This is a genomic window from Vibrio sp. 2CM40D, assembly GCF_023161825.1.
Classification (GTDB): domain Bacteria; phylum Pseudomonadota; class Gammaproteobacteria; order Enterobacterales; family Vibrionaceae; genus Vibrio; species Vibrio alginolyticus.
In genome coordinates, this window is record NZ_JALNTL010000002.1 from 1 (window position 1) to 57,671 (window position 57,671).

At 46.2% G+C, this 57,671-nt stretch carries 37 protein-coding genes; 20 read left to right on the forward strand and 17 right to left on the reverse strand.

The features are described 5' to 3' along the window. A partial coding sequence (locus MTF70_RS03440; protein WP_248393852.1) for a sulfite exporter TauE/SafE family protein occupies positions 1-507 on the forward strand: 507 nt, incomplete at its 5' end. Positions 508-626: 119 nt separating this feature from the next. Here MTF70_RS03440 and MTF70_RS03445 read toward each other — a convergent pair. The 3 genes from MTF70_RS03445 to MTF70_RS03455 form a co-directional block, all read right to left on the reverse strand. After that, positions 627-1,652 carry a hypothetical protein gene (locus MTF70_RS03445; RefSeq protein ID WP_132936369.1) on the reverse strand — a complete coding sequence of 342 codons (1,026 nt, stop codon included), beginning with the start codon at positions 1,650-1,652 and terminating at the stop codon, positions 627-629. Between the two features lie 281 nt (positions 1,653-1,933). Then, positions 1,934-2,560 carry a LysE/ArgO family amino acid transporter gene (locus tag MTF70_RS03450; RefSeq protein WP_025768444.1) on the reverse strand — a complete coding sequence of 209 codons (627 nt, stop codon included), beginning with the start codon at positions 2,558-2,560 and terminating at the stop codon, positions 1,934-1,936. Between the two features lies 1 nt (position 2,561). After that, a complete protein-coding gene (locus MTF70_RS03455; RefSeq protein WP_025768445.1) occupies positions 2,562-3,266 on the reverse strand; it encodes a B3/4 domain-containing protein in 705 nt (234 codons plus the stop codon). A gap of 45 nt (positions 3,267-3,311) precedes the next feature. Between MTF70_RS03455 and MTF70_RS03460 the strand changes: the two genes are divergently transcribed. Further along, positions 3,312-3,914 carry a helix-turn-helix transcriptional regulator gene (locus MTF70_RS03460; RefSeq protein WP_025768446.1) on the forward strand — a complete coding sequence of 201 codons (603 nt, stop codon included), beginning with the start codon at positions 3,312-3,314 and terminating at the stop codon, positions 3,912-3,914. Between the two features lie 306 nt (positions 3,915-4,220). Here the strand turns inward: MTF70_RS03460 and MTF70_RS03465 are convergent, their stop codons facing one another. Next, positions 4,221-5,579, reverse strand: coding sequence for a PLP-dependent aminotransferase family protein (locus MTF70_RS03465; protein WP_025768447.1), 1,359 nt, complete (start codon positions 5,577-5,579; stop codon positions 4,221-4,223). A 161-nt stretch (positions 5,580-5,740) separates the two neighbouring features. Between MTF70_RS03465 and MTF70_RS03470 the strand changes: the two genes are divergently transcribed. Beyond that, complete coding sequence (locus MTF70_RS03470; RefSeq protein ID WP_005389411.1) at positions 5,741-6,349, forward strand: LysE family translocator; 609 nt, start codon at positions 5,741-5,743, stop codon at positions 6,347-6,349. Between the two features lie 169 nt (positions 6,350-6,518). On the opposite strand, the gene MTF70_RS03475 is transcribed toward MTF70_RS03470, so the two are convergent. Together MTF70_RS03475 and MTF70_RS03480 are read right to left on the reverse strand one after the other, a co-directional pair. Continuing rightward, positions 6,519-6,764 (reverse strand): hypothetical protein, encoded by a 246-nt coding sequence (locus MTF70_RS03475; RefSeq protein ID WP_005375556.1) that lies wholly within the window; start codon positions 6,762-6,764, stop codon positions 6,519-6,521. A gap of 40 nt (positions 6,765-6,804) precedes the next feature. Further along, positions 6,805-7,020, reverse strand: a complete 216-nt coding sequence (locus MTF70_RS03480; protein ID WP_005375557.1) for a DUF3820 family protein — start codon at positions 7,018-7,020, stop codon at positions 6,805-6,807. A 144-nt stretch (positions 7,021-7,164) separates the two neighbouring features. On the opposite strand from MTF70_RS03480, the gene MTF70_RS03485 reads away from it, so the two are divergent. Next, positions 7,165-7,473 carry a cysteine-rich CWC family protein gene (locus tag MTF70_RS03485; protein WP_080276966.1) on the forward strand — a complete coding sequence of 103 codons (309 nt, stop codon included), beginning with the start codon at positions 7,165-7,167 and terminating at the stop codon, positions 7,471-7,473. Positions 7,474-7,511: 38 nt separating this feature from the next. Here the strand turns inward: MTF70_RS03485 and MTF70_RS03490 are convergent, their stop codons facing one another. Next, positions 7,512-7,856 (reverse strand): HopJ type III effector protein, encoded by a 345-nt coding sequence (locus MTF70_RS03490; protein WP_017634382.1) that lies wholly within the window; start codon positions 7,854-7,856, stop codon positions 7,512-7,514. A 199-nt stretch (positions 7,857-8,055) separates the two neighbouring features. Between MTF70_RS03490 and MTF70_RS03495 the strand changes: the two genes are divergently transcribed. Next, positions 8,056-9,825, forward strand: coding sequence for a choice-of-anchor I family protein (locus MTF70_RS03495; protein WP_205461370.1), 1,770 nt, complete (start codon positions 8,056-8,058; stop codon positions 9,823-9,825). Positions 9,826-9,896: 71 nt separating this feature from the next. Here the strand turns inward: MTF70_RS03495 and MTF70_RS03500 are convergent, their stop codons facing one another. Together MTF70_RS03500 and phhA are read right to left on the reverse strand one after the other, a co-directional pair. Further along, positions 9,897-10,235, reverse strand: coding sequence for a 4a-hydroxytetrahydrobiopterin dehydratase (locus MTF70_RS03500; protein WP_005375563.1), 339 nt, complete (start codon positions 10,233-10,235; stop codon positions 9,897-9,899). Continuing rightward, complete coding sequence (gene phhA / locus MTF70_RS03505) at positions 10,225-11,019, reverse strand: phenylalanine 4-monooxygenase (RefSeq protein WP_205461368.1); 795 nt, start codon at positions 11,017-11,019, stop codon at positions 10,225-10,227. Before phhA ends, MTF70_RS03500 begins: the two co-directional genes overlap by 11 nt. Before the next feature lie 222 nt (positions 11,020-11,241). Here phhA and MTF70_RS03510 point away from each other — a divergent pair, with 222 nt between their 5' ends. Further along, positions 11,242-13,215, forward strand: a complete 1,974-nt coding sequence (locus MTF70_RS03510) for an acetoacetate--CoA ligase (protein ID WP_025768449.1) — start codon at positions 11,242-11,244, stop codon at positions 13,213-13,215. A gap of 148 nt (positions 13,216-13,363) precedes the next feature. Here MTF70_RS03510 and MTF70_RS03515 read toward each other — a convergent pair whose 3' ends face one another. Continuing rightward, complete coding sequence (locus MTF70_RS03515; RefSeq protein ID WP_017821100.1) at positions 13,364-13,939, reverse strand: class I SAM-dependent methyltransferase; 576 nt, start codon at positions 13,937-13,939, stop codon at positions 13,364-13,366. Between the two features lie 171 nt (positions 13,940-14,110). Between MTF70_RS03515 and MTF70_RS03520 the strand changes: the two genes are divergently transcribed. Together MTF70_RS03520 and MTF70_RS03525 are read left to right on the forward strand one after the other, a co-directional pair. Further along, entirely contained in the window at positions 14,111-14,989 is an 879-nt protein-coding gene (locus MTF70_RS03520) for a LysR family transcriptional regulator (RefSeq protein ID WP_053307827.1), read from the forward strand. A gap of 174 nt (positions 14,990-15,163) precedes the next feature. After that, positions 15,164-16,057 (forward strand): cation diffusion facilitator family transporter, encoded by an 894-nt coding sequence (locus MTF70_RS03525; RefSeq protein ID WP_205461365.1) that lies wholly within the window; start codon positions 15,164-15,166, stop codon positions 16,055-16,057. A gap of 151 nt (positions 16,058-16,208) precedes the next feature. Here MTF70_RS03525 and yddG read toward each other — a convergent pair whose 3' ends face one another. Then, entirely contained in the window at positions 16,209-17,111 is a 903-nt protein-coding gene (gene yddG / locus MTF70_RS03530) for an aromatic amino acid DMT transporter YddG (RefSeq protein ID WP_065275390.1), read from the reverse strand. Positions 17,112-17,231: 120 nt separating this feature from the next. Between yddG and MTF70_RS03535 the strand changes: the two genes are divergently transcribed. The 4 genes from MTF70_RS03535 to MTF70_RS03550 all read left to right on the forward strand — a co-directional run bounded on the left by MTF70_RS03535 (position 17,232) and on the right by MTF70_RS03550 (position 20,752). Further along, complete coding sequence (locus MTF70_RS03535; RefSeq protein ID WP_165439042.1) at positions 17,232-17,381, forward strand: hypothetical protein; 150 nt, start codon at positions 17,232-17,234, stop codon at positions 17,379-17,381. Positions 17,382-17,393: 12 nt separating this feature from the next. Beyond that, positions 17,394-18,044, forward strand: a complete 651-nt coding sequence (gene elbB, locus MTF70_RS03540) for an isoprenoid biosynthesis glyoxalase ElbB (RefSeq protein ID WP_205461363.1) — start codon at positions 17,394-17,396, stop codon at positions 18,042-18,044. A 333-nt stretch (positions 18,045-18,377) separates the two neighbouring features. Next, on the forward strand, positions 18,378-19,526 hold the full coding sequence (gene yiaY / locus MTF70_RS03545; protein ID WP_042521463.1) for an L-threonine dehydrogenase: 1,149 nt from the start codon (positions 18,378-18,380) through the stop codon (positions 19,524-19,526). Positions 19,527-19,675: 149 nt separating this feature from the next. Next, the gene (locus MTF70_RS03550; protein WP_205461361.1) at positions 19,676-20,752 is read left to right on the forward strand and encodes a PQQ-dependent sugar dehydrogenase; all 1,077 of its coding nucleotides are present in this window, start codon (positions 19,676-19,678) and stop codon (positions 20,750-20,752) included. Between the two features lie 27 nt (positions 20,753-20,779). On the opposite strand, the gene MTF70_RS03555 is transcribed toward MTF70_RS03550, so the two are convergent. Then, a complete protein-coding gene (locus tag MTF70_RS03555; protein ID WP_205461359.1) occupies positions 20,780-21,775 on the reverse strand; it encodes a S66 peptidase family protein in 996 nt (331 codons plus the stop codon). 124 nt (positions 21,776-21,899) lie between these two features. On the opposite strand from MTF70_RS03555, the gene MTF70_RS03560 reads away from it, so the two are divergent. Further along, positions 21,900-22,514: an HAD family hydrolase gene (locus tag MTF70_RS03560; RefSeq protein WP_054866642.1), complete on the forward strand. Its 615-nt coding sequence runs from the start codon at positions 21,900-21,902 to the stop codon at positions 22,512-22,514. 91 nt (positions 22,515-22,605) lie between these two features. On the opposite strand, the gene MTF70_RS03565 is transcribed toward MTF70_RS03560, so the two are convergent. From MTF70_RS03565 to MTF70_RS03580, 4 genes are all read right to left on the reverse strand, one after another. Beyond that, entirely contained in the window at positions 22,606-23,085 is a 480-nt protein-coding gene (locus MTF70_RS03565; RefSeq protein WP_005388254.1) for a Dps family protein, read from the reverse strand. 300 nt (positions 23,086-23,385) lie between these two features. Beyond that, entirely contained in the window at positions 23,386-25,386 is a 2,001-nt protein-coding gene (locus tag MTF70_RS03570; RefSeq protein WP_149191581.1) for a methyl-accepting chemotaxis protein, read from the reverse strand. A 121-nt stretch (positions 25,387-25,507) separates the two neighbouring features. Next, on the reverse strand, positions 25,508-25,861 hold the full coding sequence (locus MTF70_RS03575; protein ID WP_005453713.1) for a hypothetical protein: 354 nt from the start codon (positions 25,859-25,861) through the stop codon (positions 25,508-25,510). Positions 25,862-26,293: 432 nt separating this feature from the next. After that, complete coding sequence (locus tag MTF70_RS03580) at positions 26,294-46,693, reverse strand: tandem-95 repeat protein (protein WP_213986605.1); 20,400 nt, start codon at positions 46,691-46,693, stop codon at positions 26,294-26,296. A gap of 182 nt (positions 46,694-46,875) precedes the next feature. Between MTF70_RS03580 and MTF70_RS03585 the strand changes: the two genes are divergently transcribed. The 7 genes from MTF70_RS03585 to MTF70_RS03615 all read left to right on the forward strand — a co-directional run bounded on the left by MTF70_RS03585 (position 46,876) and on the right by MTF70_RS03615 (position 56,428). Continuing rightward, positions 46,876-47,244: a hypothetical protein gene (locus MTF70_RS03585; protein ID WP_205461380.1), complete on the forward strand. Its 369-nt coding sequence runs from the start codon at positions 46,876-46,878 to the stop codon at positions 47,242-47,244. Between the two features lie 9 nt (positions 47,245-47,253). Further along, positions 47,254-48,603 (forward strand): HlyD family type I secretion periplasmic adaptor subunit, encoded by a 1,350-nt coding sequence (locus MTF70_RS03590; protein ID WP_033906830.1) that lies wholly within the window; start codon positions 47,254-47,256, stop codon positions 48,601-48,603. Between the two features lie 3 nt (positions 48,604-48,606). Continuing rightward, positions 48,607-50,838, forward strand: coding sequence for a response regulator (locus MTF70_RS03595; RefSeq protein ID WP_205461347.1), 2,232 nt, complete (start codon positions 48,607-48,609; stop codon positions 50,836-50,838). Next, positions 50,813-52,237: a TolC family protein gene (locus MTF70_RS03600; RefSeq protein WP_053307835.1), complete on the forward strand. Its 1,425-nt coding sequence runs from the start codon at positions 50,813-50,815 to the stop codon at positions 52,235-52,237. Before MTF70_RS03595 ends, MTF70_RS03600 begins: the two co-directional genes overlap by 26 nt. Beyond that, positions 52,227-53,813 carry an ATP-binding cassette domain-containing protein gene (locus MTF70_RS03605; protein WP_205461345.1) on the forward strand — a complete coding sequence of 529 codons (1,587 nt, stop codon included), beginning with the start codon at positions 52,227-52,229 and terminating at the stop codon, positions 53,811-53,813. The genes MTF70_RS03600 and MTF70_RS03605 overlap by 11 nt, the downstream gene beginning before the upstream one ends. Continuing rightward, the gene (locus tag MTF70_RS03610; protein WP_205461335.1) at positions 53,810-55,948 is read left to right on the forward strand and encodes an ATP-binding cassette domain-containing protein; all 2,139 of its coding nucleotides are present in this window, start codon (positions 53,810-53,812) and stop codon (positions 55,946-55,948) included. Before MTF70_RS03605 ends, MTF70_RS03610 begins: the two co-directional genes overlap by 4 nt. A gap of 105 nt (positions 55,949-56,053) precedes the next feature. Beyond that, entirely contained in the window at positions 56,054-56,428 is a 375-nt protein-coding gene (locus MTF70_RS03615) for a hypothetical protein (protein ID WP_205461324.1), read from the forward strand. 26 nt (positions 56,429-56,454) lie between these two features. Here MTF70_RS03615 and MTF70_RS03620 read toward each other — a convergent pair whose 3' ends face one another. Then, the gene (locus tag MTF70_RS03620; RefSeq protein WP_017635872.1) at positions 56,455-57,345 is read right to left on the reverse strand and encodes a sigma-70 family RNA polymerase sigma factor; all 891 of its coding nucleotides are present in this window, start codon (positions 57,343-57,345) and stop codon (positions 56,455-56,457) included. Positions 57,346-57,671: the final 326 nt, after the last annotated feature.

Below are 57,671 nucleotides of genomic sequence, written 5' to 3' on the forward strand. Positions count from 1 at the left end.
GTAGCATCGTATCTACAAGGAGTCTATCTGGCAGGCTTTTTCAGCGTATTCATGTTGTATGTTGCTTATAAGATGTTCCTCAACACTGAAAATGAGTACAACCCTAACCCACATGGGGCTATCGGTAATATCACTGTAGGCTCGGTGATTGGCTCTGTATCAGCACTTGTCTCTATAAGCGGTGCGGGGTTGATCATCCCCTATCTTGTCCAGCAAAATTTTGAGGTAAAACGTGCTATTGGTACCTCTGCTGCGATAGGTTTCCCTATCGCGCTGTCAGGAAGCCTCGGTTACATGTTAAACGGATGGGAAAATACAGATTGGAACAACTTAGTCTTAGGATACATATACCTTCCTGCAATGATCAGCTTCTCCATTAGTAGCTACTTAACTACTAGCCTCGGCGTGCGTTGTGCAGCGTATTTCCCAAATAAAGTTCTTAAGAAAATCGTTGGTATTTTGTGTGTTCTTCTAAGCTTTAAAATGCTGGGACAAGTACTTAATTAAGGCAAATAATACGGTCACTAGTATGTCTTGCACTATGGTGGAGGGATAAGCCTGCACAAAACTTACTCCTCGCTTTGCTTACTCGAACAGACAATGTGTAAGAAAGTGTCACATTGTTGCTATTCTTGTGGCTTTGTTAGGCTAGTCAGAATTACATCCAAAATTTTCTGGTGATTGTCCTTTCTGGAAACCTCGTCACGCTCCTGGCAAAGTGCTTCCTCCCCTTCTGATGCGAGAATTTTAATGCCACGCTCAGTACATTCTGCGAACGCACTAAACTGACTCGCACTGGGGATCTCTTGAAACGTCACATTGGGAAGAGCAACAAGTGATTCGGCTGGTGTCAGTGCGGGATGTAGCCGATCAGAGAGCGCCACCACGGTGATAGCATTGTTCATCAAGGCCAGAGTTTCAGGGACAAAAGTTTTCGTTAGCTCAGGGTTGATAACGACGACCGATTTCAGTTTGTTTTCAGACTGAAATCGGGGGAATTTTTGATCCGGGATGCTGGTAATATCAACGTTATTTTCACGTAACCAATGACAGTCTACATTTGTGGCGTTGTGACACGATGTTCGATATTTCTCCGGGCTTATTTGCGCTCCGGAGAGCATCAGCATAGATGTGCCGCCCAGAAAAAAGCCGACCCCCTGCACTGCATCAGTATCTACGCCTCCGGACAGTATCCCGACCGAACTTAATTCGTTCAGCCCAAGCACCAAATCACTGGTTCTGAATGTGATTTCATCAACAGCCATTTCTGCATTGATTTCGTTCGGTGCAGGAGGCTTTGGTACCACAACGACATAACCTTGTTGCGCCAGGCTCGAGGCTATCCAACCACTGTGGGAAAACGCTGACCGTGTTCCGCCCTGCGACAAAAGCACAACGGGAAATTTTCCACTTGCTAAAGGGGCATCTAACTGCGTTTCGACTGATTTAAAAATGTTCCCCCTACCAAACGAGAAGTTGTTTTTTTCGTTCGTTGTGGGATACCAATAATAGACTTCCACAGGCTTGTCTCTGTCTTCACTGAATCCCGTTTTGACTGTTAGCGCAGAATGGTATTTCGGCTCATTCGTACTGGCGCTGACACTGACACACAATGTAGCGAGTAGAAAAGACATTATTATTTTGGTTTTCATTTTTCCCTCAGCCGGTCAACACATTATTCTGCACGGCATCTAGAAAAATAACGCGCAGGAGATTCTCCATATATTTTGCGAAACATAGCAATAAAGTTACTTGGAGTCGAGTAACCCAAAGCAAGTGCCTACTTTGAACTGCGCCAGCACTCTCTTGGACAGAAATGATTTAGAGCATTTACTTAAATTAGCAAAATGCGAATAACTTCTGGTATGGAAAATCTGTGTCCAATCTGGCAGGAGCAGTTTAGTTATTGGAAATGCAGCTTTATCGAGACGTTCTATATGTATTGGCTTAATAGAGGTGTTGCGAGCTTCAATGCAATACCAAACATGATGCATGAAATCGCAGAATCTAAAATTCTCCATGTTCTTGGCTTACTAAAAAGTGGGATCAACTTGTTAGCCAAATACACTAATCCATAAAACCAGATCCCTGATGCAATCAGTGCCCCTATAACAAACAATAGTTTTTCATCAGGTTCCATTTGAGCAGTCACACCACCAAGGATCACCACCGTATCCAGATAGACATGTGGATTTAAAAAAGTGATAGCCATCGCCATTAAAACGACTTTTAACCAACTCTGGGCAATGTCCGAATTTTCCAACTCTAGGTGACTTGAACCATTCCATGCTGATTTTGCAGATTGGTAGCCATACCAGAAAAGAAATACTACGCCGCCAAGAGTCAAAAGGTCTTTCCATAATGGTGCTTTATAGAGCAGTGTCCCTACACCAAGTACACCAGTACTGATCAGTAGAATGTCTCCAAGAAAGCAGATAGTGGCAACGGACAGTGCGTATTGCTTTTTTAATCCGCACTTTAATAGAAACGCATTTTGGCTACCGATTGCGACAATCAAACTTCCAGAAACAACGGCACCCGTTAACAAAGTATTTATCACATCAAACCTCAATGGATTTTGAAGCAAACACCAACGATTGCTCTATCACTGAATCAGGCATGATCACTTGCAAGTGTTTAATCATTTCTTGCCCCGCCTCCTGCAAGTGTTCTAGTGGCATTTCAGGCAAGCTTTCTAGAATAAACCACATGTTACGTGTGTCAGATTCAATTCGGGTTCTGACACCCTGCCTCCAGTTCCAACGACGACAAGTAACGCCTACTTCATCGCGCCAAATTACTTCCCCAACATCAGGGTTTTCAATTGAAGCCTCACCATTTTTCATGGTGTCAAAGGATTCAGAGCCATCTGCGATAGTGAGTGTTGGCGTTCCTTGATAACTGTCCATATCTTCACCACCTACGGGTATGGCGTATCGAATACTGATGGCATTATAAATATCCACAATAGGGTCAATGCTCTGCATTCCTCCATCTTTCAATACTCGTTTTCGCAGTGCAGCAGCCGAGCAAGGGGTTCGATTTGGTTTAGCGCCAAATTGACGAAAAACGTCTCCCCACGCATTGATGTGTGATTCTGCCCATGGATAGTCGTTCTCAATGACGGAAGTACATGCTTCTTGCAGAACCCGTTTTGCATACTCTTGGCTCTGAACTTCCGTTCCTTTAACGGATATGCTCAATGCTTTGAACTCTGGTGCAATCTGGGAAATTCGAGCATCGATTGACGGCACTATAACAACCATTAGATAATTCCTTCAGTGATTCATTTTCATGCAAGATACATTACAATGACCAAAAAAGTCAATATATCGACCGATAGTGGCACTGATGCTGATTTCATTAATCAAGCGGTAGCCGCAAGGATCAAGGAACATCGAAAAAGGCTCAAGTTGTCACTGGATGCCCTGTCAAAAAGAGCAGGGATAAGTAAAGGCATGTTAGTAGAAGTAGAGAAAGGGGCAGCTAACCCTAGCATTTCGACGTTGTGTAAACTGTCTGCTGCCCTTGGGATTTCGGTTGCCGATATTGTGAATGTTGCGAGTAATCCAACAGTCAACATCATTGATAAAGAGGACATTCCAACGCTTTGGACTGGCGAGCACGGTGGTAGCGCAAAACTTCTGGCGGGAACAAGCGGCCCAGATATGATTGAGTTGTGGCGCTGGAATATGAAACCATCAGAAGTTTTTGAATCAGCAGGTCATCCACAAGGCACGTTTGAACTTTTTCATGTTGAGTCTGGAATACTCACTTTGAATATTGATGGGAAAGCCATAGAACTGCATGAAGGTCAGTCCGCTATAGCTAAAACGGATGTCCCTCACAGCTACTCAAACCAAGCAGATTCGGATTTAGTTTTCACTATGAGCGTTGCTGAGTTACATCGATAAGCCCACTCATTTAGAGGCGAGTTCAAATAAGATTTATTAAGGCAAAGCCATACTCACAATAGATGGATTAGTACTAGCCCCAAGTAACAATGGGGCACTTTTGCGTTGGAAAGTACTCAACATAAAGGTTCTCGACAAAGATGAATCAACTCGATGCTGCCCAAAAGACGTCCAAGCGAGTTTCAGATTTCAAGTAACTTTTGAGACTTTGAGCACAACTTCGAGCACTTTATGTATATCGGTGTGTTCAATCCTAATAGAGCATTGAATAGTTAGATATTGAGCAATCCATGTGAACTATGAAACTTAAGTTAACCGTTTGATTTGCTCTCTTACGATATCTAAAGCTGATTGCAATTGTAATCGGCTTAATGGACCTGCAAGTGATATCCTCACTGCTGCCGGCACTTCATACCGACCCACAGCAAACATTTCCGCTTCCCTCACTCTGACACCATGTTTCAACAACGACTGGTTAAAGTGATACCCTGTTAATGGCTCAGGCAAAGGTAGCCACACATTGTAACCAGGAACACCAATCTGGATTTCGGGAAATACTGCCTTCCAGATCCGATGACGTGCACTGAGTTCCATCGCTATCTCTCTGTCCACGGCTTGCATAGCTCCGCTAGTTAACCAACGACAAACAAGGTCAATTATCAAAGGGCTAACATACATACAACTGGCTCTTAGCGCACGTTGCAGTAAATCTTTGAACGACAGAGGCAGAATGATGAAACCCAGCCGCAATCCACCTGCAAAGTACTTAGAAAAACTGCCCACGTATAAGGTAATATCTGGAGCGATAGCAACTAAGGGACTCTTTCGATGAGACGGTGGGCAGTAGAGAACATCGTCCTCAATGATCAACACATTATAACGACGACATATCTCTATGATTTTTAGTCTTCGGCTATCCGTTAACTGAGCTCCGGTCGGGTTCTGTATTCCCGGCGTAAGATAAAGCAGTTTTGGGCGATGCCTCTTACAGTGCAAAGCCAGATCTTCTGGATCTAATCCATGTTCATCGACTTTTACTGGCACTAGCTTTCGTTCGGATTGCTGACATGCATAGATGAACTCTGGATAACACAGCCCTTCAGCAAGAATTGTATCTTTAGGGCGGCTCAGAGATTGAATAATCAACGATATCCCGTGTTGCCCTCCATGAGTCCACACTAGACGCTGTGAATCAATATCGATATTGAATTTGGTCATCAGCCATTGTCGAAGAGTCTCGTTATGACCCTGAATGCCATCAGCGGAGTAGTAATCCAGCACGGCTGCCTGCGCAATTTCCTCGTGTGATAGCTCTTTCAACGCATTCGCAAGAAATTTCGGCTGCGATAATAGCAAAGGTCGGCAACGTGCCAGATCAATGCCTTTTTCTTCCAATACCGGATGATAAAAGTGGTTCAGTTCAGTTTCTCTGTTACGTACATAAGTACCGCTTCCTACTTTTGGTTCCGTTAAGCCCCTCCGCTCTAGCTCCCTATATGCCCTCGTCACCGTTCCAACCGTCACACCTAAGCGATAAGATAAAATACGCTGAGGAGGTAATTTAGTGTCTGGTTCGAGTTCACCACTCTCTATCACCTCAGCAATCGCATCAGCCAGTGCCATAAACTTAGGTCCGGAACGACCCGATATATCAGGGACTAACATTGTCTCTCTCCGAAGGGGTACAATTAATTCTTGTATTCAGGATAAATAAGGCCTGACGAAAATGAAATCAAAGAATTGTCACCATGACGCATTAACTGTAGGTCTCTCTCACTTCATCCCTTTATTCTTGGCTTATCAGCACTAATTTGAGAAGAAAAGAAATGACAACATTATGGGACCTAACTCCAGCGATGAGTTTATTTGCGTTTGTCACCGCCATAACACCCGGCCCAAATAACTTATTGCTCGCCAACTCAGGGGCACAATTTGGTATAAGGAAATCATGGCGACACCTAATTGGTATCCGTATTGGCGTAATAGGGTTAATTCTGCTTTGTGCATGTGGTGTCGGTGTTGCCCTACAAACTCATCCAAGTTGGTATCTCGCTATAAAATACATCGGTCTGGTTTACATGTTCTGGCTGATGATTAAGCTGCTATGTACTAACCCTTTCGCAGGCAAACCCACTAAAAGCAAACCAATCAACGTAACTCAGGCTACGTTGTTTCAACTGGGTAATATGAAGGCTTGGATGGCATCACTTGCTTTGGTCACAAGTTATAGTCTCCCTTCTAACTATTGGTTCTCTGTTACATTGATTACTTTCGTGTTTACGACATTCGGACTGTTTGCAAATATTACTTGGGTCTGGGTTGGTAAAAAAATTCGTATTTATCTCAATACCGTATTAAGACAGCGCGTGTTCAACATCAGCCTAGCGACGATAACATTCATATCATTGTTACCAGTTTTGGGGCACTCTGCCTGAATGGCAAAGAGCAGAGTTTTGTATGTATAAAATTGCCAATTATCTAAATTCGCATTTCGAGGCGTAACACACTTTGGGGCCAAAAAGAGTCAGCCTAACGGTCTGGCTCTTTTGAATGAAAAAATAGTCTGGTGGGAGAACTTGTAAGGCTGTGGCAGGTTACACTCACTTACTCCTTAGGCAGGTGACCAGTTTCCTTTGCAAGCTTTTGCATCGCCTCGGCAAACGTTGTTGTCCCGCCTTTAGCTTTAACCTGTATTACCTTATATCCCAACTTTTCCAACGCTTGGCGCTCTGCCAAAACAGCTTTGTCATTGTGTTGGCTACCTTGAGCTGGCTGATGAATGTAACATCCCTCTAGTTTACCATCTTCGACCAATTGGTGATGTTTCAGTGCATCGATATCAAAATTCATAATAAGTCTTTTCATTAAGAGTGGGAGTTTCTGTGGCTAGTTACATACGCTTCAAAGGCTTCACGACACTATCTAAGCCTTCAATTTTGAGCGCTAAACATAGCTTGAGCAAATCCCCTAGCTCGCCGCTTGGCCAGCCCTTTTTATCAAACCACAGTAAGTATTCTTCAGGCAGGTCGATTAACACTCGCCCTGCATATTTCCCAAATGGCATTTGCATTCTAGCGAGTTTAATGAGGTTTTCTTTTTCTAACATAAGTGACAGAGAGTTAAGGTAACTCGTCCAAGGGTAACACTGGTTCTCCCTCCTCACCAGCAAATCGCAGTCACGTTTATTTTTGGCGGCCTTGACTCGCTTTATGCTAGAGTACGCGGCATAAAAAATGAGAACGAGAAAGCAATGAAGTCACCTTGTCGAGCTGCATGTAAAAATAACGCCGGAATATGCTCTGGTTGTCACCGAACGATGGATGAAATCATCCAATGGAAAGACAAAACCGATCTCCAACGAGATGCGATTATCGAACAAATCGCAGGAGAAGATTCAACGCACAGTTGTCCTGAGTGCGGGACTCAAGCCCATTGTGATATCGCCGCAGGCAAAGAGACATGCTGGTGCTTTACTATAGAAACCCGTGATTTACCCAAGCCAAGCGCCAACCAGCTGTGTTTGTGCCGAAAATGTCTAGAAAAAAAGCCAGTCGCGTAATACGACTGGCTTACTGATCATCGTTTTCTGACTGGTGTTTATTTAGCGGTTAAAGCGGACGCTTCAAACTTAATGCCTTCCCACCCTGTCACCATAAAATTACGAATATTCTGGTGATCGCTGTTCTCTGGATACTGCAATACATCTTCACGATAAAAGCGGCCAAAGCAGGCTAGCGTCGCTTCTTTGTCTAGGTTGTTTAGCAAACCGAAAGCGAAGATCTTACACGAACCGTTGTTCTCGCCTGCATTGTTTTGTGTCTCACCATTTACAAAAGCGGTTGGCTCAAACGTATAGTTATCTTCGATCACCGCCATCGTTGCTTCAAATTCGACCTGCTCTGGTGACGCTGCCAATAAATCTAAAAACGATTTTAATTCCATTATTCCTCTATCCCTACTTCATCATATTGATGACACATTAGTTTCATAAAAAGCCAATATAAGAGTCATCAATCATACATATATTCAGAGCCTTACCAAATCACACGTCATTCAGCGCTCTATCATTCCAGTTGCGGAAATGGACAGCAGCATAAAACCCATGCTGATTGACAACCTATCGGATTGATAAGGAGATATCATGATCACCCCTTTAAAGGCAATCGGTGCACTCGCATTGTCATCACTTGCCATCGCGTGTTCATCACAACCCGAAGATACCGTGGCTTCATTCGCTACACAATGCAAACCTACCACTGCGCCCGTTACTGGGGAAACTTCAATTCAAGGGTTAACGTTTATCGGGACATCCGTTGCTGATGCTCCATTCGATACATCGGCAGCTGAAATCGTGAGTTATGACGCCTGTACAGATAAGCTCTATGTGGTGAATGCTCAAGCAAAACGTATCGATGTACTTTCTATGGATGACAACGGCGTACCAACGCAAAGCGCATTCATTGATCTCAACAGCGCTGGCGAAGCAGCGGGCATTGAAATTGGCGCAGCAAACAGTGTCGCTGTATTCAATGGTTTGGTAGCTGTTGCGATTGAAAACAGTAATAAACAAGCGAATGGTATTGTTGGCTTGTACCGCTCCGGCGATTTGTCATTAGTCACGACTTTCCCAACAGGCGCATTGCCAGACATGGTTGGCTTCTCAAAAGATGGCCGATACATCGCAACCGCTAATGAAGGAGAACCAAACAGCGATTACAGCATTGACCCTGAAGGTAGTATCACTTTGATCGATCTGAGCCTTGGTGTTACTCAAGCAGAAGTAACACAAATTGGCTTTAACGAATTTGATGGTTCACGAAAAGCAGAGCTCCCAATGAATGTGCGTATTTCGGGGCCAAACGCCACCATCGCACAAGATCTAGAGCCTGAATACCTCACTTTTGCAGATAACGGTAAAATCTATGTCGCGCTACAAGAAAATAACGCCATGGCAATCGTCAATCCAGAGAGCAAATCGGTAGAAAAAATTGTTGGCTTAGGTGAGAAGTCTTGGTCGGGCGCTAAACTCGATGCATCCAACAAAGACAAAATCATTGGGAACTTGAAAAGCTACCCACAACTGGTTGGCTTATTTATGCCTGACACTATCGACAGCTACTCAGTGAATGGGAGTACTTACATCGTATCTGCAAATGAAGGCGACGGGCGTGAGTACGGATTCAAAACCACTCTAGAACTGTGCGACAAAGCTGGCTTTATGTGGGATGAAGACGATTACCTTGGTACAGATGAATACACATCTGAGCAAGGGAGCTGTTTAAGCCATATTGATGAAGTGCGCGGTAAGAAGCTGAAAGTAGCAGCAGAACACCCATTGGCAGAGGCACTAAAAGACAACAAACAACTCGCGCGTTTAAAAGTGATTAAGCCGGAACAAACGCTTTCTGCACAAGAGAATGTTCAATCATTTGGCGCGCGTTCATTCTCGATTTGGGATGAAAACGGCAAGTTGGTCTTCGATAGTGGTGACGATTTCGCGACTATCGCGCTGCTGAATGAAGGCAAGAACTTCAACAGCACCAACGATAACAATAATAGTGGCGATGACCGAAGTGATGATAAAGGTATTGAGCCAGAGGCGATTGAAGTAGCACAAATTAACGGTCGTCATTACGCGTTTATCGGCTTGGAGCGTCAAGGCGGTATCATGATTTATGACATCACAGACCCGAAACAAGCGCAGTTTATGCATTACGTAAACCGCCGTGATTACAATCAGCCAGTATGTACAGAAGTCGAAGATGGCGAATGCATGAACGACACATACAATCCAAAAGCAGGCGATTTAGGTCCAGAATCCATTAATTACTTTACCCGTAATGGTGGTCATTTTATCGCCGTTGGCAATGAGGTATCGGGCACGACATCCGTCTTCCGAATCAATCTATAAAGTAATGTAAAAGTCATTTAGAACCAAAACGCCCGACGTAAGCCGGGCGTTTTTTTGTATGAGGTAATGTCCTACTCTGCCGATGCTAGCGCGTCACACTTTGATGCGCAGATAAAATCGTTTTTATGCAGACCTTTGATAGAGTGACTCCACCACGTTACGGTAACCTTACCCCATTCCAACAAAATAGAAGGATGGTGGAACTCATCTTCTGCCAGTTCCGCGATTTTGTTACTGAAAGCCCATGCTTGTTTGAAGTTCTTAAATTTATACACCTTTTCTAGTTGAGGTATATCTTCTCTTTCAATGATCTGCCAATCAGACAATTGCAGAAGCAGAGACTGTTGCTCTTCTTTGCTTAGTGCAATGGCATCGATACTACAAGCTTCGCATTTTTGTTCATTCAACATGAGCAGGTTCCTTTGGTTCAAAAAGTGGAGGAAGCAGTCCAGCTTCAATCGCTAGATCGGCTTGTTTCAATAAATTTAACTGACTGATTTTAAAAAGTTGAGAAAAGTCGTCAATCACGTAGTACTTCGGTTGCATGATGTCGATACGATAAGGCGTTCTCAGCACTGTTTGTAATTCAAATGGGTCGCGAATTGCTGCATCACTCTCTAATGCGTAGAGGGTTTCGCCAGGAGATGAAAGAATACCACCACCGTAAATTTTGGTTTTGTCCCCTTCTTTCACCAAGCCAAACTCTACGGTAAACCAGTAGAGGCGAGCGAGATAGGCTCTTTTTTTTGGGGTAGCGGCTTGCCCTAGTTGACCATAATGCTCGGTAAATGCAGCAAAGTCTGGGTTGGTTAACATCGCGCAATGACCAAATATTTCGTGGAAGAAATCTGGCTCCTGTAAGTAATCGAACTCATCTCTTGTACGCAAGAATGTGGCGACTGGAAAGCGCTTATTACCGAGTAGATTAAAAAATCGGTCGAAATCAATAAGCGCGGGAACGGGCTCCACTTGCCAACCTGTTGTCTCCATCAAGACACGATTAATTTCTGGTAACTGAGGAACGCGGTCTTGAGGTAAATCAAGCAGCGTCAAACCGTGTAAATAAGCCTCACAAGCTCTGTTTTGGATCACACCCATTTGTCGTGTTACCAAATCTCGCCAAATGGCGTCTTCTTCACGGCTCCATTCAACCCTGCCTTCCTGGTTTACGGGTTTAGAACGATACTGGGTCATGGCTCACCTCCATTAACAAATCCTTTACATTAAGCCTATCTGTAGTCTTAAGAGCTTCCAATCCCTACGCGACTTTCTCAGCATCATCCCGATGTAACATATTGTTTACAATGCATCGTAACTGCATGATTTTTATGACACGATATAATATCTGGCTTGTTTGACTTTATCGTGTATTCCTCTCAAACTAAAACCTGTTATCACTTTGTTATAGAGGGACCTATGCGCGAGAGCAGCAAAGTATGGCAACCGAGCGAAAGTCGTATCGAAGAAGCCAACATTACACAGTTTATTGAACACATTAATCGACAAGGAAATACCCTTGAAAGCTTCGCTGATCTGCATCAATGGTCACTCGATCATGTAGAAAAATTTTGGCAGGAAGTTTGGCTATTCTGCGACGTCATTGGCACTCAGGGAGAGACCATAAAAGAGCGAGCAGAAAGTCGCTGGCAGCAACCTGTTGAAAATAGGGATATAAAATGGTTCCCAAACGCGCAAATTAACTACGCCGAAAATTTGTTAACCTACGCGTGTCACCAACCCGATGATCTCGCGATTTGGTTTGAAAATGAACGTGAAGAAAAACAGACCTACACCTGGAAACAATTGTGCGAAGAAGTTTCGAGTGTGCAGCAATGGTTGAAAGAATGTGGAATTAAGCAAGGTGATGTCGTCGCTGGGTATTTACCTCACCTACCTCAAACGGTGGTAGTCATGCTAGCAACCAGTAGTTTGGGGGCGACCTGGACTTCCACCTCACCTGATTTTGGCGTCGAAAGCGTTTTGGAACGCTTTGGTCAAGTGAAACCCAAAATCCTGTTTACTTGTGATGGCTATACATTCAATGGCAAAACTTTCGATATGTCTGAGAAAAACCAGCATATTGCGGATCATCTTGATGGTCTTAAACAAGTTTGCCAAATTAGCTACCTTAAACCACACATTTTTGAATGCGATGTCTGCACCCAAGATTGGCAAAACGTCCTGAATCAATACACACCCGAAGCGCTGACTTTTACTCGTGTGAATTTTAACGATCCGCTATTTGTGCTCTATTCTTCAGGCACAACAGGCAAACCGAAATGCATCGTCCATTCCGTCGGCGGAACGGTGCTTAATCACTTGAAAGAGCATCAACTGCATTGCGATATTCAACCGAACGACCGAGTGTTTTACTACACAACCTGCGGCTGGATGATGTGGAACTGGCACGTTTCTTCACTCGCGAGCGGTGCATGTTTGGTGATTTTTGATGGTAGCCCTGTTTACCCCACTCATAATGTGCTCTGGGACCTCGCAGAACAAGCCGAAGTGACGCTATTTGGAACCTCAGCAAAATACCTAGAGGCGCTGGAAAAAGCATCTTTTTCTCCGCAGAAAAGTGATGCATTTTCAAGTCTGAAAACCATTTGTTCGACTGGCTCTGTTCTGTATCCAGAACAGTTTGATTATGTCTATCAGCACATTAAAGAAGATGTACACCTCGCCTCGATTTCTGGCGGAACAGACATTTGTGGCTGCTTTGTATTAGGCAACCCTATTTCTCCCGTTTATCGGGGAGAGTGCCAATCAGCAGGGTTAGGGGTCGATGTCCGAGTCTTTAACCCACAAGGTAATAGCGTAATGGGAGAGCGCGGTGAGTTGGTTTGCGCCAATTCATTACCCAACTTCCCTGCTGGCTTTTGGAACGACACCGGTGAGAGATATCATCGTGCTTATTGGGATAAATTCGACAATATTTGGCACCACGGCGATGATGTTGAACAGACCCGCGTTGGGGGATACGTATTTTATGGTCGAAGTGATACCACGTTGAATCCTGGTGGCGTAAGAATCGGCACGGCCGAAATCTATCAGCAAGTGAACTGTATAGACGGTATTCTAGATTCGATCGCAGTAGGAAAAGAAGTCGATCGCAACGAACAAATATGGCTGTTTGTCCAATTAGTCAAAGGGGTAGAGCTCAATGACGAGATGATCGCTTCCATCAAAGCACAGCTAAAGTCTGCATGTTCTCCAAGGCATGTACCTAGTGCAATTTACGCAATAAGCGATATACCTAAGACACGCTCAGGAAAGCTGGTCGAGTTAGCCGTTAAGCAAGTCGTTAACAACCGAAGCGTCGAAAATTTAGGCGCAATAGCCAACCCTGAAGTGCTGGAGGAGATACGCAGGATAGTCGTCTCAAAATAACCTCCGAAGACTAAGTTGTTCGAGTATGTCCTTGCCTGCACCACGACGCTTGTTTAGAGCAAGTGAAGTTACATATATCCTCAGCAGATAAGAAAAAAGCGAGCTTGTTAGCTCGCTTTTGTCATTTTTTGTTCTTTATTCAGCGGTATTAGCGACGACCAAGCCCCATTAATACCGACATTGTTTTACCATCAGATGTAATGTCAAAAACGTGTTGCGATTCAACTTCAGTAAAACCCGCTTCTTTCAGTGCACGCTCAGACTTCGCAAGGGTAAAACCGTCTTGTTCACATTCTGCAATCCAATCAAAATGAACAAAATAGCCGCCGTGGTTAAGTAGAGAATGCGAGATCGTTAATGACGCGTCTAAGTCTTCCACAAACGCTAAAACTGATGATGCAACCACCAAGTCGAACTGTCCACGAAAGGCCGGATGCTGAGCGACCAAGCCGCGAGATAATGCATCTACCACAGGTTCTACGTTGACGAGCTCTTTTTTATCGAGTTCCTCAATCATGGCTTCCGATGCGTCTAATGCTACGATGTCTTTAACCATCGGTGACAATCGTTGACTTAACTGCCCTGTTCCGCATCCAAAATCTAGTACTTTAATGCCATCAAGCTGAGTTAGCTGTTGTAACTGCTCAAACACCGACTGCGCAAATTGCTCTGTTGCTGGATTTGATTCCCAGTTTTTTGCTAAGCCGTCCCAATCTTGTGCCATCGTGGCCTCCATGTTCACTTTTTGTAACCCACATAGATTACCGCAAAACCGTTAAAAGACCATAGACTTATCTGGCGGATTCGCGTTTTTTTCGATAATCTTTCATGGCTTTGGGAGCGCATCTGCATAATACCCAAATTATTTGAATTCATTTATTGGTTGTGTCAAATCATGAACTTAACTCAAGTAGAAGCCTTCTGCACCATCGCTGAGTGTGGTTCTGTTTCTGAAGCGGCAAGGCAACTCGACTGCAATCGCACCAAACTCAGTATGTCGATTAAGGCATTAGAGAAAGATCTCGACGTTGAATTGTTTAACCGAACTGGCAACCAGCTCACCCTCTCTGAAGCTGGGAAAGCCATTTACAAAGATTGCGAACACCTACTTATCATCGCACAACGGGTCAGAAAGACCTGCGCTCAAATCTCGGAAGGGTTTAACGCGGAAGTTTGGGTAGCACGTGACGACTCCTTACCTGATGATCTCTGGCAAGAATTATCTCATACATTGAATAACCGCTTTCCTTCAACAACCTTCAACTTAATCTTGGCATCCAGTGGCGACTTAGCCAACTTGGTCAGTACCCACCAAGTAGATTTTGCTTTCGGCGTTGATTATGAGCGAGTAGACGATCCTCGTATCGTATATAACCCGTTAGGCAAGATACGTATGATGTCAGTATGCAGTGTAGAACACCGCCTAAGTAAGATGCGCCGTGTCTCAGACGAAGATCTACGTAGTCAAATGCAAGCACTAATGGTGTACCTAAATGAGAAAGACAACCCTGAACTGCAACCTTTCTCGACTCGATATATTGGTTTTTCGAGTTTTGACTACATGCTGAACACCATCTTAGAAGAAGACGCTTGGGGAGTGCTTCCTGAACCATTAATCCGCCATTACCTTCGTCAGCAGAAGCTCGCCGTTATCAAACACACATACGGATTGACGCAAGAAGACTACTGTATGTTTTCACCTAACGGCCATGCTGAGCATCCTGCAATGACGTGGTTAGCTGATAAATTGAGCGAGTATTTATTTGACTTCTAAACATTTTATCAGTGAGCGTCAATTTTACTGACACCTAAAATCACAGTAAGTCATTGTTTTATAAAAACATAAATAAAAACGCATTTTTTAGATTAGTTACTGGTCACTTTGTGGTTGCCTAAATTACCTTATGAGCGAAGAATAGTAAGGTATTAAAATTCAAAGGCATCTTTTATGTGTGACAGGACAAGCAAAAACGAAAACCGTATTCTAACCATTTCAGCCCTTTTGGCATCTGGGTTCGCTGCTGGTGGTATGGTACTTGGCTTGCTTGTAGGCTCAATTGTCATCATGTTTGACGGTGTTTACTCTTTGGTCAGTTTACTGTTAACTTTATTGTCACTGGCCGCTTCTTATTATATTAACAAGCCTTCAAAATCTGTATTCCCATTTGGAAAAGCGGTCTTAGAACCAATCGTTATTGCTATAAAAGCAGCCGTCATTTTAGTGGTTGTAAGCTTCTCTCTCTACTCTGCGATATCAGCATTGATGTCTGGAGGTCGTGAGGTCGATGCTTCTATTGCGACCTTATTCGGCATCGTGAATGTTATCGGCTGTGGTTACGCTTGGTGGTTTATGGCGAAACGCAGCCGCCGCTTCTCATCAGGCTTAATTGAAGCGGAGAAAAAACAGTGGCAAATGGATACTCTGCTAAGTGTGGCGGTGACCGTAGGATTTATCTCGGCTTGGGCTGTTTCACTAACGCCATTCTCTGAGTATGCGGTATATGCCGATCCCATGATGATGGTTTTAATGGGCTTTTACTTCCTCAAAGTACCGTTCGGTATGCTAGTAGGTGCCTTACGTGAACTACTAATGATGACACCAAGCAAAGAGCTGTGTCAGAGCGTTGGCAAAGATGTTCTTGAGATTGAAAAAGTGACTGAGCATCAATTGAAACTGGCTGGCGTAACGAAGGTGGGCCAAGAGCTACGAGTAAATGTGGACGTACATATTGATGACGACACATTGGAGCTTGATACACTAGAGCACACTCGTAAGCAGCTTATCAAGCGACTGTCGAAGCACAGATTCAAGCTTCAACTACACTTGAACGTCGCTTATTAGAGCGCCACCAAAGAGCCGTTAAAACTCAATAAAAAGCTCCCAATCTCGGGAGCTTTTTTAATTTTTTCGATTTAGTTGCTTCGTATTCGAATACAGCTCGCAAGGGAGATCTGTTCGTTGCTCACTTAAATTCTCTGATCTCGTTGGTAACTTACCCAGCCGCTTCGCGCTTCTCTTTGGTGACTAACCAACACATCAGCGAGCCCACCGTTACCATCACAACGCCCTGCCAAAAGCTATGGCTCAGAGTTACGCCAAGAATAATAGAAGAAAATAAAGCGGAAAAAATGGGCGTGAAGTAAGACAAGGTGGCGAGAAAAACCATATTGCCGCCAACGATCGCGATGTTCCATAAACCATAACCACCAGCCATTAAAGCCGCAGAAGCCACTAAGTACCCCATCGCTTCCCAACTGAATGTCATTGGTGGCTCATCGGTAAACGCATATTTGATCCAAAGCGAAACAGCTGTTGCAATGAAAAACAGGGTAATCGCATTATGTTTAGATTGCTGCTTTTGGGTTAAGTTGCAATAAAAAGCCCATATAACCGCCCCAGCAAAAGCCATAAAATATACCAGAGGGTTACTACTAACATTGGACATGATCTGAGTTATGGATAAGCCATTCTCACCGCTCACAGTCCAAGCAACCCCAACAAACGCCAGCGTAACTGCTGGATAAAGCAACCAGTTTGTTTTTTTATTGCTGCCAAGGACCGCAAATAAAACCGTCAGTGCGGGCCAAAGGTAGTTGACAATCGACACCTCAATTGCCTGCGCGCGCGAGTTGGAATATCCCAAAGATAAAGCGAGAAATATTTCATAACAAACGAACATCGCACCACCAAGCACAAGATACTTGGGAGAAAAGTAAGACAACTTTGGAATACCGACCACGATAAGAAGGAAAACAGAGCTAAGAGAGTACAACATGGCTGCCCCGCCTACAGGACCTAAACTCTCCGTAACCAACCTCGCGATGCCAAGCAGACAACTCCAAGAGAGAATCGCGATACAACCATAAAGTGTGAAACGAAATTGCACTGATTTCATGTGACCTACCACTCACGAATGCCAAAGGAAACGTCAGCTTAACTCAAAAATGATCAGGTTCAACGTACTGTTTTATAAAAATCAGTATAAAAATCATTCTATTAAGCCGTTGGAGTTGATATGAAACATTTTCTGCCCTCTAGTGTTATGCTTACACCCTTTGTTGTGCGCTACTATGATGAAGATGACGACGAGAGTGAAAACGTTAAAACACACTCGGAAACGCATGGTCTAGATAGCGAAGAGCAATCTAAGGAACGTTCAGAGTAAAGGAATCCAAACATGAAAAAAGTCGCAGTCATTTTAAGTGGTTCAGGCGTTTACGACGGTTCTGAGATCCACGAAGCAGTGTTGGCGCTCTACGCCATCGAGAAAGCAGGGGCAACTTGGCACTGCTTTGCACCTAACATTGACCAACTCCACGTCATCAATCACCTAACAGGTGACGAAATGGATGAAGCCCGTAACGTACTGATCGAATCAGCTCGTATCGCACGCGGAAACATTGACGATGTTGCCAAACTTAACGTTGATGAATACGATGCCCTACTGCTTCCAGGTGGATTTGGTGCTGCGAAAAACTTAACCGACTTCGCCGTTTCAGGTGCGGAGTGCTCCATTAACACACACGTAGCTCAAGCTTGTCGCGCGTTTGCTAATGCGAAAAAACCAGCTGGCTATCTGTGTATTTCTCCTGTCATTATTCCGATGATTTATGAGCAAGGCGTGAAAGGAACGGTAGGCAACGATGAGGCAGTCTCAATAGCATTTAATCAAATGAGCGGTGAACACACCACGTGCCCTGTCGAAGACATCGTTTTTGATGAAAAACACCTCGTACTTTCAACCCCTGCTTACATGTTGGCAGAGAATATCTCTCAAGCGGCTTCAGGTATCGAAAAGTTAGTATCAAAACTGATTAAAATAGCTTAATTATTAGTAGTTAGCTTATAAAACACTTCCCTATCCCCATTGATAATTAAGTTATTAATGGGGATTTTTTATACTTTAGTCGAATTTAGAGATATATCCGCGTCAGAAGTCAATTTCTGCCAATCGTTTACGTCCATAGTTTCATATTTGTTCTACTTTATATCAGTGTTGCACTTATACGCAGTGCAACAAGATCACTGTCACAGTTTTTCTATTGCAAGTACCTCTAAGTAGGTAAACTTGCTTCAGATCAACTTCAATCTGGAAACGAATGTGCGACAGTAAATGGCAAATTAAGAAAGATTATTAAAAATAACGACGGAGCTATCCAATATGACAAGTGCATTTTTTATCCCTACGGTAAACCTAATGGGCGCTGGTTGTTTGAAAGACGCAGCAGACAGCATCCAATCTCAAGGCTTTAAAAAAGGTTTGATCGTTACGGATAAGATCCTTAACCAAATCGGTGTAGTCAAACAAGTTCAAGACCTTCTCACTGAGCGCGATGTAGCAACCGTTGTGTTTGATGGTACTCAACCAAATCCAACTATCAGCAACGTTAACGACGGCTTAGCACTTCTTACTGATAACGAATGTGACTTCGTTGTCTCTCTAGGTGGTGGTTCACCACACGACTGTGCGAAAGGTATCGCGCTTGTTGCTTCTAACGGCGGCAAAATCGCAGATTACGAAGGCGTAGACCAGTCTGCAAAACCAATGATGCCACTTATCGCAATCAACACGACGGCAGGTACTGCATCTGAAATGACGCGTTTCTGCATCATCACTGACGAAGAGCGTCACATCAAGATGGCTATCGTTGATAAGCACACAACACCGCTTATCTCGGTAAACGATCCAGAGCTAATGCTAGCTAAACCTGCTTCGCTAACTGCGGCAACAGGTATGGATGCCCTAACTCACGCGATTGAAGCTTACGTATCTATCGCAGCAACACCAATCACTGATGCGGTAGCAATCAAAGCGATTGAGCTTATCCAGGCTTATCTACGCACAGCAGTGAAAAACGGTGAAGATCTAGAAGCTCGTGAACAAATGGCATACGCGCAGTTCATGGCGGGTATGGCATTCAACAACGCGTCTCTAGGTTACGTACACGCAATGGCACACCAGCTAGGTGGTTTCTACGACCTTCCACACGGTGTTTGTAACGCGATTCTTCTACCTCACGTACAGCGCTACAACGCGCAAGTATGTCCTGAGCGTCTACGTGACGTAGCAAAAGCAATGGGCGTAAACGTAGAAGGCATGTCTGCTGAAGCAGGTGCAGCGGCAGCAATCGACGCTATCGTTACTCTAGCGAAAGATGTGGGTATCCCAGCAGGTATTAAAGAGCTTGGTGCGAAACTAGAAGACATCCCAACACTAGCAGACAACGCACTGAAAGACGCTTGTGGTTTCACTAACCCTAAACAAGCAACTCACGAAGAAATCTCTAAGATCTTCGAAGAAGCGATGTAATCTCGCTAACTAAACAATTCTCTAGCCTTAATTCAATCCCCGATTTCGTATCGGGGATTTTTTACATTCATATACAAGTGAATCTCTGCCAAACATAGTCTTTTAGTGTTAGCTTTTAAGTATTAACACGATTCATATTGGAAGGAACCATGAGAACGATTGCTGCTACCCTACTCGCTTGTTTATCCTTTTCTGCCAACACTGCCGAATACCGCGCCAACGAAGTGGCGAATGGATTTCAGATCCCTTGGGGGATCGAGTTCTTAGATAACCAACGCGTTATCGTCAATGAAAAAAACGGTACGGTTTCGTTGCTGGATATCACCACAGGCAAACCTCAAAAGCTGTTTAACGTCCCCAATGTGAACACCAGTGGACAAGCCGGCTTATTGGATGTTGCGCTCGCACCGAATGCCGATAAGCAAAACCCGCAACTCTTCTTTACCTACAGCAAGCGCACGAGTAAAGGCAATACGGTGGCGTTAGCGACGGCGCAATTGCAAAACAATCAACTTGTGGGTTGGAACGATCTCTTTGTTGCTGATGCCATCACCGACACAGGGCGTCACTACGGCAGTCGACTTTCATTTGTTGACGACAAAGTTTATTTCTCAATCGGTGACCGTGGCGAACGTGATAATGGGCAAGACACTCAAACCCATGCTGGCAGTATTCTGCGCCTTAACCTTGATGGTTCGGTTCCGCAAGACAACCCATTCAAACCTTCCCAAGCTCTTCCTGAGATATGGAGTTACGGGCACCGCAACCCGCAAGGTATGTTTTACGACGAAGCAACAAAACAGCTGTGGTCTATTGAACATGGACCACGCGGCGGCGATGAAATTAATCTAATCAAGAAAGGCGCGAACTACGGCTGGGCTAAAGTCTCTCATGGTAAAGAATATTGGGGACCGTTGGACGTCGGTGAAGCTAAGTCGTTACCGGGAATGGAAGATCCAAGACTGGTATACATCCCTTCTATCGCACCAAGTAACATGATTTTGTACCGTGGCGATAAATACCCAGAGTTGGACGGAAAGATCCTCGCTGGTGCATTGAAACTGGCACACATCAACGTGGTCTCTATTGAGAATGGCAAGCTCACCGAATCAAAAAGATTGATGGAGAATCTTGGTGAACGAGTAAGAGATATAACCATCAGCCCCGATGGCTATATCTATTTTTCTACCGACAGCGGCAAAATCTTTCGTCTTGAGGAGAAATAGTTTTCTCTTAAGAGCTAGTCAAAAAAGCTAGCTCTTTAAACTCACTGCTACCGTTTCATTGTCAAAATCGAGCGTCATGGTCGAGCCCAATGGAACGGTAAGCATTGGGTGGGTATGACAGCTGTCAAAGTCATACAAAATTGGCAGTGGTTGACCGTTAAGTACTTCTAGTAACACGTCTATAGGTGCTCGTCCTGTGCCTTTATCATTGAACTTTTCATGCTTGCCGAGCACAACCGCACCAACTTTATCAAACACACCAGAGAGCTTGAGCAGCGCAAAAGAACGTTCGACCGTTTCAATGCCCTGCAAACAATCTTCCACTAGCAAAATATCGCCTTGTTCGATACTCGGCATAAACTTACTTGCCCAAATACCCGCCATGGTATTGAGGTTGCCACCAATCAAACGCCCTGTGATCTTGCCTTCACCTTTGAAGTGCCACTGGTTTTGCAAGGTCTGTTTCGCGCGGTCTTGCCCGCCCCACTCTATCCATTCATCTGTCCACCCTAGTGGCATTGTGTATTGATGATCCAAGCCGACTAATGTATTCACTATCGATTCGAACGAAGCGAAGGTCTCGTCCACCAATGGCGGGAATTCACCCAGTGACGCCACCAAAGCAGGACCATAGAAAGTGACGATGCCGGTTTGTGCGTAAATGCCCATAAGCAAAGCTGTCACATCCGAATAGCCAACAATGATCTTGGGATCTTTCTTCAATGCCTCGAAATCAATGTAAGGCAGCAATGAGTTACTGTTGGAACCACCTATGGTCGACATAATACAGCGCACTTCAGGGTCACGAATCAGCGCATTCAATTCTTCTACTCGCTCTTGAATCGAACCCGAGCGATATTGGTCAGTTTTGCCCGTTAAGCTACCTGCTTTTAGCTGGTAACCATGGGATTCCACATACGCTTTGGCACGTTCAAAACGCGCAGGTGCGAACACCGTGGCTGGAGAGGATGGCGAGAAAAAGCCGATGGTGTCGCCTTTTTGTAATGGTTTAGGAATGATCATGCGCGTCCTTGTTTTGTGATACATGGTTGATTTATTTTCGTACAATCTAGGCAGGAGAATCTAAACTTAACAATAACCTTTTGTTTTTTAAAACGATAGTTCGGTTAAGTTGTACGAGGTCATTATGATTCCATTCCCTTTACAGCTCGATAAAATTAAAGCCGTGGTGTTTGATTTAGACAACACCTTGGTGAGTTCTGATATGAACTTCGGCGAATTGCGACAACAGCTAGGTTGTCCGCAGAGTGAAGATCTATTGGATTTTGTCGACGCACTTGAGCACCCTCATCATCGAGAGCACGCTCATAACGTGATATTTGATTACGAGATTTCTGATGCTGAGCAGTCTGCTCCAATGATTGGCTGCCATGAATTGCTCGCCCACTTACATCAAAATGAAATCAAAACCGCTATCGTGACGCGCAACTGTCAAATCGCCACGCAGCGCAAACTAGAACACAACCAAATCTCAGTGGAACGAGTCATCACTCGTGAATGCTTCCCGCCCAAGCCAGACCCTTTGTCTCTACAGGTGTTGGCAAAAGAGTGGCGTCTGATGCCGGATGAAGTGCTTTATGTCGGCGATTACCTTTACGACTTACAGGCAGCGTATAACGCACAGATGCCCTCTTGCCTTGTGCGCCATGGGAATCAAGAAACCTTCAATGACTCAGCCTCGTTGGCGCTTAATGAACTCAGCGATTTACTGAGCCATTTCCAATCCTTACCACGCAAATAAAGCACACAAAAAAAGGGGCACCAACGTGCCCCTTATGACTTATTCCCGATTGTTTCATGCGTTCCCAAGGATTGCTTGGGTGATGCGCTGCTTAGCCTTGTAGATAAGCGTTAAGCATCCACATTAATTTTTCTTGCTCACGGATGTAGTCACCCATCAATGCCGCTGTACCTTCGTCATCTGCTTCACCCGCGTTTTGTAGAATCTCACGCTGTTTTAGAAGTAGAACGCTAAAGCCTTGAACCAGACCTTGTACACACTCCTCACCAGAAGTCGCGTTTTGATGTTCTTTAATTTCACTTGCTTCCAAGTAGTTGCTGAATGCGTGCGCTGGCGTATGCCCCAAAGTTAGAATACGCTCTGCAAGCTCATCGATTTTTGTTTGTAGATCAGTGTAGATCTCTTCAAATTTTACGTGCAGTTCGAAGAATTGCGCACCTTTAATGTTCCAGTGGTAACCGCGAGAGTTCATGTACAACACTTGGTAATGCGCTAGCAGTTGATTTAGCTGTTGAGCTAGTTGTGCTGATTGTTCGCTGTCTAGACCAATTAGGCTTACTTGTTTGTTCATAATCTTGCTCCTAGAAGGATGATACCAATCGTAGTAACGAACGATTCTCTTACCGGGATTGGTATAAAGTTTAAAAATTCTTTTGCAGTATTTGCTGCCGATGGAGTCATATTACGACTCCGGCTCGGTGAAGAGAATTTGGTTTTAACTATGATTTAAATAGCCAAATCCAATGAGCAAGCAGACGAATATCGGCGTATCATCCAACAAAAAGCCCCAACCCTTTTTGTGTCAAAAGAATTGGGGCTTTTTTACTATTTGGTTAACGTTCAAAAGTAGATGAACAGACCTAAACCTTATCTACGCCGTTTTGAAAGTTGCCATCTGTTGATTCAGTTCGGTAACTTGCTCTTTTACTTGCAATGATGTCTCTGATGCGCGTTGGCTGTTATTCGAAACCTCATCCACTGATTGAGTAATACCGGACATCAATCCAGTGATCGAATTGGTCGCATGAGATTGCTGCTCTGCCGCTGCCGCAAGCTCTGCCATTTGTTCATTCAAGGAACCTATTTGCTCGGTCGTGACGAGCAAACGAGTTACCGCTTTTTCAATGTGCTCAGCGCCCTGCTCCGCAAGTGATTGACTGTGTTCAATCTCCTCTACCACCGAATTGGTCGAGCGTTGAATCGCATTGATGATACCGTTGATTTCTGTCGTCGATTGAGTAGTGCGAGTCGCTAACATACGTACTTCATCCGCCACAACCGCAAAGCCTCGTCCTTGGTCACCCGCACGCGCTGCTTCTATCGCGGCATTCAATGCCAGTAAGTTAGTTTGTTCTGCTAAGCCTTCAATCACCTCTGTAACTCGGCCAATGGCTTCGCTCTCTTTGCTTAACTGCGTCACCTGCGTACTCGCGGTTTCAATGCTGCCGTGCAAACTTTCCATAGTGACTTTGTTTTGCTCTAAAGCATCACGACCTTGTTCAATCTCGCCTTTTGAATCAGAAAGCTTCTGCACTGATTGGTTGGCTTGATCTAGGGTGTTACGCGCGGCTAAAGCGATTTCATCCAATTGGCTTCCCATTTCAACAATGCTGGTCTGTTGCTGTTCAACATTCGATGAAGTGACTTGCGCCGATTCCAACAAAGCTCCCATGCTGGTATCCACTTGGTGCGCTTTTTCACTCACCCCTGCCACGATGCTCGCTAACGATTGGTTCATGCGGTTAATCGAATCGGTAAGGTCTGCCAATTCATCTTTCCCAACAACAGTTAATGGAGGCTGAGAAACATCTCCTGAAGCGATCGTCTTGGCTCGCTCCGATAAGTTTTTCACTCGGCGACCAATGGTATTGCCCATGTATTTTGAAATCGCTACTGCGGCAAACAAAACTAATGCCGCTGCAATCAACATAGTGGTCAGTACGTTCTTGATCGACTGATTAATACCCTGTCCGCTTTGATCAGCACGACTTTGCTGAGACAATACGATCGTCTCTAAGCTTTGGTCTAGTGCATCCGCTGTTGGCAACAGTTCATTCGCCATTAACAAGTTTGATTCATTCCACTCTGGCGATTGACGCAATGCAATTACCTGCTCTGCTAAAGGAAAGTACAGTTGCTGCATTTCCTTAAACAGTGACCACAATGATTGGTCGTTATCAGTCAGTCTGTCGAGTTTACTGTCGATTTCCGCCACGGACTGATTGTGGTACTTAATCAAGTCGTGGTATTTGTCTAGGTGATCTTGCTGCCCGTACAACAGGAAATCTCGCAAGGCGGACAGAGCATTGGCGAGCGAGGTATAGCTGTCGGCGTAGACTTTAAACAGACGTTTTCTGTCTCCACCAAATGGGTTTCCTGACTCTTCGTTGATTAAGCTTTGAAGCTGATCAAGTGCCACTTCTGCAATGGGTGCCGCTTCGTTAATAAAGAGGTTGTGCGCGGGTAAGTTCTCATCACTGTGGCTAAGTTCAATCAGCTTGTTCAAAGAGACTTTTACCGCATCCCACTGACTTTGAATCGCTTGAAAATCCTGTTCAGAGATCAAAGCCTGCAACGTTGGAAGCGACTCGTCTGTAGATGCCATGATATTGCGAACGTCCTCACTCAAACGTGCGCTCGCCTCTTCATCGCCACCTAGCAACATGTAGGCTCGAATAGAAGACAGCGACGCTTGAACGGACTGTTGGATACCGCGACTGGTGTCGACGGTCGGTAAATCGGATTTAAGTAACGAAGATGCGTATTGCTCTACGGTGGTGACGTTGCGATACGTAAATACCGCTGATGCCATAAAAAGTACGGCTAGCAGCACAAAACTGAGCTGCAACTTCCCTGATATCGTAAGGTTCATCCATAAACTCCTGACAACGATGAGCCTTAAATATAACGATGTTTATAAAAATGTTAAATACAAGTATCAAAAGTTACTAAGAAAACCATGTAAACCACTATTTTAAGCCGATAAATGGGACTTATTCGAAGTATGGTATGCGCTCACTACGTAAAATCAGATAATTAACGTAAGTCGTTTCTAAGCAGTCTTGCTCCCACAATGAAAGAATCCGCTTGGTGGCAAAGTAGTAATCTTTATTACGCAGTAGCACGCCCACCGTGCGGCTGAGCTGCTCAAAGCGCTGTTGCTCATTAGCAGAGATGTAATTGTCTTCATTCTGAATGATGGGCGCCAATCCATCGGCAAACCAATTGTTCAGAATTTCACGCATCTCAAGTTCTGACTCCGGCACATCCATACACGACAACTCACGATGCAGTGGCGGCGGTACTATGTACTTTGACGCTTTTGGCGAACTGACATAACGGTACATGTCGCTCCTCCTTGTAAATGACTCTTATACCCAAGTGACTTCAAGATGCAGGATTCAGAGCGTTGTCATTGATTCGGGGTCAAGGAAAACAACGCAGCGTAATAGTCAGCTCTTTCCAAGTTGTTTGACACAGAAACCGAGTCAATGACACGCTCCCGAAGGGCGAGCTGTCTTGGTTTGTATACTTTGTTGTCGATTCTTGATTTAGACCCACTAGACCTTTAAATCGCCGCCGCGTCTACAAACCAAGCCATTCTCGCTGAACCTAACATCTCGAGGTTACTTGGGTATAAACTAGCTAAGAATACTTTTTTCAATTTCCAAGTTTTTTTCTACAGCTCATAGAAAGAAGACCAACAAAAAAGCCATGCAAAGTAGACTCTGCATGGCTTTGGTTTGGACAGCAATGACACTGCCCTCGTCTAGGACTGGTTACATTGAGCTTTGATCGAAATCGTTGCCTTGGTCAGTACCCGTTTGAGTATCCGAGTCGAAGCTGCCAGAGTCATCCGTGAAGTCAACACCTTGATCTTGACCTCCTGCACTTGTCCAGTCGCTGCCGCCAGATTCCATACCCGCCATGTCTGGTTGCTGATCTTGAGCAGAACCTTGCATGGTGTATTGATCATCGACTTCAACTTCAACTGTGCCACTCGCACCTTCTACTGCGCTGCCCAATTCGTCGTAACCTTGGAATTGGATTTCGCTCGTACCTTCGTAACCTTCTGGTAAGTCAACCGATACTGGTTGGTTCAGGTTGCCACTTAATGTGAAGCTGCCATCGCCATTATCCAGTGCGTTGCTTACTGATGCACCATCAGGTAGACCGGACATTTCTGCATAATCCACCGATTCGTTACCACTGACCTCATCTGGAACCGAGATAGAAATGGTATCGCCTGGTGCTGCAGTCACATCAGCTGCGCTCTCCTCTTCACTGTCTGCACCGTTTGCTGCTTGCTCTTCAGGCTGTTGCGCTTCGCCAACTTGCTGCTCTGATGATGCTTGAGCAGTTTGAATTTGTGGCTCGTCACTTTGCGCTGAATCGTCCGCAACTTGGATGCTCAGATTCTGAGTCGATACTTCACCGTTGTCGTTGACCTGAACATCCATAGCCAAATTGCCATCGAAGTCATCGTTTGGCCAGTATGTCCACTCTTCATCACCTGATTTCGCGAAGAAACCTGCATCGTTTGCATCGGCGACATCCAACACTTCTGCAGAAGGGCTAATGCCAAGCTCATCAATCAACTGCGCTTCCGTTAGTGTTAGTGAACCATCATCAGCCAGTGCGTAGCCTTCACTGGTTGTGGTTTCACCTTCACCTTGGATGTCGACATTGAAGAAGCTCTCAATGCGGTTTTCACCGTCAGTTGCAATGAAGCCAACTTGAACATCTCCGGTGTAGCCTTCTGCTGGTGTGAATTGGTAGTTACCTTGGTTATCGGTCTCTATCACACCTTGACCTTCCATTAGGCTCACTGACTCAATGCTCAAGCTGTCGCCTTCTGCATCGCTCAAGGTCGATAGCATGTCATCATTGGTGAACGACAAGGTGCCATCCGCTGCCATTTCTGTGGTAGAAATGCTGTCGATTTCAGGAGAAGCATTCTCTTGTGGCGCGTCTTCTTTCACGACCACGCCTGTTTGCTCATCATGAAGCACACCGTCTTTATCAATCACGTAAGCGATATCCGCTTCACCCGTAAAGCCTGGTGCTGGATTGAATGTCCATGTGCCATCACCGTTATCGACAATCTCACCTTGGCTGCGATCAGCTAGGTGAACGAACTTCACTTCATCACCCGCGTCAGCGTCCACATTCTCTGCCAATCCGATTAGGTCATCTGCGGTTAGTATAACTGGCTCACCCGCTAGGGTTTCGAAGTCACCTGAATCGATGCCATCTTCGAACTCTTCTGGCTCGTCGCCATAATCCACCGTTGTTGCGGTCACGGTTACGAAGAACTCGCCATAAAAGTCAGCCGGAGGCGTCATTTGCAGGTCTGAGATATCCCACTCGTTCAAGTCGATGTATTGACCCGGTTCCGTGATGGTAACGGTGTTCACACCATCCGTAACTTCGAAGCCAACAGGGAAACCAGTCATCACTAGGTTACTTAACGTTTCTGAATCGTCGATTAGACCGACATTCAAGCCTAGGTGACCCGTTTCGTCCTCACCGAAGACTAACGGACCATCATGGTCGGTTGTGATGACTGCGCCATCGGCAACAGGGCGAACAAACACTGGTACGTCAAGTACCGTCTCAAACTCACCGTCACTTACCACAACTTGCAAGTCAGAAACCCCTGCAAAATCGCCAGTCGGTGTGAATGTCCAAGTACCGTCACCGTTGTCTGTTACCTCACCACCATCTTCACCTTCTGCGGTGATAATGCGTGATACGACTAGGTTTTCAGTGTCGATATCGCCGAACAAGTTCATCAGGTCGCCCGCGTCGAAGGTGAATGCGCCATCCTCGTCGGTTGCCATAAAGGCATTACCCACATTGAATGGAGCATCGTTGACTGGAATAACATCCACATTCAACGAACCTTCAACCACTTCTTCACCATCCGTCGCGGTGTAGCCCAGTTCCACCAAACCATTGAAGTCTTGAGTGGTCACCAAGTGGTACATACCATCTGGTTGCTGGGTTAATGTCGCGTTTGCAGGAGCACGAACCGTGATGCTTTCTACGCTGATTTCGTCACCATCAAGATCCGTAACTTGATCAGCGATGTAAGCAGGGTCAATCACCATGACCACATCTTCTTCGCCTTGCATCTGGATGGTTGGCGCTTCTGGTGCATCGTTAACCGCTTCGATGTTTAGATTGCCTTCAACCGGCGTAACTAAATCACCATCGCTGACGCCAAACGACATTGGCACATCACCATTGAAGTTTTCAGCCGGAGTGAATGACCAAGTACCATCACCGTTGTCTAGCAAGTCACCGTATTGCTCATCAATCACTAGGTCGACAGCAGACAGTTCATCGTAGGTGTTGTCGATGTCTGTCGCGTTAGCAAGCAACATATCCTGCGTGATAAGAATGGTGGTATCTTCGGTGCCAGCAATATTCACTGGCGTTGATTGCGGCGCATCGTTAATTGGGTTCACCGTTAGGTCAACGCCCACTTCCACGCTCGCACCATCGTTATCAATCAAGTCGAAGCTTAGGTCGATATCGCCATTGAAGTTCGCATCAGGCGTAATCGTAAAGCTACCATCTTGGTTCTCAACAACGGTTGCATTGGCTACCGCGGTTAAGTTCACTGCTTCTAGATTATCGCTGTCTACGTCACCCGCTTGAGCCAGTAACTGCTCTTGACTCAATGTGATTGAACCGTCTTCATCGACGCTGTAAGCCAAGTCGCCAGATACCGGAGCATCGTTGACTGGCAAGACATCAATGTTCGCGTTGGTTGTCGCAGTTGCACCGTCTTCATCAGCGACTACCACATCGAGACTTACGCCACCGTTGAAGTTTTCATTTGGTGCGAAGCTGTAAGTGCCATCGTCATTCGCCGTTAGAATGCCGTCGCTACCACTGTAAGAGACGCTTTCTAGGCTCACGTCACCTTCCACATCGCTTGATTGCGCTAGCAGTTGCTCTTCCGTGAAGATAATGACTTCGTCTTCATTGACAGAGTAACTTGTCGCACCTGCGATTGGTGGATCGTTCACCTCAAGTACTGTGATACCCGCAGTGGTTGAGTCTGTCGCACCCTCTTCATCGACAACCACAACGTCTAGGCTGACCTCGCCATTGAAGTTCTCGTTTGGAGAGAAGGTGTACGTACCATCGCCATTGTCTTGGAAGACGCCATCGTTGCCACTGTAAGTCACACTACTGATGTCTACGTCGCCTTCAATATCCGACGAATTAGCCAGTAGTTGCTCGTCACTGATGGTGATCGAGTTGTCTTCATGTACTGTGTAAGACGTGCTGCCCGCAACCGGAGGATCGTTCTCTGGCGTCACGCTTACGTCGATATTTGCGGTCACGGTATCCGTGCCATCAGAAACATCGAAGGTAAAGTTCACATCACCATTGAAGTTCTCGTTTGGAGCAAAGCTGTAGGTACCATCACCGTTATCGGTTAGGACACCATCGGCACCAGTGTAATTGACACCTTCTACCGATAGGTCATCACCATCAATATCCGTTGCGCCATCAAGCAGATCTTGGTCAGTGAAGGTCAACACACCATCTTCACCAATAGTGAACGCTTGATCTTCTGGCTGCGGCAAGTCATTAACTGGGTTAACCGTTAGGTCCGCCGTTGCAACGATAGTATCGCTGCCATCGTTGATATCGAACGTGATATCAATGTCGCCATTAAAGTTCGCGTCAGGCGTAATGGTAAAGCTACCATCGTCATTAGCCGTAACCGTCGCATCACCGTCAACCACTAGGTTAGAAGCGGTTAGTGCATCACCTTCTACATCCGTTGCTTGTGCCAACAATTGTTCTTGGCTTAGCGTGATTGAGTTGTCTTCGTCGACACTGTAAGCCAAGTCACCCGATACTGGAGCATCATTGATTGGCAGAACATCAATGTTTGCCGTCGTCGAAGCGGTCGCACCATCTTCGTCCACGACTACAACATCAAGGTTCACTTCACCATTGAAGTTTTGGTTTGGTGCAAAGCTGAACGTACCATCACCATTGTCGGTAAAGATACCTTCGCTGCCACTGTAGCTCACGCTATCTAGTGCTACCTCACCTTCAATATCGGAAGAGTTTGCCAACAACTGTTCTGCACTGATGGTGATGACTTCATCTTCATCAATGGTGTAACTGGTTGTGCCTGCGATTGGCGGATCGTTCACCTCAAGTACCGTGATACCTGCGGTAGTTGAATCCGTCGCGCCATCTTCGTCGATTACAACAACATCTAGGCTCACTTCGCCATTGAAGTTCTCGTTTGGCGAGAAGGTGTACGTGCCATCACCGTTGATTTCCAGCACACCATCGTTACCGCTATAGCTCACGCTATCAATCGATACATCACCTTCAATATCCGATGAGTTCGCTAGTAGCTGTTCATCACTGATGGTGATCGAGTTATCTTCATGCACTGTGTAAGACGTGCTGCCTGCCACTGGTGGATCATTCTCTGGCGTCACACTCACATCGATATTCGCGGTCACGGTGTCCGTGCCATCGGAAACATCGAAGGTAAAGTTTACGTCGCCATTGAAGTTTTCGTTCGGTGCGAAGCTGTATGTGCCATCGCCATTGTCAGTAAGAACACCGTCCGCGCCAGTGTATGTGACACCTTCTACCGATAGGTCATCGCCATCGATATCGGTTGCACCATCCAACAGGTCTTGATCAGTAAAGGTCAACACGCCATCTTCACCAATGGTGAACGCTTGATCTTCTGGCTGTGGTAGGTCGTTAACTGGATTAACCGTTAGATCTGCCGTCGCGACCAAGGTGTCAGAACCATCACTGATATCAAACGTGATATCAATGTCGCCATTGAAGTTCGCGTCGGGCGTAATGGTAAAGCTACCATCGTCATTAGCCGTAACCGTCGCATCACCGTCAACCACTAGGTTGGAAGCGGTTAGTGCATCACCTTCTACATCCGTTGCTTGAGCGAGAAGCTGCTCTTGGCTTAGCGTGATTGAGTTGTCTTCGTCGACACTGTAAGCCAAGTCACCCGATACTGGGGCATCATTGATTGGCAGAACATCAATGTTTGCCGTCGTCGAAGCGGTCGCACCATCTTCGTCCACGACTACAACATCAAGGTTCACTTCACCATTGAAGTTTTGGTTTGGTGCAAAGCTGAACGTACCATCACCATTGTCGGTAAAGATACCTTCGCTGCCACTGTAGCTCACGCTATCTAGTGCTACCTCACCTTCAATATCGGAAGAGTTTGCCAACAACTGTTCTGCACTGATGGTGATGACTTCATCTTCATCAATGGTGTAACTGGTTGTACCTGCGATTGGTGGATCGTTCACCTCAAGAACGATAATACCCGCTGTTGTTGTATCAACCGCGCCGTCCTCGTCAACCACGACAACATCTAGGCTAACATCGCCTGTAAAGTTTTCGTTTGGTGAGAAGGTGTAAGTACCATCGCCATTAATTTCTAGCACACCGTCGTTACCGCTGTAACTCACGCTACTGATCGCAACATCACCCTCGATATCAGACGAATTAGCCAGTAGTTGCTCATCACTGATGGTGATCGAGTTGTCTTCATGCACAGTGTAAGACGTGCTGCCTGCCACCGGTGGATCGTTCTCTGGCGTCACGCTTACATCGATATTTGCGGTCACGGTATCCGTGCCATCAGAAACATCAAAGGTGAAGTTCACGTCGCCATTGAAGTTTTCGTTTGGCGCGAAGCTGTACGTGCCATCACCATTGTCGGTTAGGACACCGTCCGCGCCAGTGTAAGTCACGCCTTCAACTGTTAGGTTGTCACCTTCTACATCCGTCGCGCCTGTTAATAGGTCTGCATCTGTAAAGGTAAGAAGACCGTCCTCACCCACGGTGAACGCTTGATCTTGTGGCTCTGGAGCGTCATTGACTGGTGTAACGGTTAGGTCAAGACCAGCAGCAACCACTTCTTCGCCATCCGTGACATCGTAACTAAACTCAATGTCGCCGTAGAAGTTCTCGCTTGGAGTAATGGTGAAGCTGCCATCCTCGTTCATTTCAACCGTTGCATTTTCATCATTGGTGCTCAGGTTGATTGCACTTAAGTCATCGCCATCGATATCAACAGCGTGCTCCAGTAACTGCTCTTGAGTTAGCGTAATGCTGTTGTCTTCGGCAGTGACTGCAGTGATGTCACCCGTTACTTCTGGTGCATCATTGGTTGGCGAGATATGAATCGTCACATCTTGCGTCGCTGTCGCCGTTGTACCTGTATCCACATCCGTAGAGGTTGCATTTACGGTTAGCGTCACATCGCCGTTGAAGTCCGCAGAAGGGATAAACTCTAGTCCTTCTAGCTCGCCTGGTTGTAGTGACCAAGTGCCGTCACCATTATCGACACCCGCTGATAGTGCGCTGCCTTCTGGCACATCTTCAATCAAGATTGAGAGGTTTTCTGAACCATCGGTATCGCTTAACGCTGCATCGATATCAAGCGGCACTGGTGTATCTTCGGTACCAATAATTTGGTAATCCGCATCCGCTACCGTGATTTCGATGTTGTCGATACCAAACGATTCATCCCAAACGTCTTGATTCAAGGTTGAACCGAAGCCGAGTTGCAGTTCGCCATCCTCGACAGGAACCGTCAGGTTGATTTGGTGAGCTTGGTCATTCCAACCACTGAAGCCTTCACGTTGAGAGGCTCCGTGGATCACTTCACCCACTTCGTTACCGTCAGAATCGTATAGCGTTGTCGTACCATCTTGAGTACGGAACGCGGAGTTCTCCAAGGTGGTTAGCTGTTCGCCACCCACAAAGATTTGGAACGACTCGCCATCCCAAGAATCGATTTCGTAGAAGCTAAACGATATATTCACTTCATTAACATCACTTGGGATCTCGTAGGTTTTGCTGACCGCTTCATCACCGCCAGTGCCACCAATACGACCCAGCATGTCGCCCGTTTCGAAGCCTTGAGAGCTTTCAGTGTTCGCGTTCCAACCGTTCGAGCCAGACTCGAAGTTATCAGACGCAATCACCAAGTCCGAAGCAATCGACAACTCTGGCATATCAACCACAGATTGAACATCAATGTTCGCTTCAGCAGGAACCGTTGCAGTGCCATCGTTGACATCAAACGTCACGTTCACGTTGCCATCGAAGTTTTCGTTTGGTGCGAAGGTGTAAGTGCCGTCACCGTTGTCGACTAACGTACCACTGTCAGAAGCAACGTTCTCAACCGTTAGGTTATCACCATCGATATCACCTGCATTTTGCAGCAGTTGCTCTTCGGTGAAGGTGAAACTGGTGTCTTCTTGCGTAACAAACTGTGGTTGACCAACCGTTGGTAGGTCGTTCACTGGGTTCACAGTCAGATCGGCAGTGGCTTGAATGGTCGCATCGCCGTCCGTAATGTCGAAGCTCAGATCAATGTCGCCATTGAAGTCCGCATCTGGTGTGATAGTGAAGCTGCCATCGTCATTCGCAACAACGGTCGCATTGCCGTCAACAGTGAGGTTCGCCGCGGTTAGGTCATCGCCATCTACGTCGCCTGCTTGTGCAAGAAGCTGTTCTTGGTTTAGCGTGATAGAGCCATCTTCATCCACGCTGTAAGCCAAATCACCTGATACTGGAGCATCGTTGATTGGCAATACATCAATATTTGCATTGGTTGCTACCGTTGCACCGTCTTCATCGGTCACGACCACATCTAGGCTGACATCACCGTTGAAGTTTTCGTTTGGCGCGAAGCTGAATGTGCCATCGCCGTTGTCAGTAAAGATACCGTCAGAGCCGCTGTAGCTGACGCTATCAATCGCGACTTCGCCTTCAACATCAGAAGCACTCGCCAATAGCTGCTCAGAGCTGATGGTGATCACTTCGTCTTCGTTCACTGAGTAGCTGGTCGCGCCGGCAATTGGCGGATCGTTCACCTCAAGTACCGTAATACCTGCGGTGGTTGAATCCGTCGCACCGTCTTCATCGACAACCACAACGTCAAGGCTCACTTCACCATTGAAGTTCTCGTTTGGCGAGAAGGTGTAAGTGCCGTCACCATTGTCTTGGAACACGCCATCTGCGCCGCTGTAGCTCACGCTGTCGATTGCTACTTCACCTTCGACGTCAGATGAGTTAGCCAATAACTGCTCGTTACTGATGGTGATCGAATTGTCTTCATGCACCGTGTAAGAGGTGCTGCCCGCAACCGGTGGATCGTTCTCTGGCGTCACACTCACATCGATATTCGCGGTCACGGTGTCCGTACCATCGGAAACATCGAAGGTAAAGTTCACGTCGCCATTGAAGTTCTCGTTTGGCGCAAAGCTGTAGGTCCCATCACCGTTATCGGTTAGGACACCATCAGCGCCAGTGTAAGTGACACCTTCTACCGATAGGTCATCGCCATCAATATCCGTTGCGCCATCAAGCAGATCTTGGTCAGTGAAGGTCAACACACCATCTTCACCAATAGTGAACGCTTGATCTTCTGGCTGTGGTAGGTCGTTAACTGGATTAACCGTTAGATCTGCCGTCGCGACCAAGGTGTTAGAACCATCACTGATATCAAACGTGATATCAATGTCACCATTGAAGTTCGCATCAGGCGTAATGGTAAAGCTGCCATCATCGTTTGCAGTAACCGTTGCATCACCGTCAACCACTAAGTTAGTCGCGGTTAGCGCGTCCCCTTCTACATCCGATGCTTGAGCAAGAAGCTGCTCTTGGCTAAGCGTAATTGAATTGTCTTCATCGACACTGTAAGCCAAGTTGCCCGATACTGGCGCATCGTTGATTGGCAATACATCGATGTTTGCGTTAGTTGCCGCAGTTGCACCGTCTTCATCAACAACCACAACATCTAGGCTCACATCGCCATCAAAGTTGGCGTTTGGTGCGAAGCTGAATGTGCCGTCACCGTTGTCAGTAAAGATACCGTCGGAACCGCTGTAGCTGACGCTATCAATCGCAACTTCACCTTCAACGTCAGAAGCGTTCGCCAATAACTGCTCAGAGCTAATAATGATGACTTCGTCTTCGTTCACTGAGTAGCTGGTCGCGCCTGCGATTGGTGGATCGTTCACCTCAAGTACTGTAATACCTGCGGTAGTTGAATCCGTCGCACCGTCTTCATCGACCACGACAACATCTAGACTCACTTCACCATTGAAGTTCTCGTTTGGCGAGAAGGTGTACGTACCGTCACCATTGTCTTGGAACACACCATCTGTGCCGCTGTAGCTAACGCTATCAATCGATACATCACCTTCAATATCCGATGAGTTCGCTAGTAGCTGTTCATCACTGATGGTGATCGAGTTATCTTCATGCACCGTGTAAGACGTGCTGCCTGCCACTGGTGGATCGTTCTCTGGCGTCACACTCACATCGATATTCGCGGTCACGGTGTCCGTGCCATCGGAAACATCGAAGGTAAAGTTCACGTCGCCATTGAAGTTCTCATTCGGTGCGAAGCTATAGGTACCATCTCCATTGTCAGTTAGGACACCATCTGCGCCTGTGTAAGTGACGCCCTCTACCGATAGATCATCACCATCGATGTCCGTTGCGCCATCCAGCAGGTCTTGATCAGTGAAGGTCAACACACCATCTTCACCAATGGTGAACGCTTGATCTTGTGGCTGCGGCAAATCATTAACTGGGTTAACGGTTAGGTCCGCCGTTGCAACAATAGTGTCGCTGCCGTCGTTGATATCGAACGTGATATCAATGTCGCCATTAAAGTTCGCATCTGGCGTGATAGTGAAGCTACCATCGTCGTTTGCCGTAACCGTTGCATCACCGTCAACCACTAGATTAGATGCGGTTAGCGCGTCGCCTTCTACATCCGATGCTTGAGCAAGAAGCTGCTCTTGGCTCAGTGTGATTGAGTTGTCTTCGTCAACACTGTACGCCAAGTTACCCGATACTGGTGCGTCATTGATTGGTAAGACATCGACTGTGATGTAAGTATCAACCTCTGCGCCGTCTTCATCGCGAATGGTCACATCCAACTGCACTTGACCGTTGAAGTTTTCATTCGGTGCAAAGCTACAAGTGCCATCACCGTTTACTGAGAAGATACCATCTGGACCGTCGTAGCTGATGCCTACTAGCTCAACATCCCCTTCAACATCCGAAGCATTCAGTAGCACTTGCGATTCACTGAAGGTTAGAACTTGGTCTTCATCGATAGTGTATGCGGTAGGACCTGCGATTGGTGGGTCATTTACCTCAATCACAGTAATGCCTGCAGTGGTCGAGTCCGTTGCACCATCTTCATCGACAACGACAACATCTAGGCTCACCTCGCCGCTGAAATTTTCGTTTGGTGAGAAGGTGTACGTACCATCACCGTTGATTTCCAGCACGCCATCGTTACCGCTGTAGCTCACGCTATCAATCGCCACTTCGCCTTCTATATCAGACGAGTTAGCCAACAGCTGTTCGTTACTAATGGTAATCGAATTGTCTTCATGAACGGTGTAAGCCGTGCTGCCTGCAACCGGTGGATCGTTCTCTGGCGTCACTGTTACATCGATATTTGCCGTCACGGTATCCGTGCCATCGGAAACATCGAAAGTGAAATTCACGTCGCCATTGAAGTTCTCGTTTGGTGCGAAGCTGTAGGTACCATCACCATTGTCAGTAAGAACACCGTCTGCGCCTGTGTAAGTGACGCCCTCAACAGATAAGTCATCCCCTTCAATATCGGTAGCGCCTGTTAGGAGATCCGCATCAGTAAAGGTCAGCACACCATCTTCACCAATGGTGAACGCTTGATCTTGTGGTTCAGGCGCATCGTTAACTGGTGACACCAATAACTCAAGGTTGGTTGAGACAACATCATCGCCGTCAGACACATCGAACGTAAAGGTGATATCACCATTAAAGTCCGCATCTGGTGTTAAGGTGTAAGTACCGTCACCATTGTCTGTGATGGTGATGTTTTCATCATCCGTTGCCAAGTTCAGTGCTGTCAGTTGGTCTCCATCCAAGTCACGCGCATTAGCGAGCAAATCTTCTTGCGTGATTAGGATTGAACCATCTTCTTCAACCACAGCAGAAACAGGCAATGCTTCAGGCGTATGTTCAATGTGAGCACCCGTTGCATTGACGTAGATGGTTTGAGAAACGGTTTCAGAATCATTATTTGATAGCTCTGTCGCCGTTGCCGTTACATTGATTTCTAGCTGTTGGTTAAAGTCTTCTGGCAATTGAATCTGTAGCTCTTGTTCAATTGCTGTGGTTGGAAGCGTTACAGAACCATCTGGACCGACTGTTACTTCACCGCTGTAGATCTGGCTGTTCACTTCACCTACATCAATGGTGAAGTTGAAGTCACTATAATCGGCATCGCCGCCACCGTAGAGATCTTCAAAGCCGTAAACCAGTTCACCGTCTTCGTTCACAGTAGTTCGAGTATGTTCAATGCCATCTTGGTTGAGCTCTGAGCTTGTGCCGCCATGGAAGACTGCATCACCAAATTGGCTTTGAATCACGGTTTCAGAACCATCAGCACCCACAAACACGAGTTGTGGGTCGACCGTATCCATGTTCGCAGGAGAGCCATCTGCCGCACGGAACTCATACTGACCATCTTGCATGGACGCAAAGTCATTGAAGTTATGACCGTTAGGAATCAAGAATAGGTTGAAGCTTTCCCCTTCCGAGATTTGGAAGCTGAACTGATCTTGTCCCGGAATGAGGTCACCGCCTCCGCCAACTTGAGAGGCGTTTTCGTACACCACTTCAACGCCCGTGATATTGCCGTCTTCATCAACTTTGTAATAGCCAGCTGCGTTTTGGTAACCCGCGGTTTCACCTTCAAAGGTAACCGTGATTTCAGTATCGTTAAAACTGGTGATACCGTTGTCTTGATCGTTAAGTACCCCTTCGTTGTCGTAGCTGATCACCGAACCTTCTGGAACGCCATCAACGGTCACAGTCAGCGTTTCTGACAAGTCTTGGTCAACCAATGCTGCGGCGATGTTCACTTCAACAATACCGCCTGGCTCGACCAAGATTGCTTGATCATCCACGTTTCGACCATCGCCATCAGTGATGACTAGGTCTGGCGCATCTGCCACGGCTTCGATATGAACATTAATGTCTTGCTCAACTTCATCAGTACCGTCAGAAACCGTAAAGCTGAACTGCAAGTCACCACTGAAGTGCTCTTCTGGTACGAAGCTAAATGTACCGTCACCGTTGTCCGTTACAGTACCTTCATCACCCGAGTAGTTAATGCTGGTAACAGTGAGGTCATCACCATCAATATCAATCGCGCCACTTAGAAGATCTTCTTGCGTGAACAGGATGCTGCCATCCTCTTCAATGTGGTACATGCCAGGCGCAACAATTGGAATGTCATTGACTGGGTTCACCGTCAATGTCATCTCATTGGCAACACTCAATTCACCGTCGCTCACTTCATAAGTAAACTCGATGTCTCCATTGAAGTGCTGTGAAGGCGTAACGGTAAAGGTGCCGTCGCCGTTATCCACGATAGAGGCATTCGGATCGTTGGTTTCTAGTGCCGTTGCGTATAGGTCATCACCATCTTGATCGCTGGCGTTTTCAAGCAGCATTTCTTGTGTCACGAGGATAGAGCCATCCTCGTCCACGTCTGCCACGATTGGCGCTGCTTCTGGTGCGTCGTTGACGAACTCAACTTTCAAGTCGATGTTTGCCGCCACCACATCGGTGCCATCGCTCACATCAAACGTGAGGTCAACATTACCAAAGAAGCCTTGCTCTGGCGTTAACGTGTAAGTGCCATCGCCATTGTCTGTTACTTGAACCGTATCGCTTAAGCTCGTCACGTTCACAACAGATAAGTCATCACCTTCGATGTCCGTTGCTTGAGCCAGCAGCTCTGCTTCAGTAATCGTGATAGCTTCGCCGTCTTCTGTGGTGAAGGACAAATCAGGCACATCTGGTAGGTCGTTCACTGGGTTAACGGTGAGGTTTAGATCCGCGGCGACGGTTTCAATCGCGTCAGTGACGTCATAAGTAAATTCGATTTCGCCAAAGAAGTTTTCGCTCGGTGTAATCGTGAAGCTACCATCAGCGTTCTCAACGATGGTTGCATTAGGATCGTTGGTCGACAGGTTCACCGCTTCAAGGTTGTCACCATCCACGTCGGTCGCGTTCGCTAACAAGTCTTCTTGAGTGATGGTAATTGAGCCATCTTCATCGACGACCGCATCAACTGGACCGCTAACCTCTGGACCTTCGTTGACGATCTCAACATCGATCTTCGCTGTGCTTGGTGCACTTGCTTGACCGTCGCTGATGTCGAAGGTCAGATTCACTTCACCGTAGAAGTTCGAAGTTGGTTCGAAGGTAAAGGTGTTGTCGCCGTTGTCTGTCAACGTACCCTGTGACTGGTCAACAAGCAGCAGATTCTCGATATGCAGAATGTCGCCATCCACATCGGTCGCACCTGATAACAGGTCTTTTGCTTCGATGATGATGGTGCCGTTTTCTAGCATTTGAGTATGCAGCGGTGCACCAGGGACTGGCACATCGTTGACCGGAATAACGGTCAGATCTAGATGGGTATCGACTTCATCGGTGCCATCGAAGACTTTGTAATCGATGTCGACTTCACCATTGAAGTTTTCATTCGGCATAAAGGTGTAAGTACCGTCGCCATTGTCGACAAGCTCACCGTTATCACCGCTGTAAGAGATATCAGAGATAGACAGCGCATCGCCTTCCACGTCACTTGCATTGGCAAGCAGGTCGTCCGCGCTAAACGTAATGCCCACATCCTCATCAGTCGACAATACAATCGGACCAGAAACGATTGGCGCATCGTTTACTGCTTCGAAGTTGATGTTGATGATGTTGTCGTCAGTGAGTTCACCATCCGTAACTTGGTAACCAAGCTCAATCTCACCGTAGAAGTTCTCATCTGGTGTGACTGTCCACGTACCATCGCCGTTGTCGGTTAACGTAGCGTGCTCCGCGTTATCCCCCACCAGCTCAAGGTTTTGAATATCAAGAACGTCACTATCGATATCACTCGCTTGTGCGAGAAGCTGCTCTTCTGTGATTACCACAGAGGCAAACTGCGTAGAACCTTCGGTATCGATGGTCACATTTGGCAGGTCAGCGGTCAGTTCGATTTCACTGTCACCTTCTCGGATATTCAGTTCTACCGTTTCCGTGATTTCCGTGCCGTCCACGCCAATAGATGTGAACACCGCTTCATCATGACAAGTTTGCGAAACCGTCATGTTTTGAACCACGTAAGTACCGTTACCTTGAATCGTTCCTAGCTCAAAGTAAGATACAGGCTCGTTCACCGTTAGGGTGTAATCCGTCTCATAGCTACCACGATCTTCTTTGTGGTAAGTCATCGAGTCGATCAAGTCACCATCGGAGTTGAATGCGCGAATTTCGACTTCGGTAAAGTGGCGAGACTCTTCCATAAACCAGCCGCCTAGACCATCTAGGTGGAAGCTGATTTCGTTGATGTCTTGACCTTCAACGGTCACAGTGAGTTTTTCATCACCGCTCAAGCCTTGGCGGTCAGTATCGCCAATACCATGCCCAATGTGTGTTTTACCATTCCACGCACCGAGTGGATCATCATTACTTTGAACAGTAACTTTCAAATCGCCATCGACAAACTCACGTGTGTAAGGGTCAACAGCTGTACCCCAATCATCAAGGCTCGCATTGTCATCAAAGGTACCAATTTGACTTGTATGCGTGCCGTTTGCCAATGCATCATCATTTGGAATGAAGCGCACTTCCGTATCTGCAGGAACCTCCTGCCCGACTTCTAGCTGTACCCATTCGTCATTTAGATTCGCTTCAATGATGCCGTTTTCAGGGGCTTGGTCGAGACGTAACGCAGGCTCTTCACGCAGAGAAACACCCACTGTTTGGTCTTCTTCCGCTTGAATAAAGATCTCGTCGCCCGCTTCTGGCGCATCGTTGACAGGATTAACGGTCAGATCCAACGTGGTCAGAACATCATTTTCGCCATCGCTGATGTTGTAAGTGAAGTCCAACTCACCGTTAAAGTTTTCCGTATGCGTAATGGTGAAAGAACCATCATCGTTGGCTACGATCGTCGCATCCGGGTCATTGGTTTGTAGATTGCTGGCAACAAGGTCATCACCTTCAATGTCTGTCGCATTCGCAAGCAACTGTTCTTGCGTGATGGTGATGGCGTTATCTTCATCCACTTCAGCTTGAATGCCTGATGTTTCAGGTGCGTCGTTCACCGCGATAACATCGATGCCTGCGGTTGTCGTATCTGTTGCACCATCTTGGTCGATGACCGTAACGTCGAGCGAAATGTTACCGTCAAAGTTCTCATTTGGCGTAAAGGTATATGTGCCGTCGCCATTGTCCACGAAGCTACCGTCGTTACCAGAGTAGCTAACATTCGCCAAGGCTACGTCGCCTTCCACATCAGAAGAGTTGGCTAACAACTGCTCGTCACTAATGGTGATTTGACCGTCTTCTTGAACCGTGTAAGACGTAGAACCTGCAACCGGCGGATCGTTCACTGGTGTCACGCTGACATCAATGAATGCTGGTGTTGAACCTGTGCCGTCAGACACATCGAATGTGAACTGAACATCACCGTTGAAGTTCTCATTCGGCGCGAAGCTGTAAGTGCCATCGCCATTGTCGGTAAGAACACCATCTGCACCTGTGTAGAGAACGTTTTCGATAGACAGATCATCGCCATCAATATCTGATGCACCTTCCAATAGGTCTTCATCCGTGAACAGCAGGGTGCCATCTTCTTCTACCGTGAACTGTTGATCTTGCGCTTGTGGCAAGTCATTCACAGGATTAACCGTAATATCCAGACCAACTTGTACCGAGCCGCCATCGTTATCAATGATATCGAAGGTCAGATCTAGGTCGCCGTTGTAGTTTTCATCCGGTGTGATGGTGTAACTGCCATCATCGTTGTATTGAATTGTCGCGTTGTCATCTGTCGATAGATTGATGGCTTCAAGGTTCTCGCTATCAATATCGCCCGCTTTGGCAAGCAACTGCTCTTGGCTTAGCGTAATTGAGCTGTCTTCGTTGATGGTGTAAGCCAAATCACCCGATACTGGTGGATCGTTGATTGGCAATACATCGACATTGATGTGCGTATCAACGGTTGCCCCATTCTCATCTTGAATGGTCACATCCAACTGAACTTGACCATTGAAGTTCTCGTTTGGTGCAAAGCTACAAGTACCATCGCCATTGACGGTAAAGATACCATCCGAGCCTTCATAGCTGATGCCAACAAGCTCTACATCGCCCTCGATATCAGATGCGTTAGCAAGAATTTGTGACTCACTGAATGTCAGTACTGAATCTTCGTCAATCGTGTAAGACGTTGGACCGGCAACTGGAAGGTCATTCACTTCAATGACGGTAATGCCTGCAGTCGTTTCGTCAATCGCACCTTGCTCATCCGCCACAATCACATCAAGGCTGATATCACCGCTGAAGTTCTCATTCGGCATGAAGGTGTAAGTGCCGTCACCGTTGTCTTGGAATACGCCATCGGTGCCTGAATAGGTCACGCTATCGATGGACACTGCGCCTTCCACATCCGAAGAGTTAGCCAGAAGCTGCTCGTCGGAAATGGTAATCGCGTTGTCTTCATCAACCGTGTAAGACGTAGAACCCGCAACCGGAGGATCGTTCACTGGAGTGACGCTCACGTCCACATTTGCTGGTACGGTTTCAGTACCGTCAGAAACACCAAAACTAAAGCTGACGTCTCCGTTGAAGTTTTCATTTGGTGCAAAGGTGTAAGTACCATCACCGTGGTCAGTCAGCACACCATCGCTGCCTGTGTAGCTAATGCCATCAACCGTTAAGTTATCGCCATCGATATCGGTCGCGCCAGCAAGCAAGTCTGCATCGGTAAACTGAAGCGTGCCATCTTCTTCAACACTGAACTGCTGGTCTTGAGGAACAGGAAGATCGTTAACTGGATTAACCGTTAGATCCGCCGTTGCTTGGATAGTGTCTGTGCCGTCCGTAATGTTGAATTGGATATCAATGTCACCATTAAAGTCCGCATCTGGCGTAATCGTGAAGCTGCCATCGTCGTTCGCTGTGACGGTTGCGTTTCCATCTACAGTCAAATCGCTAGCAGTCAGACCATCTCCCTCAATATCAGACGCTTGAGAAAGAAGCTGTTCTTGGCTGAGTGTAATCGCACCGTCTTCATCAACGCTGTAAGCCAAATCACCCGATACTGGCGCATCATTGATTGGCAATACATTCACATTAATGACGGTATCAACTTCTGCTCCATCTTCATCTCGAATGGTCACATCAAGTTGAACTTGTCCGTTAAAGTTCTCGTTTGGCGCGAAACTGCATGTGCCATCATCGTTAACGGTGAAAATGCCATCCGGACCATCGTATCTAATACCAACAAGCTCTACGTCGCCTTCCACATCAGAGGCATTCAGCAGCACTTGCGACTCACTAAAGGTCAGAACAGAATCTTCATCAATGGTGTAAGAAGTTGGTCCTGCGACTGGTGGATCGTTCACTTCTAGTACTGTAATACCAGCAGTGGTGACATCCGTTGCGCCTTCTTCATCAGCGACGACAACATCAAGCGTCACTTCACCATTAAAGTTTTCATTTGGAGAGAAGTTGTACGTACCGTCACCATTGATTTGCAACACACCATCGCTGCCAGAGTAGCTCACGCTATCTATCGAGACATCCCCTTCTAAATCCGAAGAGTTTGCCAACAGCTGCGCGTCAGAAATGGTAATAGAGTTGTCTTCGTGAACTGTGTAAGACGTTGAACCAGCCACAGGAGGATCATTCACCGGCGTGACGCTCACATCTACATTCGCTGAAACCGTATCTGTGCCATCAGATACGTCGAAACTGAAGTTCACATCGCCATTGAAGTTCTCATTTGGCGCAAAGCTATACGTGCCATCGCCATTGTCAGTTAGAACGCCGTCGGTTCCTTCGTAGCTGATTCCCGTTACAGAAAGGTCATCGCCTTCAATGTCGGTCGCGCCAGCAAGAAGATCCGCATCAGTAAATTGCAGTGTGCCGTCCTCTTCCACATTGAATTGTTGGTCTTGAGGAACAGGCAGATCGTTGATTGGATTAACGGTTAGGTCAGCGGTTGCTTGAACGGTGTTCGTGCCATCTGAGATATCGAAGCTGATGTCGATATCACCGTTGAAATCTGCGTCCGGCGTGATGGTGAAGCTACCATCGTCGTTTTGAGTCACCGTCGCGTTGCCATCTACCGAAAGGTTAGACGCCGTCAGTGCATCGCCTTCCACATCGGAAGCTTGCGACAACAACTGCTCTTGACTCAAACGAATCGAGCCATCTTCATCCACCGAGTAAGCAAGATTGCCTGATACTGGCGCATCATCGACAGGCGTAACGCTTACATCAATGTTGGCAGAAACCGTATCTGTGCCGTCGGACACATCAAAGCTGAAGTTTACATCACCATTGAAGTTTTCATTTGGCGCAAAAGTGTAAGTCCCATTGCCGTTGTCGGTCAGGATGCCGTCACCACCGTCGTAGCTTACACCTTCAACGGTTAGGTTATCGCCTTCAATATCCGTTGCGCCAGTAAGCAGGTCTGCGTCCGTAAAGATCAGCGTGCCATCTTCTTCCACGCTGAACTGCTGGTCTTGAGGAACAGGCAAATCGTTGATTGGATTAACCGTTAGATCAGCGGTTGCTTGAACGGTGTTCGTACCATCTGAGATATCAAAGCTAATGTCGATATCACCATTGAAATCTGCGTCCGGCGTGATGGTGAAGCTGCCATCGTTATTTTGAGTCACCGTCGCATTGCCATCTACCGAAAGGTTAGACGCCGTTAGTGCATCGCCTTCCACGTCAGAAGCTTGCGACAACAACTGCTCTTGGCTCAAACGAATCGAACCATCTTCATCCACCGAGTACGCAAGATTGCCCGACACTGGCGCATCATCGACAGGCGTGACGCTTACATCAATGTTGGCAGAAACCGTATCTGTACCGTCGGACACATCAAAGCTGAAGTTCACATCGCCATTGAAGTTTTCATTTGGCGCGAAAGTGTAAGTCCCATTACCGTTATCGGTCAGGATGCCGTCGCCACCATCGTAACTTACACCTTCAACTGTGAGGTTATCGCCTTCAATATCCGTTGCGCCAGCAAGCAGGTCAGCATCGGTGAAGATCAGCGTACCATCCTCTTCAATCTCAAAGGTTTTATCTTCAGGCACTGGTGCGTCATTGATTGGACGAACAGTTAAATCAATCGAACTAGAAATGGTTTCTTGACCATCACTGATATCAAACGTTAAGTCGAGTTCACCATTAAAATCAGCTTCAGGTGTGACGGTATAAGTGCCATCACCATTATCCACAACTGATGCATTAGCACCCACTTGCACGTTAAATGCGGCAAGATCATCGCCATCAACATCACTCGCGTACCCGAGAAGTTGTTCTTGAGTGAAGGTAATAGTGCCATCTTCATCCATGATGTATGCCAGATCTTGCCCTACTTCTGGCGCGTCATTTTCACCTTCGACTTTAATCTGGAACGTTTCGCTCGTAGTTTCGGAGTCGAAATCGTCTTCTACTTGCGTCGTGGTTTCTTCACTGGTGTCTTGTACATCCACCGCGAAGCTCTCTTCAGTGGTTTCTGAATCTAGCTCGTCACCACCTTGAGAACCTTCAGAGTCTGAAGAAGCACTTGGCGCAGATGAAGTTTGTACCGCTTGTCCTTGCGCTTCATTGCCTTCTGCGTCCGAACCACCTTCAGAGCCAGAGGCATCACCACCACCGACCGCTTGGGCACCCGCCCCAGAATCCGAACCACCGCTGCCCAGAGCCTCGTCACCTGATTCTCCGCTAGAAGCTACACTATCAACAACATTGGATTGTGCAGCGTCAGAGTCGCTGCTACTTTCAGTATCCTCTTCTTGAACTGCGCCACCCGAGCTCACTGCTTCTTCTTCCGTACCCGCGCCACTAGGATTTTCTTCCATCGCACGATTGGCTTCATCAACAGCATCTGCACTTTCAGCACCAGTCGCTACAGTCGAAGAGACGGTCGACTGCTGTTTTTCTTCTTTTGTCCCCGTATCCTTCGTTTCTGTTTGCTCTACCGCATCGTTAAGCTTTTCATTGTCTTTTTCTTGATTAGTGTCGCCTGCCATTACAGCCTCCGTTGCTTTTAGCTAACTGATCGTATTTAGAGGCAGTAAAGGACACCATTTTTAGAAACCAACTTTTTTATACAACTTTTTTCATACCTTTCGAGTTCCATAAAAACAAAAAAATTTGAAAACCCAGTATAAAGATCCTTACTTGTTGTCATTAAAGCAATTAGTGCGGTGGGATAATGATAAATATGACAAGTCTGTTGCGCTCAGTCGACAACAGCCATAAGGGGCTGCAATTGCTATTAGGCGATTTTTACCAAGATTTCAGTGATGCAGGGATTGATATTGAGATGCTGCATAAACAAAACCGTTTTGAAGCACTCAGATGTTATTCAAAAAGGCTAAAGACCATTCTCGTCTTGTTATGTGATGACGACTTACCACCAAAATTGGCAAAGCTTGAACACTTAAACAAACACCATTTCCCTGCTCCTAATGAATTGATCGAGGACGTTAAAACCGAGCTTAACAACGTAAACAAACAAATTAGCCAGCTGTTAAAAATCGAAAATTCAATCGATAGCCGCACAGGTAGTGAATCGTAGGGGTGGCTCATGAGTAATAAGCAAATAGAACATCACCTCAAAAAGGCACTCGTTTCGAACAACGAAGCTTCGAAGGTAACAGCAGACGATACAATCGTGCTAGCCAGTGCAATGACCAGCGTACACAAAACCTTGCTGGTTATCTTTTTGCTTTCCATGGTGGCTATCGCCGTGGCATCTCAGGCTCGTATCGACATTGTGGTGTCGGTGCGCGGTGAGCTATTGCTCGAATCTGACATCGAAAAAGTGCAACACCTTGAAGGCGGTATTCTAGAAGAAATGCTAGTACGCAAAGGCGAAGTGGTTTATGAAGGTCAGCCTATTGCACGCCTTCGCTCTCTGGATAGAAACACTCAACTTGATACGGTAAACACAGAGATCATTCAGCTTGAGCTAGACAAGATCCGTTACGAAAGCCTGCGCGATATGGTGGAACCCGATTTTTCTGCCTACATCGAAAAGTACCCAGAATTAGTGCAAGTCAACATGAATACCTGGCAGCAAGAATTTTCTAAAAACCGTTCCAATGAAGAGTTGATCACTCACGATATCCAACATAAGAATTCGCTTATTGATTCAATGCTCAAGCGCCGTAAAAGCTCCGAGAACCAGCTCTCCTTGATACGCAAGCAGCTCAATATTAAGAACACCTTGTACAAAGAGGAAATGGCGTCTTACGTCGATGTTCTGAATATGCAGGTTCAAGAGTCAAACATGGTGCGTGAGATTGAAAACCTTGATGAGTCGGTCATGAATGAGCGCTTCCAACTCGACAAACTAGAGAAGCAGTACCGAGACTTGGTGGAGAATCGTAATGCCGAGTATCAAGCACAAATCATTCAAGCAAACAAGGACTTAAAGTTGAAACGTATATTACGTCCTCAACACTCAGATAAAGTGGATCGCCTCGTGGTTTACGCCCCTATTGACGGTGTAGTAGATAAAGTGCACTTCAACTTCCGCTCCGCTGTGATACCGCCAGGTGAAAGCATCGCGGACATTGCACCGATCAATAACGCCCTTCATGGAGAGGCGAAGATCCCGCGTAAAGACATGGGTTTTGTAGAAATCGGACAAGCGGTCAAAGTGAAGATGGATACCTACAACTTTGCCAAATACGGATTTTTGGAAGGTCGAATTGCATCGATCAGCCGTTCTTCTTATGAAGAAGAAGACGCTGAATTCTACCTCGCGGAAATCCAAATCAGTCAAAACTATCTAGAGCGCGGAGGCACACAATACAAGCTGTCCCCTTATATGGAGTTTACCGCAGACGTGAAAACAGGTTCACGCCGGGTTATCGAATACGCAGCGAAGCCGGTTATGTCGGCTATCGAAGACGCATTCGATGAGAGGTGATGGATGAGTAGTAAGCCTTCTTACAATATTTCCGTTCCTGTTATGCGCCTAAGCATTGCTTTCAGCTTGATGCTGGCTGCCCTCGCCTTTTATTTGTATATCTCTTGGGACAAAGTGGATTCAGTCGAGAAAGTGCAAAACGCGCCTCTTTTGGTTCAAGCTCAACAGCTCAACCAAACTATCGAGTTTGATATTCAAACGCTTCAACGCTGTTTAAGCGCACGTTATTGCAGTACAACAGAGCTTGATTTTGAGGTTCTGAAAGACGAAATTGACCAATTTAAGTCGCTCGCGTCACTCAACAAAACCGAGTTTAGCTTGGTGGGCGCGACCGAATACACGCAGCTTGAACTGGCAATCAATCGCTTCTCAGACAGCCAAAAAACACGCGACGATGTGTTGGCACTGTACCTCTCGCTCACCAATAACTACCTACAAATGGACGACAACTATCGCACCATGTTTAACAACCATGCGAGCGACCTAATGATGGAGAAAAACGAGTTCTTCATTTGGTTGTTTATGGTCGTTGTTGTGTTGGTTGGTATCGCCGTTCTATCGAACTTGGTGGCAATCCTTAAACTGAAAAAATCCAGCTCGAATGAGCGTGACATTGACCAAGAGTTCGATGGGCTTTACCAAGAGCTCAAACAACTGGATTTACAAAGGCTGGAAGAGTTGCTGAACGAAGTGAGCATCAATCCGAAGCAGCGTCAGATCTACTCTCACCTAAAACTGATTTTCAGCAAACTCGAAGAGCAAAAACGCAATAACGATCTCTACAAACAACTCTATGCTCTGATTGGTTACGAGATTCGTGGCATCACCAACACCATTAACGGTGGGGTGCAATATCTTGTACAAGAGACCGATGATAGCGGCGTGTTGATGGCGCAAGATATAACCTCGGCTGCCAATACCCTGTCTGAATTGGCAGAGAACTACAACCGACTCATTTCACAAGGAACCGAGAGCAAATCGAAAGAGTTTTCACTGCTGAATGTGCTGTCTGAATTGATGATTCACATCAGTTCCAAAGTGCAGCGAAATGAAGGTGAGCTAGACTGCTTTATCTCAGATAACTTACCAAACCGTGTTGAAGGACAATCCACCAGCTTATTCTGGGTGTTGTTCCTACAGCTATCAAATGCCATCCAACTCAAAGCCGACAAGAAACTGTTTGTCACCATTGAATCAGGTGCGGCGTCAGACATTGAAAATACCCGTCTGACCATCAATCTAAACTTCTTAACCACGCTGGATGTGCCGCTTGCCAAGCTCAATACCCTACACTGGAGCGACCATAAACAGCACACTGCAACCAAAGACGATTTGGCGAAAAGCGTGTTGAAAGATTATGGCTATTACGAGAGCCATTGGTATCAATCGGGCAATCAGGAACGTTTTCAAATTCAGCTCGATTTGAAAGCCAAAAGCTTCCACACCGAGAAAACTCGCTTCGACAATAAGCGCCTATTACTGTGTGCCAACTCTCAGCTGCGCATTGATGTGATGAACAAAATGTTAGTCAACTTGGGCTTAGAGATTACGCCAATTCGAACGCCGAACGAACTCTTCTCTGCGGCAAAAACCTTTGGCGAATACGATGCCATCATGCTGACCGACACGTTCGAGCCAAACAAGCTGCCCTCACTGAGCAAAACGGTGAAATCGCAACTGCGCAATCACCCGAACACCAAGTTGCTGCTTTCGGTCACTAGCACTCAGCAAGCACAAGAGAGCCATACCTTTGTCGACAAGATTCTGAACTCCCCTGCGATCCCGTATGAGTTCATCCCTAACCTATTGGCAATCATGGAAGCGGAAGCCTCAGAAGATCAGATGGAGAACAGCTCATTCCTAATTGTGGAAGATGACCGTGTTCAACAGATTCTACTCAAACGTATTTTGAGCAAGCAAGAATATGAAGCCGACACCGTTGGCGATGGCGCAGACGCTGTTCAGCACTTCATGAATCAGCGCTCGGACATCATTTTTATGGACTGCATCATGCCTGGCATGGGCGGTATTGAAGCAACCAAACGCATTCGACAATACGAACAAGAGAGCGGACAACACCCTTGCACCATCATAGGCGCGACAGCATTGACCAGTAGTAATGAACACCAAGCTTGTATCGAAGCTGGAATGGATTACGTGATCAGCAAACCTTATAAAAACGACGAAATCATCAAGGTGATCAACAAGTATGTGGCGGTACAGAAACTTAACTAGCTGCGTATTGGCAGCGCTTACATTGAGCAATGCTCCTTCGGCAATGGCGACCACCTTGCTTGAGGCGGTCAAGCTCGGCTTGGAAAACAATTTATCTCTGCGCGCTAGTGACAAAGGCGTGGAGGAAAACGAATACAACATCGACATTAGCCGTTCTAAGTTTCTACCCTCTTTAAACGGTGCCGCTGATACTACATGGAATGAAAACGAGACCATATTAACGGGAACACCGGATACACGTTCTAGCTACAACTCGAACAGCTACAGCGTGTCTTTATCCCAATCGGTGTTTAACCTTGGTGACATCTTTAAATACGGCACCGCGAAGCTTGATTTCAACATTGAAGAAATCAAACACGAGAACAAAATCCAGAGCACCATTTCTGAAATCGCGACGCAATATTTCGAATACCTGAAAAACAACGCGCAAATCAAAGCCACCCAAGTAGAACTTAAATCGTCTGAAACACGTGAGCGCCAAATGCGTCGCAACGTGGAACTTGGCAACACTGCGGCGAGCGAGTTGTATGAGGTAATTGCCCAGAAAGAAGGCATTGCCAATCGCTTAAGAACCTTAGAGAAAGACCGGCGCGTAATTTTGAACGGTTTAGAGATTCAAGTTCAATACCCAGTCACCCCATCACAGGACATCTACGAAAGCGTGCCCTTGGCGGAAATCAGCGAATCCGAACAACGTGAGATTCTTGAACAAGCTTTGAAGCTCAATAACGACTTATTGGTTGCGAAGAAAACCGTCGAGCGCAGCCGAAGAGGCTTGAAAGAAAGCGGTTCAAACTTTGTGCCGACCGTATCGCTCTCTGCCAGTTACCGCTACGACGATGCGAACAACTATGACCGAACCGACCCAACCGCAACAGGGGACAGTAACTCCACCAGCGTCGGTTTGAACTTGAATGTGCCGATTTTCTCCGGCGGTTCGGATTACTACGGTTATCAAAAATCGTCAACTGCTATCGAGCGAACCGAGTTGCTGTACCAAGATTCGTTGTTCACTACGCGCAATAGCGTTAACACCTCGGTGCTCAACATTAATGACTTCTCCCGTGCTATTAGCAGTTACGAGAACATCATCCGAGCCAACTACGCTTCCTACAAAGGCATTCAACGCGCTTACCAGCTTGGTACGCGAACCATTACCGACTTACTGGCAGCAGAAAGTAAACTGTTTAGCGCACTACGTGATTACGAGAGCGCGCGCTATGACTACATCATTGAATCGATCAATCTTGAGCAAATCAAAGGCATGCTATCGGTTCAATCTATCGAAAGCATCATGCAGTTGATGAGTGATATCGAAGGCAGAAGCAATCAAGACTTAGTTCCAAAACACCTTCTCTCCAAACCATCGATTAAGAAAGGAGGTCGCAATGCAAACTGAGCATTTTTCCCAGAAGATTAACTTTGCTGACAAGTGTTACCTGACTTTCTCAACGGTCATCTCGACGCTGTTTGGTTTAGTACTGCCCTTTTCGATTCTGATTATCTTTGACCGAGTTTTACCTAACCAAGCTAAAGACACGCTGTTTCTTCTGTTTGCCATTATCTTGATCACCATCTTCCTCGACTATCACTTAAAGAATCAGGAAGAGAAGATTTCGTCGGTGATCATGAAGCAGTTCGAAACCAACCTAACCAACAAGGTGTTTCAATCCATCTGTTTGGCTGAGATATCGAAGTTTCGTCGCCTAGAACCCGGTGAATACCTAGAGCGTATTGCTACCATTCCAGAGATTAAATCCTTCTTTGGCGGAGAATCTGTACGGGCATTGATCAACCTTGCAGTCAGCATACTGACCATTCTGATTATCGGTCTGATCAACATCTGGGCTGGGGTGACCATCTTACTTGCCTCCATCGTTTTGGCCGTGTTCGCACTCAGCCTTTCCAAGCAAAAGATCAACAGCCTAGAGAACAAATCCGACATCGAAGGCTTAACCACCTCAAAAATCATCGAGATCATCTCTAGCCCGCTCGATATCAAAGCGCGCAATATGGAATATCGCGTTGAGAGCTTGATGACACAAATGGTGGAAGAGCGTGAAGTCGAGAACATCAAATACGAGCAAATTGAATCAAACTTCAACCTTATCTTGTCGCTCATACAACAGCTCTCCATCGCTTGTGTGGTGGTGGTTTTGGCAACGGCAGTTATCAACATGCAATCGAGCCAAGGCATCATGGCTGCCATCATCATGCTTACCAACCGCTACTTCGCGCCATACCAGCAAGTAATGCGCACGGTGAGTCGATGGGAGTTGAACAAGCTTCATATTCAACGTATCGCCGAGCTGCTTGAACTTGCTGCATCTGTAGAACAACAAAATGACACTACAGAAGTCGAGCGCATCTCGGTGAAGTATTCGGAAAAACAACGCATCGAGTTTGAACGTGGTCAGGCTTACTTGCTGACGGGGAAAAGCGGCGCAGGTAAAACCCACCTCGCCAATTGCATTACGCGGCAAAACACCGACAGCAAGCTCGATATCCAAATCAACGAGACACCGCTCGATGACGTCAACTACAACGTCTGGCGTAATAGCGTGCTCATGGTCGACAAAACCAGTTCGTTCGTCGAAGGCACCATCATCGACAACTTGACTTGTTTCCGCCCGAGCTTAAATAACACGGCATTTGCGCTTTGCGAAACCATGAACATCAAGGCACAAATCGATGCCCTTCCCGCTGGTTTTTACACCGAGCTTAAAGGACATTTACGCAACCCATTCTCGCGCCAAGTCGCTTATGCCTTGTTGTTAGTGCGTGCCTTACTCGCGAACAAACGTGTGTTGATCTTCGACGACATCGACTGTGTTTATGATGACGACTTTGCTCGATTGGTTTTGACCAGCACCGCCTATCGCGCCAACGACAAAATCCTCATCATCGTCAGCAACAAGATGGACAAACTCAATCATCGCCTCAAACGCGTCAAACTTACCGGAGGTGACCAATGAGTATTTTGGTTGATTTTAACAATGTCCCTCAGCGCTTGTTGGACTTTGAGGCTCGCAGTTATGACGAGCGATACAATGAGTCACCTTTGATTCGTGGTTTAGCTTACACCCTCATAGCGCTTGAATGGGAAGGCACGCCTTCTATCCTCAGTGACGCTTTTATCCCTAAACCAAAAGACAGCGACAGTTTTATCGCTACGATTGAACGCCTTGGTTACCGTTGTGACGTCACCAAACTAAAAACGTTGGAGCACATCGAGGGGCATCCTCATCCTTGTTTTATCGAGATAGAAAACCTCACTGCGATTTTCTTGGGCACTAAAGACGGCAAACTGATCCTGTTTGATTACACAAATAACAACACCATTGAATACCCGCTCTGCAAGAAGCCGTGCTTGTTGGTCTCGATCAGCGAATACTCCCGCTTATTCCGAGAACCGCCACCTGAATCTCAAGACCGCAGTAACTGGATTAAATACGCGTTTTATCGCTACAACAATGAACTCAAAAGCCTGATTATTCTCAGCTTCGTGGTCAGCATTCTCGGCGCACTCCAGCCCTTTTTTATTATGAGTGTGTACAACTTCGCCTTAACCTCTAGCTCGCAAGCCACGCTTTATTGGCTCACGTTATTTGCTGTGATTGTTGGGTTCTCGGAATACTTTTTCAAGACAATGCGGGTCAACATCATCGCCACATCAGGAAAGGATTTGGCGGTGCATATTTCTCAAAACGTAATATCCAAACTGTTGTGGCTTCCTTATTCGATGACATCTACCGCTGGTGTCTCTTCTCAGTTAGCACGATTGAAGGACATCGACACTTTCCGCCGTTTGGTAACCGCAGAGTCAACATTAAGCTACTTCGACATGCCGTTTGTTATCGTATTCATTATTGCCATTGCTCTTATGTCTGGTACCGCGGCGCTAGTCGTTATGGCGGGGTTAATTCTAATGTTAGTGTTCTGTGTTTATTCTCGTTACATCTACTCGCAAGCCACGTCCAAGAGCTCTCGCGCCAACGCCATGGTTTCTTACCAATGGAATGAGATTCTTCGTGGTATAAAAACCATCCAAGGCTTGCCATTGTTGCGTGTTATTCAGTCCCGCTTTAGCGCATCGCATTTACAAAGCACCAACGATGCAGAACATGTTTCAGTGACTAATAGCAGGGTTCAGGCAGCAGGCGGAAGTTTGATTCAGGTTATTGGTACCGCAAGTATCGTCGCGGCCGTTATCGGCGTGATGGACGGCACCTCCGATGCAGGTGCAATGCTCGCTACCGTAATTTTAGTCTGGAAGGCGTTGGGGCCTATTATGGGCATCTACAACTCTATTTCTAAGTTCCAATCCATTAAGGCGTCTTCTGCGCAAATCAACAACCTTATGGCGATGAACGACGATAAGCTAACGTTAGAGAAAAGCCCCCCTATTCGCCTATTTCAAGGTAGTATCGTCGGCTCTGGTGTGAGCCATCGTTATAGTGGTGCGGCAACAGGCTTAACTAATCTTGGTTTTAAAATTCCACCGGGCGCAAAAGTCGTGATTTGTGGACCAACAGGTTGCGGTAAAACGACGCTCATCTCTATTATCGCTGGGCTAGAGGAACGCTATCAAGGCTCAGTTTCGGTGGACGGTTATAACATCAAACAGTTCAACAGTTACCGCTATCGAACCTCGATTAACTACATCCCGTTTAACCTGCATATTTTTGAAGGCTCCTTGGAGACTAACTTCATCTTGCATAATGGGTTAATCCCAACAGAAAAAATGCGTGAAATGGTGAGTTTCTTTGAGCTCGATACATGGTTGCCACAAGGCCTGGACACTCAATTGAGCGTTGATATCTGTAAAAGTTTACCAAATGGTATTCAACAAAGACTGCGGCTCGCATTAGGGCTAGGTAACTGCGAACAATCTTTGATTATCATTGACGAGCCATTTAATGGTGCAGAGCAAGAAAACTCGCACTACTTCAAGCGGTTATTCAGCGACAAACTACTCAATAAGACCGTTATTTTCTCAACGAATGATCCGGGCATGATCTCTACTTCCAATATGAGCTTAGTCTTGGAGCCAGATGGCAACTTGAAGTATTTCGGGTTAACCGATAAGTACTTAAAAAGTCTAAGTTAAGTTCGGAATGTGGTGTGGTTCATCATTCATACTTAAGCACGGTCATTGACAAAAATGTAAACGATGAGACTATTTACTCTGTAAGCACGTACACTAAGGAATCCGATGTATACATTTGTTGCAGACAAATTGGATGTGGTTTATTTATCAACAATACCAGAAAACTACCAGTTACAAGACTTCGATGTGCCTGAAGAAGAACTCGAAATTCATGAAATTGTAGAGGTATGGTATGAGTGTGCGTTTCTTCCTGACTTTAACCTTCAACACATCGACATCGAAAACAAAACTGCATTAGTCGAGACACAAGCGCAAGTCGTAAACAACTACACAAGTACGCTCGCTTTTTTACTCAAAAGTCGTGCTTATCGCGCAGCACTTAACCGATTATTGAGTGTATGGAGATTGGAGTCAGCAGCTAAAGCACAGCTTGAGCTGCTGTTACTTACGGAAGAACAGAGTAGCAAGCCAGTAAATTAATCGGCTAGGATAAGGGGCTAAAAATCTTAAACCCAACCATCGAATCGGAGACGTTTCTGCACGCGTTCAACCGCCTCTATCTGCATCTGACGAACACGCTCGTTAGATACGTTTAATAACAGGCCTATTTCCGACAAGGTTTTCACTCTCTGGTCAAATAATCCGAATCGATGGATCAAGACTTTCTGCAACTTAGTTGGCAAAGTTTTAATAATATTTTCAATAGCTTGAGTAAAGCACTGGTTTTCACAGTCTTGTTGTGGATCTGGCGTATACTCACTTTCACACAGTTCAAGAACAAATGGAACACGATGTAGGTCCGCCGTGGTCGATACATCAATAAAACCACTTAGAGCAACAAGTTCATCTATGCGCTCTGCTTTCACCCCTGAGCAGCGTGAGAGTTCAGAAATAGACAACTCCTTGCTCTCACTTTTTGACGCATCGAGCTTTTTTAAAGCCAGGCTATTTATCTCTTTGCACACATGAGCAGGTAAACGTACCGTGCGGCCATTGTTCATTAATGCCGCTTCTATATTCTCGCGAATCCACCATACCGCATAAGTAGAAAAACGGTAGCCTGGCTCAGGATCGAACTTATCTACCGCTTTTATCAAACCAATATTACCTTCTTCTATTAAATCGAGCAGAGTAAAGTTATTGCCTGGCCGTTTGAGGTAACCTTTTGCGATTTTCACAACAAGTCGAAGATTAGACTCAATTAACATTTCGCGCGCTTCTTCATCACCAGCTCGATTAAGTTTGGCGTAATGCAACTCCTCTTCACGAGACAACAAATCAATGCCCACAATATCTTTGAGATAGTGAGCATAAGGGTCTTTCCCAACTGACAACGATTCTTTCATTGACAGTTCATCCGTGACAGCTCGGAACCTAGCAAAGCATTCGTTGTTCATTCCCCGTCCTTCTCAAGCCAACTTATTTCTTATCTTCTTTAATTGTTTTTGTACAACACTGTATGCATCATGCTTTATATGCATTACTTTACACTGAGTGTAGACAGGGGTTCTGATCTTTACCAAGAAATCACTTATCACTTTAAAACAATTACTGCTTCTATGATAAAAACGTGAGCAGGCGGGGGTTTATATATATGAAAGTGATAGTATTTGTACGCAAATTGGCCTCAAAGAAAACAACGCAACGTGATCGTCAACGCTTACCACCTTACTCTGACTAAAACTTTGAGGCTTGAGGATGGTTTGAAGTATCAGTTGAATTA

Excerpts from the sequence above, each read along its gene's own strand:
- MTF70_RS03445 (WP_132936369.1), bottom strand. The coding sequence starts at position 1,652 with ATGAAAACCAAAATAATAATGTCTTTTCTACTCGCTACATTGTGTGTC.
- MTF70_RS03455 (WP_025768445.1), bottom strand. The coding sequence starts at position 3,266 with ATGGTTGTTATAGTGCCGTCAATCGATGCTCGAATTTCCCAGATTGCA.
- MTF70_RS03460 (WP_025768446.1), top strand. The coding sequence starts at position 3,312 with ATGACCAAAAAAGTCAATATATCGACCGATAGTGGCACTGATGCTGAT.
- MTF70_RS03465 (WP_025768447.1), bottom strand. The coding sequence starts at position 5,579 with ATGTTAGTCCCTGATATATCGGGTCGTTCCGGACCTAAGTTTATGGCA.
- MTF70_RS03470 (WP_005389411.1), top strand. The coding sequence starts at position 5,741 with ATGACAACATTATGGGACCTAACTCCAGCGATGAGTTTATTTGCGTTT.
- MTF70_RS03475 (WP_005375556.1), bottom strand. The coding sequence starts at position 6,764 with ATGAATTTTGATATCGATGCACTGAAACATCACCAATTGGTCGAAGAT.
- MTF70_RS03480 (WP_005375557.1), bottom strand. The coding sequence starts at position 7,020 with ATGTTAGAAAAAGAAAACCTCATTAAACTCGCTAGAATGCAAATGCCA.
- MTF70_RS03485 (WP_080276966.1), top strand. The coding sequence starts at position 7,165 with ATGAAGTCACCTTGTCGAGCTGCATGTAAAAATAACGCCGGAATATGC.
- MTF70_RS03490 (WP_017634382.1), bottom strand. The coding sequence starts at position 7,856 with ATGGAATTAAAATCGTTTTTAGATTTATTGGCAGCGTCACCAGAGCAG.
- MTF70_RS03495 (WP_205461370.1), top strand. The coding sequence starts at position 8,056 with ATGATCACCCCTTTAAAGGCAATCGGTGCACTCGCATTGTCATCACTT.
- MTF70_RS03500 (WP_005375563.1), bottom strand. The coding sequence starts at position 10,235 with ATGTTGAATGAACAAAAATGCGAAGCTTGTAGTATCGATGCCATTGCA.
- phhA (WP_205461368.1), bottom strand. The coding sequence starts at position 11,019 with ATGACCCAGTATCGTTCTAAACCCGTAAACCAGGAAGGCAGGGTTGAA.
- MTF70_RS03510 (WP_025768449.1), top strand. The coding sequence starts at position 11,242 with ATGCGCGAGAGCAGCAAAGTATGGCAACCGAGCGAAAGTCGTATCGAA.
- MTF70_RS03515 (WP_017821100.1), bottom strand. The coding sequence starts at position 13,939 with ATGGCACAAGATTGGGACGGCTTAGCAAAAAACTGGGAATCAAATCCA.
- MTF70_RS03520 (WP_053307827.1), top strand. The coding sequence starts at position 14,111 with ATGAACTTAACTCAAGTAGAAGCCTTCTGCACCATCGCTGAGTGTGGT.
- MTF70_RS03525 (WP_205461365.1), top strand. The coding sequence starts at position 15,164 with ATGTGTGACAGGACAAGCAAAAACGAAAACCGTATTCTAACCATTTCA.
- yddG (WP_065275390.1), bottom strand. The coding sequence starts at position 17,111 with ATGAAATCAGTGCAATTTCGTTTCACACTTTATGGTTGTATCGCGATT.
- MTF70_RS03535 (WP_165439042.1), top strand. The coding sequence starts at position 17,232 with ATGAAACATTTTCTGCCCTCTAGTGTTATGCTTACACCCTTTGTTGTG.
- elbB (WP_205461363.1), top strand. The coding sequence starts at position 17,394 with ATGAAAAAAGTCGCAGTCATTTTAAGTGGTTCAGGCGTTTACGACGGT.
- yiaY (WP_042521463.1), top strand. The coding sequence starts at position 18,378 with ATGACAAGTGCATTTTTTATCCCTACGGTAAACCTAATGGGCGCTGGT.
- MTF70_RS03550 (WP_205461361.1), top strand. The coding sequence starts at position 19,676 with ATGAGAACGATTGCTGCTACCCTACTCGCTTGTTTATCCTTTTCTGCC.
- MTF70_RS03555 (WP_205461359.1), bottom strand. The coding sequence starts at position 21,775 with ATGATCATTCCTAAACCATTACAAAAAGGCGACACCATCGGCTTTTTC.
- MTF70_RS03560 (WP_054866642.1), top strand. The coding sequence starts at position 21,900 with ATGATTCCATTCCCTTTACAGCTCGATAAAATTAAAGCCGTGGTGTTT.
- MTF70_RS03565 (WP_005388254.1), bottom strand. The coding sequence starts at position 23,085 with ATGAACAAACAAGTAAGCCTAATTGGTCTAGACAGCGAACAATCAGCA.
- MTF70_RS03570 (WP_149191581.1), bottom strand. The coding sequence starts at position 25,386 with ATGAACCTTACGATATCAGGGAAGTTGCAGCTCAGTTTTGTGCTGCTA.
- MTF70_RS03575 (WP_005453713.1), bottom strand. The coding sequence starts at position 25,861 with ATGTACCGTTATGTCAGTTCGCCAAAAGCGTCAAAGTACATAGTACCG.
- MTF70_RS03580 (WP_213986605.1), bottom strand. The coding sequence starts at position 46,693 with ATGGCAGGCGACACTAATCAAGAAAAAGACAATGAAAAGCTTAACGAT.
- MTF70_RS03590 (WP_033906830.1), top strand. The coding sequence starts at position 47,254 with ATGAGTAATAAGCAAATAGAACATCACCTCAAAAAGGCACTCGTTTCG.
- MTF70_RS03595 (WP_205461347.1), top strand. The coding sequence starts at position 48,607 with ATGAGTAGTAAGCCTTCTTACAATATTTCCGTTCCTGTTATGCGCCTA.
- MTF70_RS03600 (WP_053307835.1), top strand. The coding sequence starts at position 50,813 with ATGTGGCGGTACAGAAACTTAACTAGCTGCGTATTGGCAGCGCTTACA.
- MTF70_RS03605 (WP_205461345.1), top strand. The coding sequence starts at position 52,227 with ATGCAAACTGAGCATTTTTCCCAGAAGATTAACTTTGCTGACAAGTGT.
- MTF70_RS03610 (WP_205461335.1), top strand. The coding sequence starts at position 53,810 with ATGAGTATTTTGGTTGATTTTAACAATGTCCCTCAGCGCTTGTTGGAC.
- MTF70_RS03615 (WP_205461324.1), top strand. The coding sequence starts at position 56,054 with ATGTATACATTTGTTGCAGACAAATTGGATGTGGTTTATTTATCAACA.
- MTF70_RS03620 (WP_017635872.1), bottom strand. The coding sequence starts at position 57,345 with ATGAACAACGAATGCTTTGCTAGGTTCCGAGCTGTCACGGATGAACTG.